The following is a 55,191-nucleotide window of genomic DNA, read 5'->3' on the forward strand; positions in this document are numbered from 1 at the left end:
TTTTGTCTGCCGGTGAAGCCGCGTGATTTCGGGTTCCACGCCTTCGCCGGCCTCCCGGTCGAGCCCGTCGGTCACCAGCAGCACGACCGCGCCCTGGCCCAGCACGCGCCGGGCCCAGTCCACATTGAAGCGGTGCAGCGTCTCGCCGATCCGCGTGCCGCCATCCCAGTCGTCCACCGCCTGCGTCACGCGCTCGATGGCCTCGTCGATGTCCCGGTGGCGCAGTTCCCGCGTCACATTGGTCAGCCTTGTGCCGAAGAGGAAGACATGCACCCGGTCCCGCGCATTGGTCAGTGCGTGGAGGAAATGCAGGAAAACCCGGGCATAAACTGACATGGAGCCGGAAATATCGCAGAGCACGACCAATGGCGGCCGTTTCGTGCGGAAGTCGCGCCGCTTCAGCGGAATGATGCCGCTGCTGCGCAAGCTCGCCCGCATGGTGGCGCGCATATCCACAAGGTGACCGTGTACCGCCGCGCGGGTTCGCCGCGTCCGGCTTTCGTCGAGCGGCAGGCGCAGCCTCGCGATGGCAGCGCGCGCTTCGGCCAGTTCGGCCGCCGACATCTGCTCGAAATCCTTCGTCCGCAGCACGTCCTGCGCGGAAAAGGTCTCGCTCGCGTCGATGTCGATATCGGGCTCCTCGGTCGCCTCCACATCGTTCTGGCCGAAAAGCGCTTCGGCGAGGCGGCGGCTCGTTTCCTCCCGGGTCTCGTCGCGCGCCTCGATTTCCGGCAGCATCATCGACATCATGCGGTCGATGAGCTTTGGATCGCGCCAGAAGACGTGGAAGGCCTGATCGAAAAGCTCGTGATGCTCGTGCCGTTTCACCAGCGTCGCATGGAGCGTCCAGTAGAAATCCTCGCGCCGTGTCAGCCCCGCGGCCTGTACCGCCTCGATTGCCTCGATCACCTGCCTTGGTCCGGCGGGCATGCCTGCGCGCCGCAGCACGCGGGCAAAATGCACGATGTTTTCGGCAAGCCGTCCCTGTTGAGGCTCTGCCATGCCGCGGCCTATTGCGCCGCGCTCGCGGCCATGCGGATTTCCTCGAGAATCCGCGCCGCTTCGCTGCCCTGAACGCGGGCGATGTCGTCCTGATATTTCAGCAGCGTACCGAGCGTGTCATTGACATTATTGGCGTCGAGCGAGAGCGCATTCAGATGGGTGAGGGCGTTCGCCCAGTCCAGCGTTTCCGCCACGCCGGGGCTTTTGTAGAGGTCCATCTGGCGGAGTTGCTGCACGAAGGCGACCACCTGCTGAGAAAGTTCTTCCGGCGCCTGCGGCGCTTTCAGTCTCAGAATTTCGAGTTCCCGTTCGGCGTTCGGATAGTCCACCCAGTGGTAAAGGCAGCGCCGTTTCAGCGCGTCGTGGATTTCGCGCGTGCGGTTCGAGGTCACGATGACGATGGGCGGGTTATCGGCATGGATGGTGCCGATTTCGGGCACCGTCACCTGAAAATCGGAGAGCACCTCCAGCAGATAGGCCTCGAAGGGTTCGTCCGTCCGGTCCAGCTCGTCGATCAATAGCACCGGCGGGCCTTCCACCGCAGGTTCCAGCGCCTGCAGGAGCGGGCGGCGGATCAGGAAGCGTTCGGAGAAGATGTCCTTTCCCAGCTCGTCGCGCGTTTCCACGCCTTCCGCCTCGGCGAGCCGGATTTCGATCATCTGTGCCTGATAGTTCCACTCATAGACAGCGGCGGCGGTGTCCAGCCCCTCATAGCATTGCAGCCGGATCAGCCGGCGGCCGAGCGCCAGCGCAAGCACTTTGGCTATCTCGGTCTTGCCGACGCCCGCTTCGCCTTCCAGCAGCAGCGGGCGGCCCATTTTGAGCGCGAGGAAAACAACCGTCGACAGCGAGCGGTCGGCGACATAGCTGCCGCGCGCGAGCAGATCGACGGTCTCGTCGATGGATGAAGGCAGGGTCATGAACTCAGTCTACCGGTCTGGAACCAAAAGCGTAAACGCCGCTTATCCGGCTGCCTCGACCGCCCGTTTGGCCATCACGGAGATGAGGTGTGCCCGATATTCGGCACTTCCATGCATATCAGTGTTGAGGCCGTCCGGGGATATCTTGACGTTTGCGACGGCATCCGGCGACCAGTTCTTTTCGAGTGCCTGTTCCATCTCGGTTGCGCGGAAAACGCCGTCCTGTCCGGCGCCCGTCACCGCCACGCGAATGCCCCACGGGCCCTTCGATACAAAGACGCCGACCATTGCGTAGCGCGAGGCCGGATTGGCGAACTTCATGTAGGCGGCCTTTTCCGGATGCGGGAAGGTCACTTCCTTGATGATCTCGTCGTCTTCCAGCGCGGTTTCGAACATGCCAGTGAAGAACTCGTCGGCCTCGATCAGCCGCTTCGTGGTGTGGATCTTGGCGTCGAGCGCCAGGCAGGCGCCGGGATAGTCGGCAGCCGGGTCGTTATTGGCGATGGAGCCGCCCAGCGTTCCCATATGGCGGACGGCGGGATCGCCGATATTGTCGGCCAGTTTTGCCAGCGCCGGATTGTGCTTCATGACATCGGCCGAGGCCGCCACGTCGGCATGTTTGGTGCCCGCGCCGATGGTCAGCGCATCGCCTTCGGCCTTGATGTAGCGCAGGTCGGCCAGCGAGCCGATATCGACGAGATCGCTCGGCATGGCAAGGCGTTGTTTCAGCGTGGGGATAAGGGTCTGCCCGCCGGCCAGCAGCTTCGGATCGTCCGCATCGGCAAGCGCTTTCACGGCTTCGTCCAGCGTCTTGGGGCGGTGATAGTTGAACTGGTACATGGGGCTTCTCCTTATTCGGCGGCTGCGCGGGGCTGCTTGGCTTGCAGCGCGGCCCAGACACGCGCCGGCGTCGCCGGCATGGCAATTTCTCGAATGCTGAGGGCGTCCGTCACGGCATTGATGATGGCGGGCGGGGAGGCGATGGCGCCGGCCTCGCCGCAGCCTTTCATGCCGAGCGGGTTCGATGGGCATTCCGTCGGGGTGAAACCGAGCTTGAAGGTCGGCAGGTCGTCCGCGCGCGGCATGCAGTAATCCATATAGGAGCCGGTCATAAGCTGGCCGGATTCCGGATCGTAGATGCCATGCTCCAGCAGCGCCTGGCCGACGCCCTGCGCGATGCCGCCATGGACCTGTCCCTCGACGATCATGGGATTGATGATGGTGCCGAAATCGTCGACAGCGACGAAATTGACGATCTTCGTGACACCCGTATCCGGATCGATTTCGACCTCGCAGATATGGCAGCCCGCGGGGAAGGTGAAGTTCGTCGGGTCGTAGAACGCGCCTTCCTTGAGGCCCGGTTCGAGATCGCTGCCGGCAAAACCATGCGCCGTGTAGGCCGCGAGCGACAGTTCCGCCCAGGCCATGCTCTTGTCGGTGCCCTGTACGGTGAAGGTGCCGTTCTCGAAAACGATGTCGTCCACCGCGGCTTCCATGAGGTGGGCCGCGATCTTCTTTGCCTTGGTTTCGATCTTGTCGAGCGCGCGGGAGATGGCGCTCATGCCGACGGCGCCGGAGCGCGAGCCATAGGTGCCCATGCCGAACTGAACCTTGTCGGTGTCGCCGTGCACGATTTCCACATCGTCGAGCGGCACACCGAGGCGCGAGGAGACGAGCTGCGCGAAAGTTGTTTCATGTCCCTGACCATGGCTGTGCGAGCCGGTCAGTACGTCGATATTGCCGGTCGGGTTGACGCGGACTTCGGCGGATTCCCAAAGTCCCACGCCGGCACCCAGCGAGCCGACGGCGGCGGACGGCGCAAGGCCGCAAGCCTCGATATAGGTGGAAAAGCCGATACCGCGCAGCTTGCCGCGCTTTTCCGCTTCCGCGCGGCGTGACGGGAACCCCTTGTAGTCGATCGCTTCCATTGCAGCGTCGAGCGAGGCTTCGTAATTGCCGACATCGTAATTCATGATGACCGGCGTCTGGTGCGGGAAGGTTCGCACGAAATTTTTCCGGCGGAACTCCGCCGGGTCCATGCCGATTTCCCGGGCGGCCGTTTCCGCAATCCGCTCGATGAGGTAGGTCGCTTCCGGGCGTCCCGCGCCGCGATAGGCGTCCACCGGCGCGGTATGCGTGTAAACGCCGTCCACTTCGACATGGATAGCGGGCAGGTCGTACTGGCCAGACAGAAGCGTGCCGTAGAGATAGGTCGGCACGGCGGCTGAGAAGGTGGAGAGATAGGCGCCGAGATTGGCAACCGTCTTCACGCGCAGGCCCAACATCTTGCCATCGGTATCGAGCGCCAGTTCGGCCTTGCTCAGATGATCGCGCCCATGCGCATCGGACAGGAAGGCTTCGGAGCGGTTGCCGGTCCATTTGATCGGGCGTCCGACCTTCGCCGAGGCCCATGCGCAGGCGGTTTCCTCGGCATAGATAAAGATCTTCGAGCCGAACCCGCCGCCGACATCCGGCGCGATGACGCGCAGCTTGTGTTCCGGCGCCACGCCCACGAAAGCGGAGAGGACGAGACGGGCGACATGCGGGTTCTGGCTCGTGGTCCAGAGCGTGTAATCCCCGGTTCCCTTGTCGAACTCGCCGATGGCCGCGCGCGGTTCCATTGCATTCGGGATCAGGCGGTTGTTTTCGAGGTCCAGCGAGACGATGCGGTCGGCCTTTGCGAAGGCGGCTTCGGTTTCAGCCTTGTTGCCCAATTCCCATTCGAAGCAGGTATTGTGCGGCGCTTCCGGGTGAACCTGCGGTGCGTCTGCATTCTGGCAGGTGGCGAGAGTAACCGTCGCGGGCAGGGCGTCGTAATCCACGTCGATGAGTTCGGCGGCGGCTTCCGCCTGTTCGCGCGTTTCGGCGACGACCATCGCGACGTGATCGCCGACATAGCGCACGGTATCGAGCGCGAGGACGGGGTGCGGGCCGACTTTCATCGGCTCGCCGTCTTTCGAGGTAACGGTCCAGCCGCAGATCAGGCCGCCCAGTTCGTCCTTGGCGATATCCTTGCCGGTGAAAATGGCGAGAACGCCCGCCGCCTTTTCGGCCTCGCTCGTGTCGATGGAGCGGATTTTGGCGTGGGCGTGGGGCGACCTGAGGAAGCTCGCATGCGTTTGACGCGGGCGGTTGATGTCGTCCGTGTAGTGGCCGCTTCCGGTGATGAAACGGAAATCCTCTTTCCGGCGCGCTGGCTTGCCGATACCGGTTTCAGAAATTTCTGCCGTCATGGCGCTCCTCCTCCCCGGATATGTGTCTGCGCCTCAGCGCATTTCGTTCGATGCCGCCAGAATTGCTTTCACGATGTTGTGGTAACCGGTGCAGCGGCAGATATTCCCCTCCAGCTGCTCGCGCACGGTTTCCTCATCGAGGTCCGGTTTACGGCGGATCAAATCGACCGCCGTCATGATCATGCCGGGCGTGCAATAGCCGCATTGCAGACCATGATGTTCCCGGAACGCCTTCTGGACGGGATGAAGTTCGCCATTCTCGGCAAGGCCCTCGATGGTCGTCACCTCGGCGCCTTCGGCCTGGCCTGCCAGCATGGTGCAGCTCTTCACCGCCTTGCCGTCCACATGCACGACGCAGGCGCCGCACTGGCTGGTGTCGCAGCCGATATGCGTACCCGTCAGGCCGAGCGCCTCGCGAATATAGGTGACCAGCAGCGTGCGGGGTTCAACATCGGCACTAACAGACTTGCCATTGACCGTCATTGCGACAACGGACATACGCGACCTCCCGTCGAGTTTGGCCTCTTCTGAAAATTCAGCGGATCGGGCCTTGTAAACCGGCAGCAACGCGCTGCCGACTGAACGAGTCTCTGCTTTCGGTCACTTCTCGTCAAGTTTTGCGGGCCAAACATGCCCGCTTAAGTGGCCTAGAAGCCGATAATCAAAGCGACGACAACCACGGCCAGAATGACGAGCGGTCCCCAAACCCAGGGCGAGATACTGAAACCGGCTTCCTCATCGGGGATAAGAGGCGATCCGGTGGGCGAAATCGCATCATGGTCGGGCGACTTGCCCTCGATGCCATGGGCGGCTTCTTCCACGATTTCCGGCAGCTCGTCGCCTGTGCCTTCGTCGGGCGCCGCTTCAGGTTCCGTCTGGCCGGCGACCTGGGAAAATTTCGAGAAGAATTCTTCCGACATTTTAGCGGCTGTGGAATCGATGAAACGCTGGCCGATCTGGGCGAGCTTGCCGCCGACCTGTGCCTTCACGGTGTAGGAAAGCTTGGTGCCGCCATCCGCGGTGTCCTCGAGCGATACGTCCGCGGACCCCTTGGCGAACCCCGCCGCGCCGCCGGACCCTTCGCCGGAAATCGTGTAGCCGTTCGGCGGATCGATATTGGTGAGCTGCACCTTGCCCTTGAAGCGGGCGCTCACGGGGCCGACCTTGGCTTTCACGGCGGCTGCAAAGGCGTCATCCGCCGTCTGTTCGACGGTTTCGGCGCCCGGAATGCACTGCTGCAGGACGGCGGCGTCGTTGAGCGCAGCCCAGACTTTTTCGCGCGGAGCCGGGATCGTGTATTCGCCTGACATTTCCATGGGTGCGTCTCCTTATTTCGATTGCCTGTTTTTCCGCCAGCCGGAGCAGACGTCAAACATAGGTGAGTAGCACGGTCATACCAAGGATCACCGCAACCCAGAGGACCATCGATCCGCTGGGCCAGGTGCGGGCAAGCGGGCCATGGGGCCCGTGGGTTGCGTATATGCCCCGGATGAGACTGGTGACGTAATACTGGGTGAGCTGGCCGGCGGCCTTCCAGATGGTGCCGATCATGGCGGCGAAAAATCCGACAATAATCGGAAGCATGCGGCGGTAGATCCAGTCCGTATCGAGATTCACCGCGCGGATTTCCGCCGGATAGAGCCGGTAGCGGATGAGCAGCGCGAAGGCGAGCCCGGCGAAGATCAGAAGCTGGAGCTGCGTGACCACATGCGTCGTGGTGTAGGGCACATAGGCTTCCATCTTGTAGGGGAGGTACTGGTAGAGCAGTCCCGGAAACACGCCGATGCCGACGCAGAAGGCGGCGGCGATGCCCATGGCGAGCAGCATATGGATCGGCGCTTCCTTCACCCGCCAGCCATTGTCATGCGCGAAGAAGGTGAAATAGGGGATCTTGATGCCGGAATGTTCGAGCACGCCGACCGAGGCGGTGATGAGCGCCAGCCAGATGAAGAAATACCCGTTATCCGCACTGGCGGAGAGAATGAGGCTCTTCGAGACGAAACCGGAAAAGAGCGGGAAGGCGGAAATCGACATCGCGCCGATGATGCAGAAGACCATGGTGAAGGGCATGGACTTGTAGAGCCCGCCAAGCTCGGAGGCTTTCGAGGTGCCTGTGCGATACATCACGGCGCCCATGCTCATGAACAGGAGCGCCTTGTAGAGGATGTGACAGAAGGCATGCGCCACCGTGCCGTTCAGCGCGAGCGGCGTGCCGATACCGATGCCGACCACCATGAAGCCCAGCTGGTTGTTGAGGCTGTAGGCAAGCACACGGCGGAGATTGTTTTCGATGGCGGCGAAGAAGACCGGAAAGAGCGTCATGACCGCGCCGATATAGATCAACAGTTCGGTGCCGGGGAAACCGCGCGCCAGCGCATAGACCGCTAGTTTGGTCGTAAAGGCGGAAAGCGTCACCGTGCCGGTGATGGTGGCGGCGGGATAGGAGTCCTGCAGCCAGTTATGCAGCAGCGGGAAGGCGCATTTCACGCCGAAGGCGATGAAGATGCACCAGGTGGCGGTGCTGCCGAGCGTCATCGCATTAAAGGCGACCGAGCCCGTGTCGCGATACATCAGGACAGTACCGGCCAGCAGCAGCACGCCGGAAAAGACCTGAATGACCAGATAGCGCATGCCCGTCCGGTAGGAGCCTTCGGTGCGCCGCGCCCAGATCAGGAAGACGGAGGCGATGGCCGTGCCTTCCCAGAAGACGAAAAGCGAAACGAGATCGGCGGCGAAAACCGCGCCGATGGCGGAGCCCGCATAGAGCAGCGTCGTCACTTGTTGAACGCGGTCGTCGACATGCCACGAATAAAGGAGCGAGATGAAGGCCGCGATCGAGAAGATCAGCGCGAAAATCCATGACAGGGCGTCGATGCGCAGCAGGCCGATATGCAGTCCGGCCGCGTTGAAGACGGCATAGTCCCCGTAGGGAAGGTTGCCAATCAGCGCGAAGGCCAGCACCGGTACGGCCAGCATTAATGCCTGCCGAAGCTTGCCTGCGGGAAGAAACGGGATGGATATGGCGCCAAGGCCATAGATCAGCGGCGGCAGGAGGACCTCATTCATGTGCGGAGCCTCCTCCGGAAATGCCGCCCGGGCGGTTGGCTCTGTCGCTCAGCGAACCGGGTATCAAGGTCGAGGGATCGCTGCCTGCCGGCCGTTCGTCTTCCACCTCGGTGGAATCCTGCGCGTAGTACCCCTCGGGACGGCGGATGATCAGACGCAGTCCTTTCGCGAGGAAGATAACCGTGGCGTAGGACACGAAACCATAGACGGCGTAGATGAAGGGGATTTCCTCGATGTGGAAATAGGCGTGCTTGTGATAGGCGAAATCTGCAAGCGCGAGCGCAGCGCAGATGGCCAGCAGCACAATGAGAACCCGCTTTCCGGCGCCCGGTTTTTCCACCCATAGCAGCTTGCGGGAGAGCCAGTGCATGTCGTCGGGCGAAGTGTCGTCATGCGATGTCATGGCGTCGGCACCTCCGGCAGGATGGGTATGTGCAGCAGGAACTCATAAAGCGGGCCGATTTCAAAAACGAGGAGAATGCAGAGGAGGGCCGTCAGGCAGAGCGGCAGAACGCAGAGAAAGGGGGCTTCCCGCCAGCGCTTGCCATCGTCGGCCGCCGCGGCGCCCAGCGAATGAGCGGCAACGGGTGAGGGCGCGAAAAATCCCCGGGCCACGATGGGCATGAGATAGGCGATGTTCAGCAGCGAACTGACGAGGAGAACGCCGATCACCGCCAATTGACCGGAATTGGCCGCGCCCAGCATCAGATACATCTTGCTCCACGCACCGGCGAAGGGCGGCAGGCCGATAATGCTGATCGAGGCGATGGTAAAGGCAATGAAGGTGAAGGGCATTTCGCGGCCCAGCCCGTCGAGTTCGCTGACCTTCTTCTTGTGGGTCGCGACATAGATGGCGCCGGCGCACATGAAGAGCGTGATCTTGCCGATGGCGTGGGTGACGATGTGCATCGTGCCGCCGATAATCCCCATCTGCGTCGCCATCGCCATGCCGAGCGTGATGTAGGAAAGCTGGCTGACGGTGGAATAGGCAAGCCGCGCCTTCAGATCGTCCTTGGTCAGCGCGATGATGGAGGCGATTAGGATCGACGCCGATGCCAGCCAGACGAGCCATTGCGACGCGTCGGTCTGAGACAGGTAATCCACGCCGAAAACATAGACGCCGACCTTCAGCATGGTGAAGACGCCGGCTTTCACGACGGCCACGGCATGGAGGAGCGCACTCACCGGCGTTGGCGCGACCATGGCCGAGGGCAGCCAGCGATGGAACGGCATAAGCGCCGCCTTGCCGATGCCGAAGGCGAAGAGCGCCAGCAGGACCGGTACCAGGGCTGGGTCCACGTGACCGGCAATGAAGCCGCCGGGCTGGAAGTCCAGTGTGCCCGTGGCGCTCCACGTCCAGATGATCGCCGTCAGCAGGAACAGGATCGACGTCGACATCAGGATGGCGAGATAGGTGCGCGCGCCGCGACGCGCCTCATCGGTCTGCTTATGCGCCACCAGGGGATAAGTCGACACCGTCAGCACTTCATAGAAGATGAAGAGCGTGAAGAGGTTTGCCGAGAAGGCAATGCCGATGGCGGCGGCAATAGCCAGCGCATAGCAAATGTTGAATCGCGTCAGATGACGCTCGTTTTCCGCGCGCATATAGCCGATGGAGTAGATCGCAGCGGGGATCCACAAACCTGAAGCGACCAGCGCGAAGATCATGCCCAGTGGTTCGATGGAAAAGGAAATCACCAGACCGGGCATCACCTCGAAGAGGGAGACGGACGGCGTTTGTCCCGCATTGAAAAGACCGAGCAGATGCAGAACAGTCAGGAAGGTCAGGACGGCTGCGATGACGCTCGAGGCGTCGCGCAGGTTCGGCATGCGGGAAAAGGCGGCGATAAACAGAGTGACGATCAGCGGAATGCCGATCGCCAGAAGGATGCCCGTGCTGCCGTCGATTGCGATCATGCGTCCCTCACTGCCAAATGATGTTGGACGCGGAAATAAGCGTCGAGGCGGCACGGCTTGCCGCTGCACTGGTCAGCGCGGCATGCGTGCCGAAATAGACGGTCGCGGCGGCCAGCACCCACATGGGGATAATCATCGCGAGAGGCGCTTCCTTCGCCTTGCTGTCGGGCGACGGAGAGTGGAGGTAGAGCGTTTCCACGATGCGCCAGACATAGGCGACGGCAATGAGCGACGAGAGCACGATGGCTGCGGCGATGGGCCACCAGCCGAGCTCCAGCGCCGCCTGCACGAGATACCATTTGCTGACGAAGCCGACGGTGAGCGGGATACCGATCAGGCTGAGCCCGCCGACCACGAAGGCGGCACTCGTCCAGGGCATGGCGCGGCCGAGGCCCTTGAGATCGGAAATCTTGCTCGATCCCACGCTGTAGACGAAGGCGCCGGCAACCATGAAGAGCGTTGCCTTTGTGACTGCGTGGTTGAAGAGATGGATGACTGTCGCCATTACGCCGGTCTGCGTCATGAAGGCCGTGCCGAGCAGCATGTAGCCCACCTGCGCGATACTGGAATAGGCCAGCATGCGTTTCAGGTCGGTCTGGAATACCGCGACCAGAGAAGCTGCGAACATGGCGAGAAGCGCCAGCGGCAGCAGCACATATTGCAGCGTCGATTGCTGATAGGCGTAATCGAAGCCGAAAATGCCGAACATGAAGCGCAGCAGCACATAGACCGCGACCTTGGTCGATGTCGCGGAGATGAAGACGGATACGGCCGAGGGCGCGAAGGTATAGGCGTTCGGCAGCCAGAGATGCAGCGGGAACATGGCGAGCTTCAGGCCGATCCCGACCAGCACGAAGGCGAAGCCCATATGCAGCATGCGCGAGTCGCCGCGCAGGGTGATCTGGTGGGCGAGGTCGACCATGTTGAGCGTACCGGTCGCCATGTAGAGAAGACCCAGGCCGATGACGAAGAAGGTCGCGCCCACAGTGCCCATGATCAGGTAGTTATAGGCGGCCGTCAGGGCGCGCCGGTTGCGCTCCGCGCCTGTCGCGACCAGGGCGTAGGTCGAGAGGGAGGATATCTCCAGAAAAACGAACACGTTGAAGGCGTCGCCGGTAATCGTGACGCCAAGCAGGCCCGTCAGGCAGAGCAGCAAGGCCGTGTAGAAGAAGCCCTGTTTCTCCTGAGGTATCTCCTGCGCCACGCTCTTCACGGCGTAGGGGAGCGTGACGACCGCAATGCCGGACACGATCAGCAGGACGAAGGCGTTCAGGACGTCGACCCGGTATTCGATACCGATCGGCGGCGCCCAGCCTCCCAGATGATAGGAGATGACGCCGCCATCCAGCGTCTGCGAGAGCAGGGCTGCCGAGATCGCAAAGCTCACGATGGCGACGATGAACGCAATGGTCCATGCCAGGCGCCCGCGGTTGAAGATCGCGCAAATAGGCGCGGCCATCAGCGGTATCACGACCTGAAGGGCCGGCAGGTTTTTGGTAATGAGATCGATCATTTCCCGCCGGACTCTCTCTTGTTCACGCTAGCCTCTCCGGAGACCGGGATCGCGTCATCGCCTTGTTCCGCGAATTCGAGCTTTTCTTCGATTTCGGTGAGTTCGTCTTCCTCGATGGTCCCGAATTCCTCTCTGATCCGCACGACGAGTGCCAGGGCCAGAGCGGTCGTCGCGATGCCGACCACGATGGCGGTAAGGATCAGGACGTGAGGCACGGGGTTGGAATAGACGGTGTTCGGATCGCCCGTCAGGATCGGCGCCGTCCCGCCCTCGATCTTGCCCATCGATATGTAGAGCATGAAGACCGATGTCTGGAACAGGTTCAGGCCGACGACCTTCTTGATGAGATTTCCCCGGCTCACCGTGATGTAGAGGCCGGTCATCATCAGGATGACGAACAGCCAGTAATTGTAGTGACCGATGATGAATTCGAGATCGAAGACGACTTCCTGCATCACCAATCCTCATCCTTGAGTTTGGGCGTGCGGGAAGCGAAGGCGACGAAAATGCCGATCATGACGGAAGCCACCGTGATGCCGACCCCGAGTTCCACGATAAGGATTCCCCATTCCTGGGCGTGGTGTCCGCCATGTCCGATGGCCTCGTAATCGAGGAAATTGTATCCGGCGAGCAGCGCGTAAAGACCGGTTCCGGCATAAATCAGGACGCCGAGGCTCATGGCCACGCGAATGAAGGATGTCGGCAATACGTCCGTCATCGCTTCGACGCCGAAAACCAGCCCGTAGAGGATAAAGGCGACGGCGAAGATGACGCCGGCCTGAAAGCCGCCGCCCGGTCCGTAGTCTCCGTGCCACTGCACGTAAAGCGCATAGACGATGATCGGGGGGATAAGAAGTTTGGAAACGACGCGAAGGATAGAGTGATGATCCATTTGCTTCACTCCTTGCCCGAGCGTTTTTGCTTTTTCCGGCTGAACGAGCCGAGCAGCAGGACCACGGCGACGGCCGCTGTGAAGATCACGGTGGTTTCGCCGAGGGTGTCGTATCCGCGATAGCTGGCCAGGATGCCCGTGACGATGTTCGGCACACCGATTTCCTCGGGCGTGCGGGCGATATAGTCGGGTGCGACATGCTCGTGGATGGGCGCTTGCGCGGTGCCGAAAGCGGGCATGTCGAGCGTGCTGTATACGAGTGCTGCGCCCGTTACCAGGCAGACGAAGATCGGCAGGATCGGCGACCGCTTGGTGCTTTTCTCGCGGGTGACGGTAAGCGCCATGGTGCCGAGCATCAGGACGGTGGAAATGCCCGCGCCGACGGCCGCTTCGGTGAAGGCGACATCCACGGCGTCCAGCGCCACGAAGAGACCGGCGGACAGAAGGCTGAAGACGCCCGACAGCATCGCGACGGCAAAGAGGTGCCGGACCCTGACGATGGCGATCGCCGTCATGACGAGAAAAGTGAAAAGCAGGACGTTGATAACGGCTGCCAGGGAGATGCCGGTCATCATGCGCTTCCCTCTCCGCTGGAGGATTTGCTGGGGGCCGCGGGCTCGCTTTCGGGCAGCATGCTGCGGTAGGGAATTGCGGCAGTCGGGACGTCGCTCAGGGTCTGTGCCGTCTCATCCTTCTTCAGATCCTGCGGCCTCAGCCCGGCAACGAAAGCCGCATTGCTGACCGCGTGGGTGGCGGTCGGGCTGGTGATGAAAAGCAGAAAGGCTATGAGGATCAGTTTGAGCGTCGCGATGTCCCAGCCGGTCTGGAACATCATGCCGATCAGGATGATTTCCGCCCCGGCAGTGTCGATCACGCCGGCTGCGTGAAGGCGGGACCAGAAGTCGGGCAGGCGAACGATGCCAAAGGCGCCGACGAGCAAAAAGAAGCTTCCCGTCGCGAAGGCGATGCCAGTGGCAATATTGCAGGCGAGATCGAGGAGGCTCATATCCATCACTCAGGCCTCCGGCCCGTCTTGGCTGCCCAGGCCGCGCCCAAGCGCGCGGTAGCGGAAGAATTTCAGCACGGCGATGGTGCCGACGAAATTGATCAACGCGTAGAGGAGGGCGATGTCCAGAAAGTCCGGGCGCTCCGTCAGAAAGCCGATATAGCCGAGCAGGAGAACGGTGAGCGTGCCGAAGGAGTTCAGCGCCAATACACGGTCGTAGAGATCGGGGCCGAGATAGAGCCGGGCGAGGACAAGCAGCATGGCAACGACTAGGGCAGCGGTGCCGGCAATGAAAAGGATCATCGGTGGCGTACCTCTACTTCGGTCACTTTGCCGCCCATCTCTTCGAAGCCGTCGGCGCCGGTGAAATCTTCCGTCAGAGCGTGGACAAGAAAGGCGTCCTTGCCGGTTTCGACGGTGATCGTACCCGGCGTGAGCGTAATGGAATTGGCGAAAATCGTTCGTCCCATCTCGGTCGACTGGTTCCACGGCACCCGTATCAATTGCTGGGAGAGCTTCATCTCCCGGGCCAGGATGACGCGGCAGACGGCGACGCTCGCCTTGAAAATCTCTACAGCGAGCCAGACCCAGTAGAGGACAAGCGCGGGCCTGAGCTGAACGGGCACGGCTTCGTCGTCCAGCAGGCGCATGCGCGCGGCGAGATAGACAGTAAAGAGAACGGAAGCCAGTCCCATTGCGAGGAGAAATGGCGTGAAGTGTCCCGAAAGGGTGAGCCAGAGCGCTATGAGCGCGATCGTCAAGCTGATGGCTTTGACCATTTCGGTACCGGCGTCCTGCTGGATGCAGCGCAGCATAGCGGTTCCTCGAAGGCGCATGCAGGCTGCTAATGGGATGTTGTTGCGATGCGAAAAAGATTCCCGCTGCGACACGCTAATATGCACAGTCGCCCTATGGGGGGCAAGGAACCCCAGATGCCGTCTGCGGTTTTAGGCGCCCTCTAAATATACAAGAAGCGGTTTTCGAGATTGGCTTTGGCTTTACTGCCGTCGTATCGCTGTTATAGTTTTTTCATGTTGAGGGGGATCGTGGGGAGGATCCACGGACCAGAACGAAGTCCCGGCTTTTCTGAGCAGAGGCCATTCTGTCTTGGAGCGCCGGATCGGTAATCGTGGCTGGGATGGAAGAACGGTTGGAGAGTACGGCGGAATCCGTCGATAACGCATTCGAAGTATCTGGCGTCGTGAAGTGGTTCGATGCGGTCAAGGGGTATGGCTTCATCGTCCCCGATGACGGCAGAGAGGATGTACTTGTTCATCTGTCGTGCCTCAAGCAGGCAGGCAGGGAAATCCTCGAGGAAGGCGCGACCGTCTCCTGCGAGGCGGTCAAGCGGCCGAAAGGCAATCAGGCAATCCGGATACTTGAAGTCGATGAGAGTACTGCCGTGCGCAGCGCCTCGTCGCAGGTTCCCGCGCGCAATCGATCGCCGGCGTCGGCCGTGGTTGCCGTGGGCGAGTACGAAATTGCCACGGTGAAATGGTTCAACCGCGCCCGGGGCTACGGCTTCGTAACGCGGGGGGACGGAACGCCGGACATTTTCGTGCATATGGAGACGCTGCGCCGTCACGGCATCCGCGATCTTCTCCCCGGGCAGAATGTAAGCGTTCGGTTCGGCGAAGGTCCGAAAGGGCTGATGGTGGCTGAAATCTCGCTTCCGGAAGGCAATGGAAATGGGAATGGCAACGGGTCGGACCATAGCGTCTGATCTTGTATAAGGCCGTATCCATTTTCCGGGAGATGAGTTGAGTATGAGCCGCGAAAAGCTTTCCGAGGATGATTCCGCCTATGACGACCCGCCTGAAGGGTTTGTCCCTTCCGGTACGCGCGGTCCCTACACCACGCATAATGGACCCTTTTTCCACAAGGTGACGGAAGACGGTTTCTGGCACGGTGTGCGTGTGAGGGAGCGGCACTGCAATTCCCGCGGCATCACGCATGGCGGCATGCTGATGGCCTTTGCGGACGGGTTGCTTGGCACCGCGGTCTTTCGCGAAACCCACACAGTGGCGCTCACCATCCGGATGACGTCGGATTTCCTGTCCTCCGCCCGGCCCGGCGACTGGCTGGAAGGAACGGCGCGCGTCGTCAAGGCGACGCGATCGGTCTGTTTCTGCGAAGCCGATCTCTATGTGGGAAGCCGTCCGGTCCTGAAGGCCAATGGCATCTTCAAGCTTATGCAGAGGCACAAGGAAGGCTAGGGGAGTGGCCCGCGGCCAGAATATGGTCGGGGCGGCGTGATTCGAACACGCGACCCTCTGCTCCCAAAGCAGATGCGCTACCAGGCTGCGCTACGCCCCGACGGCTCCACTTGGTGGAGACCGTTCCAATACACCCGATTGCCGCGTCGCGGCAACCGGCCAGAAAGGCCATGGATAGCGATTGCGCGGCGAGATCAGGCGGCTGCCGCCAGGATGGCCGAGTGAACCTCGTTCTCGCCCAGCCAGTAGGCTCTGCTGGCGAGGCGTTCTACCCTGTCTGCTGGCCATACGTCCCGCCCGCTCCGGGCAACCGGACCGGCGAGATCGAGGATGCATTCGATATCATGCCCGTTGAAGCCCTTGTTTTTCAGAAAGGCCTCGGTCTCGATACGGTCAAGATAGACGGGTGTTGAGATGGCGTGTGCCATGGGGGACCTCCTTCCGTCTCTGTCTTTCGTTTCCTAGGCGTCGGGGATGTCAGGGGTATGACGCCCTTGAGACTTATTGCTGTCAGGGCTCCGCAGGCTCGCTTTGCGGGGTTCCCCGGGACGGTGAACGGCGTCCAGATGGTTCTTGTGGCTTGCAAATCTGACCTTATTGAGGCCATAAGATGCAAATTCGGTAGGTTTCGGAATTCAGTCTGATCGGATCTCGGGAGTTTGGATTTGGCGCACGTTCGCATCTATAAGCCGGCCAAGACGGCCATGCAGTCGGGCCGGGCCAAGACGAAGAAGTGGGTTCTCGATTTCGAGCCATCCGCGAGGCGGCAGGTTGAGCCGCTTATGGGATGGACCAGCTCTCCGGATACGCGCCAGCAGCTTCGGTTGAGTTTCGAAACGAAAGAAGAGGCCGTTGCCTACGCCGAAAAGCATGGGCTGGCCTATCGCGTTTTCGAACCGCATAGCGCCAAGGCTCCGGCCAAATCCTATGCAGAGAATTTCAAGTTCGGCCGCAAGACCCTCTGGACGCATTGATCGCCGTTCCTTGCCGGGCCGCCTCCGGGTGCATCTTCGGTCCCGTAGCTCAACTGGATAGAGCACTCGCCTTCTAAGCGAGTGGTTGCAGGTTCAAGTCCTGCCGGGATCGCCACTCGCTCTTCTTTTCCGTTTCACCCTCAATCTGCCAGTAGTTTGCTGTGCCGCAGAAGATGCGGTGAGCGGTCATCAGTATTATTGCGGATACAAACGCCCCGGCCGCGGATGCATCATCGCGTCAACCTTCCGGTACCCCCCAAAAAAACACCGGAATCTTCAGGCAATGGAGGCGCGGCGTGCTTAAGCATTTCATTCAGACACAGGATTTCTCCAAGGAAGAACTGCTCAGACTTATCGAGCTCGTTCGCTTGCTCAAAAGAGCCGACAAGGAGGGGGCCTGCCCGAAGCTGCTGTCGGGCGCTTCTCTGGGCATGATCTTCGAGGAACCGTCCACGCGGACACGCGTATCCTTCGAAGTGGCGATGACGAAGCTCGGCGGCCATGCGCTTTACCTGCGGCCCGGCGAGATCCATATGGGCCAGCGGGAATCGATCAGCGACACCGCCAAGGTCGTATCCCGCATGGTGGATGTGATCGAGGCGCGCACGCTCAAGCATCAAACCGTTCTCGATCTCGCCAAATATGCAACCGTGCCGGTTCTCAACGGTCTCACCGATTACAATCATCCCACCCAGGTCGTTTGCGACGTCTTCACCATGATGGAGCATGCGCCCAAGGGTAAGAAGCTGGAAGACTTCAACGTCACATTCGTCGGCGATGCCACGAATGTCTGCTCGTCGCTGATGATGATTTGCACGCATCTTGGGATGTCTTTCACCCATGCGGCGCCGAAGAAGTATCAGCTCTCGGACGAGATGCGGAAGATCGGCGAGGAGAACTGTGCGCAATCCGGCGGCAGGCTCACTATCACCGACGATCCCGTCGCCGCCGTTTCGAATGCCGACTTCATTTACACCGATCTGTGGTGGTGGGTCGGGCAGGAAGACGAAATCCCCGAGCGGCGCGATGCCTTCATGCCGACATACCAGGTGAACGCCGACCTTGTTTCCAAGGCGCCGGACACCGTGAAGATCATGCATTGCTTGCCGGCTTCCCGGGGTGTCGAGGCAACAGACGAGGTGCTCGATTCCGATAAATCGGTGATTTTCGATCAGGCGGAAAACCGTCTTCATACTGAAAAAGCGTTGCTTGTCTATTTCGTGTATCCGCGCCTCAAACGTGCGTCGGAAGCCCTCGTTGCACATCACCAAGGCGAGATCGAAGCCTTTTTGGGAGCTGATGGGGCTGTTGGAGAGTGAGTTCGGCTGAAAAACAAACGGGGTACTAGATAATGTCGGAAAATACCGCGGGACCGGGCGCGAATGGCGCCGGTGGGTTCAAGAAGGTGCTGAAGGGGCTGGATATGACCCTTTTCACCGTTTGCGCAATTCTGGTGATCGACCAGTTGGCTGCTTCCGCCGCTATCGGCGCGCAGTCGGTCTTCTGGTGGATTTTCACCATGATCCTTTTCTTTATCCCCTATGGCCTGATCACGGCGGAACTGGGCAGCACCTATCCCGACCAGGGCGGTATCTACGCTTGGGTGAGGCGCGCTTTCGGTCCCAAATGGGGCGGGCGTACCGCATGGCTCTGGTGGATCAATGTCGCTCTCTGGCAGCCCTCCGTGTTCATTCTGTTCGCCGGTATCTTTGCCACTCTCTTCTTTCCGGGACTGCCGCTCTGGTGGCAAATCGGGATTGCGGTGGTGCTCACCTGGCTCGTGGCGTGGATCAACATCATCGCGCTCGATGTCGGTAAATGGGTGCCGAATGTCGGGGCCATCTTCAAGGTCGCAATCATGCTGACCATCGGCATTGGCGGCTTTGTCTATGCAGGCCAGCATGGCGTGGCGAATGAGCTGACGCTGCAGAGCATGGCGCCGAGCTGGGGCGTGACGCTCGCCTTCCTGCCGGTCATTGTCTACAACTTCATGGGCTTCGAGCTTATGTCCGGCGCAGGCGCCGAGATGAAGAATCCCGCGCGGGATGTGCCGCTCGCCATCATTGTGTCCGGCGTTCTGATCGCGGCTTTCTATCTGCTCGGCACCATCGGCATCCTGATCGCGCTGCCGCTCGACCAGATCAATCTGGTGGAAGGTATCATCGACACGCTTCGTCAATTGCTCGGCGACAGCGGGGCAGGGCAAGCCGCCGTTTATGTGCTGGGTGTCATGGCGCTCTACACCTTTGTCGCAAACATGGTGACATGGACGCTCGGTGCGAACCGGTCCGCCGCTGAGGCCGCCGGTGACGGTGCGCTGCCGCCCATGTTCGAAAAGCTGCATCCCGTTCACAAGACGCCCGCCTCGGCGGCGATTGTGACGGCGGTGGTCACGACCGTCGTGATCGCGATCTACGGTTTCATGGCGGCCGATGCAGAGGATCTGTTCTGGACGCTTTTCGCCTTCTCGTCGGTTGTGTTCCTGTTGCCTTACCTTCTGATGTTCGCCGCCTTCCTGAGGTTGCGGGCTGTCGATGCCGACCGGCCGCGCGCCTATCGCGTGCCGGGTGGCAATGGCACGGCCTGGGCCCTCTCGCTTGTCTGCATGGCGTTCATCGTTCAGGCGATCGTGTTCTTCATCTATATTCCGGGCGATTTCGACTGGAACTATGCGATGTCGATCGTTGCCGGTGTCGTTGTGACGCTGATCGTCGGTGAAGTGCTGATCCGGATGGGTAAAAAGGTCTGAACTGCTTCAAGGTGCCGGGCCCCGGTGGGCCCGGCATCCGTTCTTTTTGGAGAGTGCTATGAGCAAACGCCTGCAAACCACCCCCCGCGCCGACGGCTTTCGCATGCCGGGCGAATTCGAACCTCATTCGGGATGCTGGATGCTGTGGCCCGAGCGCCCGGACAATTGGCGCCTCGGTGCAAAGCCGGCCCAGACCGCGTTCGTGGCGGTCGCCGAGGCAATTTCCACCAGCGAGGCCGTCACGGTGGGTGTTTCTCCGCGTCAGTACCAGAATGCACGGGCCATGCTTCCGGCGAAGGTGCGGGTCGTCGAAATATCCAATGACGATTCCTGGATGCGGGATTGCGGACCCACTTTCGTCACCAATGGGGATGGCGAAATCCGCGCCATCGACTGGATCTTCAATGCATGGGGCGGGCTGGAAGGTGGCCTCTATTTTCCATGGGATCAGGACGATCTGGTGGCGCTGAAAGCGGCCGAGATCGAAAAGATGCACAGCTATCGCGCGCCCATCGTGCTGGAAGGCGGCTCCATTCACGTCGACGGCGAGGGCACCTTGCTGACGACCGAGGAATGTCTGCTCAACAAAAACAGGAATCCCGGGCTCTCCCGCAAGGAGCTCGAAGACGTGCTGGGCGAGTATCTGAATATCAGCAAGGTGATCTGGCTGGAGCGCGGGGTCTTCAACGATGAGACGAACGGGCATGTGGACAATATCGCCTGCTTCGTGGAGCCCGGCGTCGTGGCGCTGACATGGACGGACGATAAATCCGATCCGCAATACGAGATTTCGCTCGATGCCTATGAGCGATTGAGCGCGGCGACGGATGCGCGCGGCCGCAAGCTCGAGGTCCACAAGATTCACCAGCCGTCGCCCGTCCTGATCACCGCCGAAGAATCGGCAGGCGTCGATGTCGTCGAGGGAACTCAACCCCGGCGCGAGGGCGACCGGATGGCCGCATCCTATGTGAATTTCTACATCGGGAATTCGGTCGTGGCCGTCCCGGCCTTTGACGATCCGATGGACGAGCGGGCCGCCGAGACGCTTCGCAAGCTCTTTCCTGGTCGCCAGGTGGTTCAGGTGCCCGCGCGCGAGATTTTGCTTGGCGGCGGCAATATCCATTGCATCACGCAACAGCAACCGGTGGGTATCGCCGGATAGGTATCGAGCCATGCGGATTGTCGTTGCCTTGGGCGGGAATGCTCTTCTGAAGAGGGGTGAACCGCTGACGGCGGAAAACCAGCGCCGGAACATGCGCGAGGCGGCGGGGCAGATCGCCGCCATCGCGAAAGGCCATGAACTGGTCCTCGTCCATGGCAACGGGCCGCAGGTCGGCCTGCTCGCGCTGGAAGCGGATGCCTATAAGGACGTGCCTGCCTATCCGCTCGATATCCTCGGCGCGGAATCCCAAGGGATGATCGGATATGTCATCGCGCAGGAGCTTCAGGCCGAGCTGACGGATCATTCGATTGCGACGCTCATCACACGGACCGAAGTGGATGGCGACGACCCCGCGTTCCAGTCACCGACCAAGCCCATCGGACCGGTTTACACCGCGGCGCAGGCAGAGGAACTGGGCGCGGCGCGCGGCTGGGCCATGGTGGAGGAAGGCAAATCCGGTTGGCGGCGTGTCGTCGCGTCGCCGTTGCCTCGCGAGATTGTGGAGCTGCCCGCCATTTCTGCGCTGCTTGCCTCCGGTGCGATGGTGATTTGTGCGGGCGGCGGGGGCGTTCCGGTCGTTCCACAGGATGGCGGGGGGCTTTCCGGGGTCGAGGCGGTGATCGACAAGGATCGGGCGGCGGCTTTGCTGGCGCACCGGCTCAAGGCGGACCGGCTGGTGATTCTGACGGATGTCGAAGGCGTGTTTGCGCATTGGGGGACGCCCGATCAGGAATTGATTACGGAAATAAATGCCACTGAGGCGGATGGCTCCGGCTATGCCGCAGGCTCCATGGGCCCCAAAGTGGAGGCCGCCGCCTATTTCGCTCTGGAAGCAGGAAAAACCGCCTCTATTGGCAGCCTTTCTCAGGCATTGGCGGTTTTCGACGGCAGTGCCGGGACCCATATCGTTCCCTAGAAATGTGACTTCGGCTGCGTGACCTGTCTTTCAGTCGGGTAACCAAGGTTTAAGTTGCACCGTCCGGCCATGACTTTCATCCTTCATGGAAGGGATGATGTGCTGCGCCTTATGCACACTGGAGAACGAGCGGAGGAGACGAAAACATGCGCAAGGAATCGAGCGGGTCGGCCAGGCAACGCCAGGATGTACTGACCGCGCTGACGGTCGCGGCCGCGGCTTTGCTGCTCGCCCTGTCGCTGAACTTCGTGCAGCCGGCTTTTGCGTCCGCCGACAAGCCGATCACCACGGCTGCCCAGGTGAAGGATGCCAGTGAGGCGTCCGGCCAGGACCTGTATCACCGGGGCTACTACAAAGCGGCGATGAAGGTCTGGAAGCGCGCGGTGGAAGAAAAGAAGGATCCGGGTGCTGCCTTCCGTCTGGGCGAGGAGTATTTCGACGCCAAGGTCGTGGACCGGAGCATCACCGATGCCGTGAAATACATGATGATCGGCGCGGATGGAGGCGATCCTCGCGCGCAGATGGATCTCGGTACCTATTACGACAAGGGATGGGGCGTGAAGCGCGATCCGAAGCTTGCGGCCAAGTGGTACAAGGCGGCGGCGGATAACGGCAAGCCGGATGCGCAATACAATATCGGGACCATGTATGAGGACGGCGAGGGCGTCGAAAAGGACCAGAAGCTCGCCTATGCCTATTACCTCATGGCCGCCAAGAACGGTTTTCCCAACTATCCGGCCGAGGCGATCAAGCGGCTTTCGAAGACCATGGAGCCCGCCGACATCAAGGCGGCCTCGAAAATGGCGGCGAAAATGCTGAAATCGCAGCCGCAGGAACCGCTCGCACCCGCTGTCGAGGCGGAGTCCATGAAATAGATCCGCGGCATTTTCTGTTCGCAGCATCATCCCCGGCCATGCCGGGGATTTTGTTTTGTGGGGACAGCTCTGTTGCGGCGCCCGGCGAGCGGATAGCATGTTCGCAAAGAACAGGAGGAAGCATGAGCACCGTCTGGTCGAACTGGTCCGGTTGGGTCAAAGCCTGGCCCAAGGAAATTCTGACGCCCGAGAGCGAGGACGCACTGGCGCGCATCGTTGGCGAGGCGGCAGGACCTGTCCGTGTCGCGGGCCGGGGGCATTCCTTCACCGCAATCGTGCCATCCGACGATGTTCTGCTGTCTCTGGAAAAAATGAGCGGCGTGACGGCGCATGACGCAAATGCGCAAACGGCGCGCATCGCGGCGGGAACGACGATCCGCGATCTCGGCCCCATGCTGCACGATAAGGGGCTGGCGCTCGCCAATCAGGGCGACATCGACCGGCAGGCGCTTGCGGGCGCCGTGGGAACGGGCACGCATGGCACAGGCGGAAAGCTCGGTTCTCTTTCCGCCGCCGTACAAGGTTTCAGGCTGGTGACCGCGTCGGGCGAGGTGCTCGATTGCAACCGCAACGAGAACGCCGATGTCTATGATGCGGGGCGCGTCAGCTTCGGTAGCCTGGGTGTGATGAGCGAAATCGAGATGCAGCTCCGTCCTTCCTATGCGCTGGAGGAAGGCGGCGGTCGCATGGCGCTCTCCGAAGCGCTGGCCAAAGCGCCGGAGATGCGTGACGCCAATCGGCATTTCGAGTTTTTCTGGTTTCCGTTTGCAGACGATGTGTTGGTGAAGACGCTCAACGAAACGGATCAGCCTGCGAAGCCGCGTCGCCGCGCGCCTGATGGTGAGATCTCGCGCGGTGACAGGATCATGCAGCGGGCTTGCGATGTTGCGCGCTTTGCTCCGCCTTTGCGCGGTCCCATTCAGCGCTTCATGACACGCAATGCGGGCGAACGTTATGCGCCGGGTCAGGCCGGCAAGGCCAGATGGTCTTTCGATGCGTTTCCGAGCGACCGGAATGTCCGGTTCAACGAAATGGAGTACGCGGTGCCCGCCGAGAGCGGCCCCGACTGCATTGCGGAGGTTGGCGAGTATATGAAGAAGTGCGGGGTGAATTTCCTTTTCCCGCTCGAATTCCGCTATGTCGCCGCGGACGATGCGTGGCTGAGCCCGTTCCATGAGCGCGACAGCGTGACGATTTCAGTTCATCAGTATCACCGTCAGCCCTATGCCGAGCTTTTCAAGGGAGCGGAGGCGATTTTCGCGCGCTATCAGGGGCGTCCGCATTGGGGGAAACTTCACACGCTTGGCGAGGCCGAGCTGCGGAACCTTTATCCGCGTTGGGAGGACTTCCAGCAGGTGCGCCGCAGGCTCGACCCCAACGGAAAATTCCTCAACCCGCATTTGAGGCGGCTCTTCGGCGAGAACGCCTGAGATTTAGTTCTCCTCGACAATGGCGACCGTCTGTCCTTCCGCAACCGGGTCTTCCTCGACGACGAGGATTTCCACCAGGGTGCAGTCGAAGGGCGCGTCGACCGGGATTTCCATCTTCATCGATTCAAGGATGAGAATGGGATCTTCCTCTTCGAGGCTGTCTCCGACACCGGCTTCGATTTTCCAGACCTTGCCGGCGATTTCGCTTTTGACTTCTTTGCGGGCCAATTGACGTTTCCTGTTGTCGGTAGATGGCTGGGGTTAGCGGGCGGCGTTCAGCCGGTCGAAACCGGCCTCCAGATCGGCCATGAGATCCTCAGGTGATTCAAGGCCTGCATGGATGCGGAGCAGGGGGCCTTCCGCCTCGTATTTCGTTGCTGTACGGATCTTTGCGGGATATTGCGGCACGATCAGGCTTTCATATCCGCCCCAGCTATATCCCATGCCGTAAAGTTCCAGATCGTCCAGCATCGCGGCCAGCGCATCGTCCGAGCACGGCGCAAGCTCGATGGAGAACAATCCGCTCGCGCCGGTAAAGTCACGCTGCCACAGCGCGTGATCGGGGTGGCTGGGGAGTGCGGGATGGATGACACGTGCGACTTCCGGTCGGGTTTCGAGCCAGCGGGCCAGTACCAGGCCGGTTTCCATATGCTGTTTCAGCCGCACGCTGAGGGTCCGAAGCCCGCGCTGGATGAGATAGGCATCGTCCGGCGCCAGGCACATGCCGATCTGGCCGTGCCCGTCGATTGTCTGCTGCCAGGCCTCTTCGGTCGTGGTGATCGTGCCGGCCATCACATCGGAATGGCCGCACAGATATTTGGTCGCCGCCTGGACGGAGATGTCGACGCCATGCTCGAAGGGTTTGAAGAAAAGCGGCGAGGCCCAGGTGTTGTCCATGATGACGAGCGCGCCGCCTTCATGCGCCGCCTCGGCGATGGCGGGAATATCCTGCACCTCGAAGGTGACGGAGCCGGGCGATTCCACGAAGACGACGGTTGTGGTCGGGCGGATGAGCTTCGAAATGTCTCCGCCGATGCGGGGATCGTAATATTCGACCTCGACGCCGAAACGGGTGAGCGTCGTGTCGCAGAAATGTCGGGTCGGGCCGTAGACGCTGTCCGTCATCAGCAAATGGTCGCCGGCCTTCAGGTTTGCGAGCAGCGAGATGGTGACCGCGGCAAGGCCGGACGGGGCGAGAGCGCAATGCGCGCCGCCCTCAAGTTCCGCTACGGCCTCGGCCAGCATGGCGGTCGTGGGGGTGCCGCGGCGACCATAGGTGTATTTGACCTCGCGCTTTTTCAGCGACTGGAAGGTCGGATAGAGAATCGTCGAGGCGTGATAGACGGGCGGGTTGACAACCCCGAAATTGGCTTCCGGATCGCGCCCCGCCGTGACGATCGTCGTTTCCGGACGGGAGAATTTCTTTTCGCTCATAATATCCCGGCGTGGTGCTGGCTGCCTCAGGCCTTGCGCTGAGGCGCATCGTGGTTAGTCTCTTGGCGGACACCATAACATCTTGTCACAGGGCGCTGGCAAAGGAAGCGGGATGGAGAATCGATTTCAGGCTCTTTTGATGGGCCTCGTGCTCGGAGCGGCAATCGTCTACCTCTTCATGCCCATAGCCCAAGCGCCCGGTCCGGCTGGCAATCGCCCGGCTGCGGTGGACAGCGCGACCGGCAAGGCGCGGCCTGAAGTCAGGGCGGGCAACACGCTTGCCGAGGTGCGTAACCGGGGCGAACTCGTCTGTGGCGTGAATCAGGGGCTGCCCGGATTTTCGAATCCCGACGACAAGGGACACTGGTCCGGCATCGATGTGGATTATTGCCGGGCGCTCGCCTCGGCGATTTTCGATGACCCGACCAAGGTGAAATTCCGTCCGCTCAACGCGAAGGACCGTTTTACGGCGCTTCAATCCGGAGAGATCGATATCCTGTCCCGCAATACGACCTGGACCATGTCGCGCGATACGCAGCTCGGGCTCGATTTCGCAGGGGTCAGCTATTATGACGGCCAAGGCTTTATCGTGCACAAGGACTCCGGCATCGAGAATGCCGCCGACCTCGATGGCGCGACGATCTGCACACAGACCGGCACTACGACCGAGCTCAATGTGGCGGATTATTTCCGGTCGCACGGGTACAAATACAAGGTGCTTTCCTACGAGAAGAACGACGAAGCGCTCGCCGCCTATGACAATCATCGGTGCGACGCCTATACGACGGATGCGTCAGGCCTCGCCGCGGTCAGGCTGAAGATGAAGGATCCTTCCCAGCACAGAATTCTGCCGGAGATCATTTCAAAGGAACCATTGGGGCCGGCTGTGCGGCAGGGCGATCCGCAATGGGCCGACATCGCGCGCTGGACGCTCTTTGCCTTGATCAATGCCGAGGAGCTGGGCGTTACCTCCAAGAATGTGGAGGAGATGAAGGGCTCGGATTCGCCGAGAGTGCGCCGCTTGCTTGGCGGTGAGGGGGCCTACGGCCATATGATCGGCCTCACGGACGACTGGGTCGTTCGTATCATCCGTCATGTCGGAAATTACGGTGAAGTGTTCGAGAGAAATGTCGGCACGAATACAAAACTTGGTATTGAGCGCGGGCTGAACGCGCTCTGGAACAAGGGCGGCATCATGTATGCGCCGCCGATCCGATAGGTGAAGGGCGTGGCGGGGGCACCGACAAAGGGCAAGCAGAAGATCGGGCTGAAATGGTCCAATCCGGCAGTTCAATCGGTCGTCTATCAGGCGGCGCTGATTGCTGTTGTGCTTTATGGCGGATGGTTCATCGTCACGACGACACAGGCCAATCTGGCGCGGCTGAACATCGCGACCGGTTTCGGCTTCATGGACAATACGGCCGGTTTCGGTATCGTTCAGTCGCTCATTCCCTATACGGAAGAGTCTTCCTATGGCCGGGCCTTTCTGGTCGGTCTGATCAATACGCTGATGGTTGCCGGTATCGGTATCGTTCTGGCCACCATTCTCGGTTTCTTCGTCGGCGTGGCGCGGCTTTCCAGCAACTGGCTGGTGTCGAGGCTCGCCTGGACCTATGTCGAGGTGATGCGGAACATCCCGCTCCTGCTTCAACTGTTCTTCTGGTACTTCACCGTTTTGCGGCCGCTTCCGCCGCCGGCCGACAGTCTGTCGCCGCTCGAAGGCGTCTATCTGAACAACAGGGGCGTGGTGGTTCCCTCACCGGTGTTCGGCGAGAGTTCCACTCTGTTCGTCATTGCCGTGCTGCTGTCGCTCGTTGCGGGTTATGCGATCATTCGCTGGGCGCGCAAACGGCAAGCCGCGACGGGTGAGATATTCCCGGCCTGGCGCACGGCCATCGCGATCGTGCTTGGTGTTCCAGCGCTGATATGGCTTGTCGGCGGGGCGCCGTTCACGCTCGACCTTCCGGTTTATCGGGGGTTCGGTTTCGATGGCGGGATGCGCCTCATACCGGAATTCATCGCCCTGCTTCTTGGCCTCACGCTTTACACGGCGGCGTTCATCGCAGAGATCGTCCGCGCCGGTATCCTGTCGGTCAGCCATGGGCAGACGGAAGCGGCCTATGCGCTCGGCCTGCCGCAGGGCCGCACCTTGCGCCTCGTCGTCATTCCGCAGGCGCTCCGGGTGATCGTGCCGCCGCTGACGAGCCAGCTCCTCAATCTTACCAAGAACTCTTCGCTGGCCGTTGCGATTGCCTATCCTGACCTGGTGGCGGTGTTTGCCGGGACCGTGCTCAACCAGACCGGTCAGGCCATCGAGGTGATCGCGCTCACCATGGCCGTCTATCTCACGATCAGCCTCGTCACGTCGTTCCTCATGAACCTCTACAATGCCCGTGTGGCCATTCAGGAGCGGTAGATGACGGATACGACATCGCAAGTCCAAAAACCGCATGTGCCGCTTTCCATGGCGCGGGGCCTCACATGGCTGCGGAAAAACCTGTTTTCGAGCTGGTTCAATACCGCGCTGACCCTGTTGTCGCTCTACGTCATCTGGCTGGTTGTGCCGCCATTCATCGATTTCACCTTTGTGAATGCCGTATGGACCGGTTCTTCGCGCGAGGCCTGCCTCGGGCCGGATGCCGGGGCCTGCTGGCCTTTCGTCTGGGCCAATATCGACCAGTTCCTCTATGGGCGCTATCCGCCGTCGGAAGTCTGGCGGGTCTATGTCGTGTTTGCGCTCGGGGCGATCGGGCTCATCCCTGCGCTTATTCCGGCGGCGCCCGCAAAGCGCTTCAACCTGATCTTTCTGCTCATCGCCTATCCGGTTATCGCCGTCACGCTTCTCGCAGGCGGACGTCCGGGTCTGCCCGCGGTCGATACGAGCTATTGGGGCGGGTTGCTGGTGACGCTTGTCGTGGCGGTGACGGGTATCGTGATTTCGCTGCCGCTCGGTATCGTTCTCGCTCTGGGGCGGCGTTCCTCCATGCCCGCGATCCGGCTGGTCTCGATTGTCTTTATCGAATTCTGGCGCGGCGTGCCGCTCGTCACTGTGCTTTTCATGGCGAGCGTCATGTTGCCGCTTTTCCTGCCGGAAGGGGTTTCGCTCGACAATCTGCTGCGGTGCCTCGTCGGCGTGGCGCTTTTCGCGTCGGCCTATATGGCGGAAGTGGTGCGTGGCGGGCTGCAGGCCATTCCGCGCGGTCAATATGAGGCGGCGCGGGCAGGGGGGCTCAGCTATTGGCAGGCCATGGGGCTGGTCGTGTTGCCTCAGGCGCTGCGTCATGTCATTCCCGGCATCGTCAATACGTTTATCGGCCTGTTCAAGGATACGACGCTGGTGCTGATCGTCGGCATCTTCGACCTGTTGGGGCAGGTGCGGTCGCAATTGAGCGATCCGAACTGGTCGGTGCCGCAAGGGGCAGTCACCGGATATCTGTTCGCCGCCCTTGTGTTCTGGGTCTTCTGCTTCGGCATGGCCCGTTATTCAGCCTATATGGAGCGCCGGTTGAACACCGGATCGCGCCGCTAGGAGACGTTCATGTCCGAAACAGTTTCTCCGCCGAAAATGAAAGTCTCCGACAAGGCGATTATCGAGATTTCGCATCTCGATAAATGGTTCGGCGATTTTCATGTCCTGAAAGACATCAACCTCACGGTGAATGAGGGCGAGCGGATCGTGATTGCCGGTCCATCAGGGTCCGGCAAATCGACGCTGATCCGCTGCATCAATCACCTCGAGACGCATGATGCCGGATCCATCGTGGTGGACGGGATCGAACTGTCGGACGATCTCAAGAAGATCGACAGTGTGCGGCGCGAAGTCGGGATGGTGTTCCAGCAATTCAACCTTTTCCCGCATATGACGGTGCTCGAAAATTGCACGCTCGCGCCTGTCTGGGTGCGGAAGATGCCGGAGCATGAAGCGCGCGACCTGGCGATGAAATATCTGGAGCGCGTGCAGATCCCCGAGCAGGCCCACAAATATCCGGGGCAGCTTTCAGGCGGCCAGCAGCAGCGCGTCGCCATTGCGCGCGCCCTGTGCATGAACCCGCGCGTCATGCTGTTCGACGAGCCGACCTCCGCGCTCGATCCTGAAATGATCAAGGAAGTGCTGGATGTGATGGTGGAACTCGCAAAGGAAGGCATGACCATGCTTTGCGTGACCCATGAGATGGGTTTTGCGCGCGAGGTGGCCAATCGCGTCGTCTTCATGGATGAGGGCGAGATCGTGGAAACGGCCGATCCGGAAACCTTTTTCAATCATCCGAAGAACGAGAGGACGAAGACGTTCCTTTCGCAGATCCTGGCCCATTAGGGTCAGTCCACTTCTTCCAGCTCAACTTCCTCGCGGCCGCAGACGTTGAACCCGGCGCGCTGATACATGGTCAATGCGCGCGGGTGGTCGAGTGTGCAGGTCTGCAGGATCAGGCGTTTCGGGTGGTGGCTCCACGCGATCCGGAGCGCTTCCTGCAGCAAGAACCTGCCAAGCCCGGTCCCGATGAAGTCGGGCATCACGCCGAGAAAGGTAAGCTCGGCGCGAGGCATGAAACGGAAGTCGAGTTCGACAAAGCCGGCCGGAGCGCCGTTCATGTAGAGGATGTAGATCTCGACATTCTCGTCATGGATGATCGCCCCGAGTTCTTCGTCGGTCAGTCGTTTGCGATTGACCCAGACATAATCCCTGCCGATGGCGTCATAGAGATATCGGTAGAAATGGATCGGCGGCTGCTCGGCGCGCATCAGAGCGCATTTACCGCGCGGGCATGGCAAGGGATGCTTTGCGTGCATGGGATCCGCCAGCATCTCCAGATGCGTAACGGTTGTCTTGTGCTTCTTGCCCATATGCTCGTCTCAGCATTCGCGGGGAAGGTCTGATTGTGCGCCCCATTCGGCCCATGAACCGTCATAGACGGCGACGCGGGGCAGGCCGAGTTCATGCAGCGCCAGCGCCAGGATGCAGGCGGTTACGCCCGAGCCGCAGGACGTGACGATGGGACGATGCAGGTCGATACCGGCCTTCTCGAAAAGCGCGCGCAACTCGTCGCGGGATTTCATCGTGCCGTCTTCGCCGAGGAGCCATGCGGCGGGAACATTGACGCTTCCCGGGATGTGACCCGCGGCAACGCCCGGACGCGGTTCTGCCTCGGTGCCGTTGAAGCGGCCCGGTCCGCGCGCATCGACGATCTGCTCGGCCCGTGTTTCCAGATTGCGCTGAACGGCTTCGCAGTCGCGGATCAGCATGGTGTTGCGCCGCGCCGTGTAGTGGCGCGCACCGCTGCGCGACGTTTCATCGGTTACGGGGCGTCCTTCGGCCTTCCACTTCCTGAGGCCGCCATCCAGCACGACGACATCTTCATGGCCCATGACACGAAACATCCACCAGACGCGGGCGGCGCTGAACAGGCCCGCCCCGTCATAAACGACCACGCGGGTGCCGTCGCCGAGGCCCATCTTGCGCATGCGGGAGGAAAATTTCTCGGGGCTCGGCAGCATGTGCGGATAGGGGCTGTCGAGATCGCAGATTTCATCGATGTCGAAAAAAAGCGCGCCGGGAATGTGTTCGCGCTCATATTCGGCGCGGGGGTCGCGCTGGTGCTCGGGCAGGTACCAGGATGCATCGACGATCGTTACATCGGGCGCCTCCAAGTGGCGGGCAAGCCAGTCGGTACTGACCAGAGCGGAAGAGGCGGCTGTTGCTTCTCTGGCAAGGGGGGATGGATCAGCAGCCATTTCTTGTTTCCTCTCTGGGGTCTCAGGAGAGCCAGGCCGGGACTGGCAGGCCTTTCTCTTTCAGGAAAACCGGGTTGAACAGTTTGCTCTGATACCTTGTGCCGTAGTCGCAAAGGATCGTGACGATGGTATGACCCGGGCCCAGCTCCTTTGCGAGGCGAATGGCGCCCGCGACGTTGATGCCGCTGGAGCCGCCAAGGCACAGGCCTTCGTTCTGCAACAGGTCGAAGATGATCGGAAGGGCTTCCGCGTCGGGGATCTGGAAAGGAAGATCAATCGGCGCGCCTTCGAGATTCGCCGTGATTCGTCCCTGTCCGATGCCCTCCGTTATGGAGCCGCCTTCGGATTTCAGTTCGCCGTTCTTGTAATAATTGTAGAGCGCGGCGCCCATCGGATCGGCGAGACCGATCTGGATGTCCTTGTTGCGCTCCTTCAGCGCCATGCCGATGCCGGCCAGCGTGCCGCCCGTGCCGACGGCGCAGATGAAGCCGTCTACCTTGCCATCGGTCTGAGCGTAGATTTCCGGCCCCGTGGTTTCGATATGGGCCTGCCGGTTGGCGACATTGTCGAACTGGTTGGCCCAGATCGCGCCGCCGGGTTCCTTGGCGTTCAGTTCCTCGGCGAGGCGGCCCGAATATTTCACGTAGTTGTTCGGGTCCTTGTAGGGCACGGCCGGTACTTCGATGAGTTCGGCGCCGCACAGCCGCAGCATGTCCTTCTTTTCCTGAGACTGGGTCTCGGGGATGACGATCACGCTTCTGAAACCCAGTGCGTTGCCGACAAGCGCAAGGCCGATACCGGTATTGCCGGCGGTGCCTTCGACGATGACGCCGCCCGGCTTCAGCGTGCCCTTGTCCAGCGCGTCGCGGATGATGAAGAGCGCCGCGCGGTCCTTGACCGACTGGCCCGGGTTCAGGAACTCGGCCTTGCCGAGAATTTCACACCCGGTTTCCTCGGAGGCCTTTTTCAGCCGGAGGAGCGGTGTGTTGCCGATCGCGTCGGCGAGGCCGTTTTTGATGTCCATCGGGCGTTTCTTGATGTTCGTTGCAAAATATTCGTTGATGGGAACATACGGAGCGGGGGCGGCCACTTCAAGTAAGGCGCGCGCGAAAAGCCCTTACTTCAGCCGGTCGAGATTCAACGCAACCCATTGAATCATAAGGGCTGTCTTTGCGTCGCGGATGCGGCCGTCATTGATGGCGGCCAAAGCATCGGCAAGGGGCACCACAACGGCCCTGATATCCTCATGCTCATGGTCGAGACCGTGGATACCGCCGACCGAGGAGAGATCCGCCCTGGCCGCGAATATATAGGAGCGCTCGCCATAGCCGCCGGGCGACGACCAGAAGGGGCCGATCAGGACCGGATCGTAGATCAGGCAGTTCGCTTCTTCCTTCGCTTCGCGGATGGCGACGTCGGCAGGCGTTTCGCCGGGGTCGATGATCCCGGCAATCGCCTCGAAGAGCCAGGTCGCCTCGCCATGGACCAGCCCGCAAGGCCGGAACTGTTCGACAAGCAGAACGGCGTCGAGCGCGGGGTCATAGGGCAGCACACAGGTGACTTCGCCGATGGTGTAGACGTCGCGCGTGACGACATCGGACCAGCCGCCTTCATGCCGACGGTGGCGGAAGGTGAAGCGCTCCAGCTTGCCCCATCCCTGTCCGATGGTTTCGCGCGATTGCAGATCGACATCGTCGAGGGTGCGGGGACTGGGCGTCAGGCGTTTTTCCATCGGGGACGACTCGCTTCGGCGGGGATGATGCCGTCACGGTAGCAGCCGATGGCGAGAGGCTAAAGCGGGTTCAGGCCTTGCCGGGCCGCGCGAGCGTTACCTGCGTCACGTCGATATTGCCGGTGCGGAATCCCGCTTCGCAGTAGCTGAGATAGAACTCCCACATGCGGCGGAACCTGTCGTCGAACCCCATGGGCTGAATTTCCGGCCACGCGCCCAGAAAGCGCTCCCGCCATTGTTTCAGCGTCTCCGCATAGTCGAGACCGAAGTTGAAATTGCCGACCCATGTCAGGCCGGCCCGGGTCACTTGGTCGCGCAAGGCAGAGGGCGAGGGGAGCATGCCGCCGGGAAAGATGTAGCGCTGAATGAAGTCGGCGCGCCTGCGGTAGGTGGTGAAGGAGACGTCGTTGATGGTGATGATCTGCAGGCCGGCCACGCCGCCGGGCTTCAGACAGCGATGCAGTGTGTCGAAATAGGAGGGCCAGTATTGTTCGCCGACCGCTTCGAACATTTCGATGGAGGCGACGCGGTCGTATTTTTCCTCGACGTCCCGGTAGTCCTGATACCGGATCTCGACGCGGTCGCTCAGGCCCGCCTTTTCCATCCGCTCGCGGGCGAAGGCGAGTTGTTCCTTGCTGATCGTGATGCCGGTGACACGGCAGCCGATTTCCCGGGCGGCGAATTCGGCAAAGCCGCCCCAGCCGCAGCCGATCTCCAGAAGCTCATGTTCGGGCTTCAGGTCGATCCGCTCGGCGAGCATGCGGTATTTGTTCTCCTGCGCTTCCGGCAGGGGCTGGTCGGGGTGTGCGAAATGCGCCGAGGAATAGGTCATGCTCGGATCCAGCCAGCGGCGATAGAAATGGTTTCCGAGATCGTAGTGGTATTCGATGTTGCGCTTGGAGCCGCTGCGCGAATTGCGCCGCGCGAGATGACGCAGCCGGGCCACGAGCTTCAGCAATCCAAAACCGTGGCGGTGACGCTGGAGGGCGTGCTTGTTTTTTTCAAAGAGCTGAAGAAAAGCCGTGACGTCGGGCGTCGTCCACATGCCTTCGAGAAAGGCTTCCGCCGCGCCGAGGTCGCCGCCGGTGAAGAAGCGCCGCGCGACGGCGGTGTCCCTGAGTTCCATCACGGCATGGGGACCGTCTTCCACGCCCTCGAAGCGGAACCTGCGGCCATCGGGCAAGGTAAGATCGAGTGCGCCGTAGTGCAGTCTCATCAGGAGGCGAAAGGCGAGCCGCAGGAAGAACGGCAGCGATTCAATGGTTCGCAGTCTGGCAGGCGTCACCAATGTAGCGGCCAGCAAATTCTGCCTGGGGGAACCGGTGGTCTTTGTCATGGCGTCGGAACCTCCTCCTTGCTCCGGTCATCGAAATGAATGACCGGGCTGATCGGGCCACGCCTTTGATACGAACCGGGGGCAGGCGCGGTTCAACAGCTCTTCTGGATATGGTGACGGAGGTGAAAAGAAAAAGCCACGGCGCAGAAACTGCGCCGTGGCTTTTAAAATGGCTCCCCGGGCCGGATTCGAACCAGCGACCAACCGGTTAACAGCCGGTTGCTCTACCACTGAGCTACCGAGGATCAGATCGGCACCTGTCGGGCTGTTCGCCGCCATGTGTCGATGAAGCCTGCATATAGCAAAAGCGTTACCGGACTGCCAACCGAAATTCCTTACAATCGACATCTTGGATATCTATTTAGGTAGGCAGTGCCGGGGATTTCCGGCTTTCAGCAGCGACCGGGGCGGAAAAATGGCGCGTGTGCGTCTTGGCAACAGGGAATTCAGAGCTCCGGGTACGCCGGTGACCCGGGCAATTGCCGGTGTCGCGCTGGTCGTCGGCGGCGTGTTCGGGTTTCTACCGATTCTCGGATTCTGGATGATTCCGCTCGGCATCATCATCCTGTCGGTGGATTTCCATCCCGTGCGGCGGTTTCGCCGGAAGGTGGAGGTCCGATGGGGACGGTGGCGGCAACGCGCACGGTCGGCTGATTCGTCCGCCTCGACGGAGAGCGGCCGGGCGTCCGACTAGTCGATCCCCATGGAAGCGATCGGCTTGCCGAGCGCAAAGGGCAGGCCGCTCAGCAGCGTCTCCACCATTCGTACATCCTGAAACTCTCCATTGAGCGAGAGCCGGGGCAACGCGCACATCCTGTCGCGGTGGCGAGGCTGGATGAGGCCCTTGCGCGTGGTGGTGGCCGTGCGAAAGCCCATATCGGCGATGAGCCGGAAATCGCGTCCGCCCGCCGAGGCGTGATCCCCGTATGGATAGGAGAAATGGCGCGGACGGGCGCCGAGTTCGGCTTCGTGACGGGCAAGGCCGCGGTCGACCTCCGCGCGGGCCGCCGCGTCGCTCAGGCCCGACAGGGCGAAATGCCCGGCCGTATGAGCCTCGATGCGGGCCATTGGATGGTGTGCGAGCGTGCGCAGCTCGTCCCAGCTCATCGCGGCCTCCCGTGTGAGGGAGGCGGACGGGATATCGTATTTCTCGGCAAGGCCGGCGATGACAGCCCGCATCTCGCTTTCCGGTCTCTTTCGCAGAGTCCAGTAAATGCGCTGCCAGGCCGCTTTCTTCTCGTCCGTGGTGCCGGTGGGCAAGGATTCTTCCCGGCCCTCGAGGTCGAGCGTTACCTGTCTTGCCTTGCGGATGACCTCTTCGAGCACCACCCACCAGAGGTTCGCCGTTCCGTCGGGCAGGTCGGTCGCCAGATAGACGGTGAACGGGGTTTCGTGGCGCGCGAAGACGGGCAAGGCCTCGGTGAAATTGTCGCGATAGCCGTCATCCAGGGTGAAGACGGCGAATTTCCGGTCATGGCCGGTTTCGATGCGCCGCGCGGCCTCGTCGAGATCGACGCAGTCATAGCCGAGCCGTTTCACGAGGCGGATGGTGTCGTCCAGAAAATCCGGCGTGACCTCCAGCAGGCGATTGGGCTGAAAGGGCTCCGCGCGCGCGGGCCGCACCCGGTGAAGCATGAAAATGACCCCGAGGCCCGAAAGGAAGCGCGGCGCCATGCGGTGACCCCGGATGGCGTGAATCGCCAGCAAACCCGTTCTCATCAGAGAGGGTTCGGGGGCCGGTCCCCGCGTTTCGGGCGCCGCCATGCCTGCTTCGATATCGGCCATTTCCCCTGATCCGGTAAATCCCGACTTTTCGACGGGATATTGCACGCCGTTTGCAATCCTTATGCATCAAACAGAGTGCATGTGCGGAATTGAGAAATCCTTTCCGGAACTGCGCCGAAAAAAAACGAACGTTTCAAAACGAAGCATCTCAACGAGGCCCCGATGACCCAAATGAAGTCGCAGTTCGAGGAGTTTCAGTCAGCCCAGCCTATCGGCCGGGAGGAATTGCAGGAAAAAACAGGCTTTTCCGGCGAAGGCCAGGTCATTCAGGGGCCGTGGGCGGCGGCGAAGCCGCGTGTTCTCCTCTCGGTGCATGAAGATATGTCCGAGGTTCGGGAGATCTGGCGTCAGCTGGAAGACGAGGGCGATTGCAGCGTTTTCCAGACCTATGCGTGGCTTTCCAACTGGATGCGCCATATCGGGACGCTCCGCCGGGTTCGCCCGCAGATCGTGGTCGGCTGGGATGCCTCGGGTGAGGCGCTCTTTCTCTTTCCGCTGGCGATTGAGGGCAATCTGTTCGCCAAGAAGCTCGTCTGGCTGGGCGGCGAACTGGCTGAATATCCCGGGCCCATCCTTGCAAAGGATTTCGCCCGCCGGGTGCGGCCGGGCCAGTTTCCGGCGCTTTGGGACGAAGTGCGGGCTCTTCTGCCGAAGCATCATCTTGTCGCGCTCAATCGCATGACGAAGCGCGCCGGCGAGCAGGCCAATCCCTTCATGGAGCTTGGCGGCCTGAGCGAGCACAATTGCGCCTCTCATTCCACGACCCTTACCGCCGACTGGGAAAGCTACTACGGGGGCAAGCGCTCTTCGGGCAGCAAGAAGCGCGACCGTCAGAAGCGCCGCAAAATGGGCGAAATCGGTGAGATCGCTTTTGCGATGCACGCCGATGATGAAGAGAAAGTCGAGACCATCGAGACGCTGATGGCGCAGAAGGCCCGCAGCTTTGCGCGGATGGGTGTGGCCAATATCTTCGACCGCCCCGGCTATCGCGAGTTCTACAAGGCGCTGGTCACCGATGCGGACAGCGATATTGCGCGCGTTTCCAGCCTGACGGTGGGCGACGACGTCGTGGCGGCCAATCTCTGTGTGAGCTTTAACGGTCGCTTCTACGACCTGCTCGCCAGCTATGACGAGGTCTCAGAGGCCGCCCGCTTCGGCCCCGGTGTCATACAGCAGATGGAACTCATGAACCATGCGATTGAAACCGGTCATACGGTTTTCGATTTCACCATGGGGGACGAGGCCTACAAGGCCATTTGGTGCGAAAATACCCAGTACCTCTACAACCATTTCGATGCCAAGGGAGTGCGGGGTTCGATTGCTGCATTTCCTGCCCGGGGGATCATTCGGCTGAAACGGTTCGTCAAGAACACGCCGCTATTCTGCAACGCCTATCTCAAGTTGCGCTCCTGCCGGTCGATGCTGACTTTCGGGCGGGCCGCGACCGTATCGGCCTGAGGAATGGCAATGACACAAGCGGCGGATCCCGCAACGCCGGTCGCGCAGACTGGCGACAAACCGGAAAAGGGCGGCATTTCCGCCCTGGTGGCCGGGCTTGTCGCCAAAATGCGCGATGGCGACATTGCGGGTGTCCTTCGTGGCGCGGCCTTCGTCATGGGTATTCGCGTTCTGGGCGCAATCATCGGATTGACCAGCCAAATCCTGCTTGCCCGCTGGATGGGCGCCTTTGAGTACGGCATTTTTTCATATGTCTGGGTCTGGGTGATCGTTCTGGGCATCATCGTGCCCATGGGCTTCGGCACGTCGGTGCTGCGTTTCGTGCCGGATTACAGGGCGCGGGAAAAATGGCGTCGCCTTGCGGGCATGCTGCGTGCCTCCTGGTATGTCGTGATGGCGCTTTCATTCGGCGCCGTGGTCATCGGCAGCGGTCTTCTCTATGCCTTGCAGGGCGTTATCAGCGGCTATTTCCTTTTGCCGCTGTTCCTCGGTCTTCTCTGCGTTCCCGGCTTCGCGCTGATGGACTGGCAGGAAGGGGCGGCCCGTGCCTTTGGCTGGGTCAATCTCGCTTATTTGCCGACCTATGTGTTCCGGCCGCTTGGCATTGTGATCGCCGCCGGCGGTATTCTTCTGGCCGGGTTCGAGCCGACGGGTCTCAACGTCATTTGCGGCGCACTCGGTGCGACCATGCTGGCGCTCATCCTGCAGCGCTTTCTGCTGATGCGTCGTGTGCGGAAAAATATACCGACGGCACGACCGGTCTATCACCTCAAACATTGGTGGCTTGCATCGGTGCCACTGGTGCTGGTCGAGGGGTTCTATCTCGTCCTCTCCAATACCGACATCGTTCTGCTGGGCCAGTATGTCGATCCGGACAAGGTGGGCATCTACTTTGCCGCGACGCGCATTGCCAATCTGATGAGCTTCATCTACTTCGCCTTTGCCGCGCCCGCCGCGCCGAAATTTGCCGAGCTTCATGCCTCCGGCAAGCATGTGGAGTTGCAGAAGCTCATGCGGGGCGTGGTTCATTCGGTATTCTGGCCGACGCTTGCCGCGGCATTGGGGCTTCTCGTTTTCGGAGGCTTCGCGCTCAGCTTTTTCGGGCCGGAGTTCCGCGAAGGCGCGCCGGTTCTCTGGATATTGATGATCGGGTTCCTTGCACATGCCGCTTTCGGTCCGACCGAGCATGTCCTGAACATGACGGGCCATCAGAAGGCGACAGCCTGGGCCTATGGCGCCGCGGCGCTGTGCAATATCGCCCTCAACATTCTTCTCATTCCCCGGTTCGGCCTTGAGGGCGCTGCCATTGCGACCTCGGCGTCGGTGACGCTCACCTCCATCGGGCTTTGCATCATCGTGAAGCGCCGGCTGGGTATTTCATCATTCGTCGGTGCGGGAAGCGTTGCCCGTTTCATCGGTTTCCAGCGGGGTGTCTGACATGACCGGAGTTCGCACAAATATCGGCAGGGTCAAGACGCGGGACGGAGCTGCGGCCAAGCCCATGCTGACGGTCGAACGGTTGCAGCGCGCAGCGAACTCTCTGCGCGACGCGGATGTCGTGGTGCTGGAAAGCGCGGATGCCCTGTTGCCCTATGCCTCGCAAGTCGACGCGCTTGGCGACCAGGCCGCGGATCCGAATACCCAGTTCGAAAGCGCAACCCTTGTCTCGGCGATGGTTCATCTCGCCGGCGGGAACGGCGTCAAAGTTGCGCTGGTCTGGAGCGATGCGGACGGGGCGGGCAAACGCGTGTTGCTCGGTGCGTTTCCCTACCGCGCTCTGCTGGGACGTTTCGGCGTTCCGCTGCCTGTCTGGCAGGTCTGGACGCATATCCATAGCTATAATGCGACGCCCTTGCTGCGGACCGGCCGGGAAAAGCAGGCGCTGTCGCGTTTCTTTGCCTTTGCCACGCAGTGCGGCGCTGTCGCGGTCGAGTTCCCGCTCTTTCAGGGCGACGGGGCATTCTCGGCGGCTCTCGATGAAGTGGTGTCGGAGCGAGGTTTCCCCCTGCGCGAAACCGACCGTCATGAGCGGGCGTTTCTGCAATCCGAGTTGAAGGGCGAGGAATATTTCGCCCAGACCATGCGCAAGAAGAAGCGCAAGGAATATGGGCGGCTTTGGAATCGGCTGTCGGAAGAAGGCGACGTTCAGCTCACGGCGCATGACGCGTCGTCCGATTTTGCCGGCTGGCTGGATCGCTTCCTCGCGCTCGAGGCGAAGGGCTGGAAGGGGCAGCGCGGCACGGCGCTCAAGGTGGTTCCGTCCGAGCGCGCCTTCTTCATGGAGATCTGCAAGGGCGCCCAGGCGCAGGACAAGCTCCATTGCCTCGAGCTGACGGTGGACGGCGCGCCGATCGCCATGCTGGCGAGCTTTCGAGCAGGGCGCGGGCTCTATACGTTCAAGATTGCCTTTGACGAGAACTATGCCCGGTTTTCGCCCGGTGCCCAGCTCATGATGCGGGGCGGCGCCATGCTGCTCGACGATCCTCGCTTCGACTGGATCGATTCCTGCGCTCTTCCCGATCATCCGATGATCGATCACATCTGGTCGGAGCGTCGCATCATGCGTTCCGTCATTGTCGGGACCGACCAAAGGCTCAGCCGGGTCGCGGTCCCGTATCTTTCAACCATGACAACATGCGCAAGCTGGCTTCGTGAACGGGCCAAGCGCATCTATCACATGATCCGCAAGGAGGTGGAACATGGCACGGCTGCTTGAAATCGTTGAAAAGGATGCCGTCGGCGACAAGATGCCGACAAAGAGCTTTCGCCTGAAACACGATCTGGCGTCTCATCCGCTTTTCAATCTCGACCGTCTGGCGAAGCTTGCGGGCGACCTTCCGGAAGGTCAGGTGGAATGGAACGGTCCGGTATCGCCGAACCAGGACCCGAACCTGACGCCGGCCAACGGCATGAGCGCGGAAGAGACGGTGCGTCGTATCGAGGAAGCGAAGTCCTGGATGGTGTTGAAATCCGTCGAGGCCGATCCCGAATACAAGGCGCTGCTCGATGCCTGCCTCGACGAGATTGCCGAGCAGACAGGCGGCGTGATGGGCGGGGCCATGCGGCGCAGTGCCTTCATCTTCGTCACTTCGCCCGGCAATGTGACTCCGATGCACACGGATCCCGAACTTAATTTCCTGATTCAGATCCGGGGCAACAAGCGCATGTCGCTCTGGGATCAGAAAGACCGGGAAGTCGTGCCTGCGGAGAACATGGAAATGTATCCCGGAAAACACCGCAATATTCCCTATAAGGACGAAAACGAGGCCCGCGCGCTGCACCAGCACCTGGAGCCGGGGGACAGCATCTTCGTGCCGCTCATGGCGCCGCATTGGGTAAAGAACGGCGATGAGGTTTCCGTCTCCTTCTCCGTTACCTGGATGACGCCGGAAGCGGAGAATTTCGTCAGCCTGCAATATGTGAATGCCGTGCTGCGCAAGCTGGGCCTGCCGCAGGCCGAGCCGGGCGAGCATAAGCTCTGGGACAGTGTGAAGGTTGCCGCCTATCGCGTCCTGAGGCCCGCCTATGATGCGATCAAGAAGCTGGTCGGAGACCGCGACAAGGCTGTGGCGCTTGTTTTCGGACGCAAGAATGTAGAGCCGGTCTGATCCGATCTGAATTCGGTCCGCCGGGGCGTTTCGGGATTGTTATTCCGCGGCCTGGCGGATGATCGGGCGCTCGCCGGTGTGCGCGGCGGATTGACGGGCGCTGGCAGGACGAGAGGTAACGGGCCGGGCCGGATAGGGTTCCAGGCCCGTTTCGCTGTAACGGCGGTAGCGGCGCATGTCGACGCGTGTCAGCAGGACGCCGACCCGGCGGCTGCTCGCAGCCGAGAGCATCTTCAGCACCCGAGACACGACCCGGCGACCGGTGGACGCCCAGCGGACCGCGAGCACCGTCACATCCGTCATCTTGGAAAGCACCTGTGCGTCGGCGGCAGCCAGCGCGGCGGGAGAGTCTATGATGACGATATCGTAGGTTTGCCGCAGCGCGTTCAGCACCCAGAGCATTTGCGACGAGGCGATGGCGGCCGTCGGATTTGCGACCGGGCTGCCGGCCTGAATGACATGCGCCGGGCTCATGACATCCTGACGGATGACATGCTCGAAACGGACGCGGCCCATCAGCAGATCGGACAGGCCGTGCTGGGCCATGAGGCCCATGGCCTCATGAATGCCGGGCGCGCGCAGATCGGCATCCACCACGATGGTGCGATAGCCGCCCATGGAGAAGACGCGGGCGAGGCTTGCCGCGGTGCTGGTCTTGCCTTCGCCTGCATGGGCGGAGGTCACGAGCACCGTGCGGGCGCGGCTCTCGCCCACGCGGGCGAGCAGCACATTGCCCTGCAGCGAGCGAATGGCCTCGCTGTAAAGGTCGAAGGGTTCCTGTATGGCGTGAGCGGCCGGGGGAGATTTCTTCTTTGAGCCGGGCAGTTCCGGCACAAGGCCGAGGAAAGGCATCCCTGTGAGGCGTTCGGCCTCTTCGCCGGACCGGAAGCCCGCTGAGAACACCTCCATGAGGAAGGCCACCATGATGGAAAGGATCAGCGAGGCGATGACCGAAAAAGTGATCGCGGATTGCGTATTGGGGTAGGAGGGCGCCGCGGGCGTCTGGGCCATCGAGACGATACGGGCATTGGCCGCGCGGGCATCCGCTTCGGCGCGGGCGTTCGCTTCCTGATAGCGCTGCAGGAAGTCTTCGAGCAATTTGCGGTTGCTGGCGGCATCGCGTTCGAGGGCCCGCAGCGTGACCTCATCCTGATTGAGCTGGCCCATACGCTGCTTGAGGCGTGTAAGGCTGGAACGCAGGGAGGCGACACGCGCATCGGCCACCCGGGCCTCGTTGCGCAGCGCTTCGACGACCTTGCGAACTTCGATACGAATCTGGGTTTCCAGATCGGCCAGATTGGCCTGCATCTGGCGCATCTTGGGATGCGTCGGCAGCAGGGTTTCCGAAAGCTGGGCGATCTCGGCCTTGAGCTGAACTTCCTGCTGGCGCAATTGCTGGATCAGCGGCGATTGCAGGACGTCGATGGCCGATTCAACCTGTGCACCCGACGACAGGAGCGACTGGGCGTTCTGAAGCTTGGCGCGGGCGGCCGCCTGATCGGACTCCGCGACGGTGAGCTGGGAATTGAGGTCGGTGAGCTGCTGGCGCGGCAGTGTGGAGCCATTGGTGATGAAGAGCCCGGATTTCGTCCGGAACGCCTCGACCTTGGCTTCGCTTCTCTGAACCTTGCCGCGCAGTTCCTCGATCTGTCCCGCCAGCCATTTCGTGGCCTCGCGGTTCAGGTTTTCGCGGTCGGCGATCTGCTGGCCGACATAGATCTCGGCAAGCTTGTTCGGCACCTGCGCGGCCAGCTTCGCGCTGCCGGAGGAAAAATCGATGGCCAGCACACGAGATGTGTCTTTGCGGTAGACGCTGAGTTTCGCCAGCACGTTGTCCACCACCTGGTCGAGGTCCGTGGCATCGTTTTTCTTTTCGCCGGGGAAGGACAGTATGCCGGGGCTACGAAGCGCCGGGTTGTAGGCGGACATCTGATCGAGGTTGAGATCCTTGATCAGTTTCTCGATCAGCGGGCGCGACGTAATGAGCTGTATTTCGCTCTGTACCGTCTCGTCATCCGGGAGGCGCGGCTGGCTCTTGGAATCGAAATTCGAGATTTCGCCTGTGCGCGGCGCAAGGAGAAGGCGCGCCGAGGCGGTATAGACGGGAGAGGTCGTGGCCAGCCAGACCAGGCAAAGCGCCATGGTTGCGGCGAAGACAAGCGCAATCACTTCCTTGCGGGCCCAGAGGCCGCGCAATACGTCCCAGGGCGAAAGGTCCGCCTGGGTCTCGTTCGGCGCGGAACGACGGCGGTCGCCGAAGGTTACGACCTGGCTGGGTTGGGAATTGCTCACTCTCGGCCTCGGTGGCGTTATTCGTATCCACGGCTAGTAAACGCGTTTTGGGTAACGGAAGCCTTAACGCGCGCCCGGCAAGGGCCACGCGATTTTCGGAAAATCGACGTATTTGTTGAGGCTTGAAGGCTTTAGGGGGATCCGGCTAGCGAAGAATTAACCCTTCGAGCGATAGCATCGGGTGGTTAACGCCGAGCTTGGGTCAGCACATGATTTTTCGTTTTCTTGCCGCCATCCTTGCCATTGGGCTTCTCGCCGGATGTACCTCTCAGGGGATCGTCGCCGAGAGGTCGGTTATGGCCGACAATGACGCGCCTTACACGCTGGGGTCCGGCGACAAGCTTCGGGTGACCGTTTTCGGCCAGCCCGATCTTAGCGGAGAGTTCGCCGTGGACGGTTCCGGCATGGTGTCGATGCCTCTGCTCAAGCCGGTCAAGGCGGCGGGGCTTTCCACCGAACAGCTTGAAAGCGAACTCGAGGCGGAGCTGGGCAAGACGCTGCTCCGCAATCCCAGTGTGAGTGTCCAAGTTTCGGAATTCCGGCCCTTTTTCATTCTGGGCGAGATCGCGAAAGCCGGGCAGTACCCGTATGTGAACGGGATGACGGTTGAGACTGCTGTTGCGATCGCAGGTGGATATACCTACCGCGCCGACCGGGACGTTGTGCGCATTACCCGGCAGAAGGGCAACAAGGTGGTGGAGATGAATGTCGCGCCCACCGTTGTCGTAAAGCCCGGCGATACCATCCTCGTCATGGAGCGCTATTTCTGATGTCCGGCCTGCCGCATGGCCCGGACCGTTCGCCGCTCAGGGTCCTGCATATCCTTCGGCATCCCATGGGCGGGCTTTTTCGTCATGTCTGCGATCTGGTCGAAGGCCAGCAGGAGGCCGGCGTCATGACCGGCGTTCTGTGCGCCGAACCGCCCCCGGGCAATACCGTGTCGCGCGCCATGCTGGAAAAGCTGGAACGTCATTGCGGGCTCGGGCTTCATATCGTTCCGATGGGACGGCTGCCGGGGATCGGTGATTTCCGCGCGCTTGAGCAGATCGGCGATATCGTCCGGCGTCTGCGCCCGGATATTCTGCATGGGCATGGCGCGAAGGGCGGGGCTTACGCCCGGCTGCTGTCGCGCCGCCACAGCGCCCTTCGTCTTTATACGCCGCATGGCGGTGCGCTCCATTATTCGGGCCTGTCGCCGACAGGTGCCGTTTTTCTCGCGATGGAAAGGCTCCTCAAGAGCCGCACCGACGGCTTCATCTTCGAGTCGAGTTTCAGCCAACGCGCCTATGACGAAAAGATCGGGCGTCCGTCAGCCGCATCGATCGTCATTCCGAACGGCGTTCGCCCGGATGAATTCGTGTCGGTTGAAGCCGATAAAGGCGCGGCGGATTTTGTCTTCATCGGCGAGTTGCGACGGCTGAAGGGTGTGTCCGTTCTTATCGACGCGCTGTCGGGCATGAAGGCGAGGGCATCGCTCGCGATTGTGGGGAGCGGGCCGGACGAAGCTGAATTCAGAACGCAGACGAACCGGTTGTCGCCGCCGGCAGATGTGACGTTTCTCGGACCGATGCCGGCGCGCGAAGCGTTCCGGCAGGGGCGGGTGGTCGTCATGCCGTCACTTGCTGAATCGCTGCCCTATGTGGCGCTGGAGGCCATCGCAGCCGGCAAGCCTTTCATCGCGACGGATGTCGGTGCGATGTCGGAAGTTTTCGGTCCAGACGCAGGAGCGCTTCTGCCGCCGGGCGACGTAGCCGCATTGCGGCAGGCGCTGGAGGAAGTGTGTGAAGACGTCGAGGCGCTGAGCGAGCAGGCCGTCCGATTGCAGGCGCGTGTTCGGTCGGATTTTTCCACGCAACGCATGGTCGGGGACGTGTTGAGTTTCTACGAAAGGCTCGTCGCCTCGCACGCGCAGTCCCGAAAGAAGGTGGCGGGGGGGCGCGCCGTCCCCGAAGCCTCGCTGCGAAACTGAACCGGAAGTGTAATGCAGGGCTGGCAGGTCGAAATCGATGACAGGATGGCGCGGGGCAATGCCCATCGCTGGAGCGTCGGCGTGCTGCTCGCCGATGTCATTGTCGGGCTTGCGCTGCTGAGCAGCTTTTATGTCGTCGGGGCCCGGGGCGATGAGCAGCCCGCCCCATACGATCTGCTGATGGTTGCCGTGACCATGCTGGTCATTATCCTCGGCCTTCGCCTGCCGCGCGGTCTTGCCTGGCCGGCGCTGGTTTGGGGTCTGGTCATGGTGGGCATGGGCATTGGCGGCCTCAGCGCCGTCTATGTTGACAAGGCCAACACCGCGACGATGGTGCTGGCCTATCTCATCATCACGTTCATTTTTTTCACGTCCTATGTCTATGAAGATCCGCGGCGGCGCCTGCTGTTGATCTTCTGGTGCTACACGGTCGCGGCCTGTGCCGCCGCGCTGGCGGGGATTGCCGGCTATTTCGGGCTGACGCCCGGCATGTTCGTGGAATATGGCCGTGCCCGGGGCACCTTCAACGACCCGAATGTGTATGGTCCGTTCCTTGTCGGCCCCACGCTGTTTCTGGCCTATCGCCTTTCGGTGGCCACGCGATTGCGCGATCTATGGATGGCCGTGCCGACGGCGGTTCTGGTGCTGGGGCTTTTTCTGAGCTTTTCACGCGGCGCCTGGGGCGCCTTCGTGCTTTCCTGCGCGATCTTCTTCATTCTGACTGCGAAGACCGCCCGGTCGCGCACGCAGATCGCCCGGCTCATCGGGTTTGCAGCGTTCCTGACCGTGATGGCGACCGTCGTCATCGGCGCTGCCTTGTCGATACCCGAGGTTTCGGCCCTCTTCGCCGAGCGCTTCTCGCTGGTTCAGGACTATGATGTGACTTCCCAGGGCGGCCGTTTCGAAGGGCAGGCCCGCGCGATCGAAATGGCGCTGCGCAATCCGTTGGGAATCGGTCCGTCCCAATGGGCGATGATCAACAAGCTCGATACGCATAACGTCTATGTCCACCTGCTGATCGCAGGCGGTTTTCTGTCCGGTCTCTGTTTTGTCGGGTTTGTCCTGCTAACGCTGTGGCGCGGCTGGGCGGCGGCGAAACAGGCCGGTCCGGCACAGGGCCTGTTGATCGTCGCCTATTCGGCGCTGGCGGCTCATTTTGCCGAAGGGGTCATCATCGACATCCAGAACTGGCGCCACTTCTATCTGCTGATGGGGATGGTCTGGGGAGGGATTCTGGCCGTGGATGCAGCCAAGGCGGTTCAACGCCGGCAGCCAAGGCGGTTCACGCGGGAGATCGAGGTCATCCCGCCGACCCAGCCTGGCTTCAGATAGAAGAGCCGGGCTTCAGATAGATCGGATAGAAGAAAATGTGGAGGCCACGCCCGGAATCGAACCGGGGTATACGGATTTGCAGTCCGCTGCGTCACCACTCCGCCACGTGGCCTCAATCGGAGTGCGCGGATATAGCAAGTCCGCGCCGCCGGCACAATCTCCAATAATGCTGCGACATTAAGGAAGCGTTCCCGAGACAAAATCACCGGCTATGCTGCCCGGGACCGAATTGAGTTTGTCTCCCTCAGCGACTATAAACGCGGCAGTGCCCTATGATTTGCCTGCGTGCCCTTTTCGGGGACATTCATCAGGATATATCCATGACAGATTTCCAAGCCGCCCGCCTGAACATGGTCGAGAGCCAGGTGCGCTGCAATTCCGTGACCGACAGCCGCGTCATACAGGCCGTTTCCGACATTCCGCGTGAACGCTTCGTTCCGCAGTCCTGCCAGGGCTATGCCTATATGGACGAGGACCTGAAGATCGCAGACGGCGGGCGTGAAGGCGTGTCGCGCTATCTGATGGAGCCGCGGGTTTTCGGCAAACTTGTGCAGCTCGCAGAGGTGGACAGCGGCGATCTCGTCCTCGATATCGGCAGCGGCACCGGCTATTCCGCGGCCGTCCTGGCCAGGCTGGGCAGTGCGGTGGTTTCTCTCGAATGCGACGAGGATCTGGCGAAACGGGCATCGTCGACGCTCAACGATCTCGGCATCGACAATGCCGCGGTGGTGACCGGTCCGCTCCAGCAGGGCTATGCCGATCAGGCGCCCTATGACGTGATTTTCTTCAATGGTTCCGTCGAGGACGTACCGAAAGCGATTCTGGAGCAGTTGAAGGATAATGGCCGGCTCGTGACGGTGGTGGGAGACGAAACCGCCGGCAGCGCCATGGTCTTTGTCCGCGCGGGGGACGATACGAGTGGCCGCAAGGCCTTCGACGCGCTCGTCCAGCCGCTGCCGGGCTTTCAGCGGGAAAAGAGCTTCGTTTTCTGATCGAGGCGGAATACCCGACAGATTTCATGTTTTTTGGCGGAATTCAAAGGAATTTGCCGATAAATGTGCAATGACGACACATGAATCCAGCGACCGTACCTATATAGTGGCGGCGAGCTGGTAGATGAATCGCGGATGCGTTGAGGGGCGAGCCGCGGTCTTTCGGAGAAGAAACTGATGAAAAGATATAAAGACAATGCCCCCGGCAATTCGGGATCGCTGCGCGCTTTTGCGCGGGCATTCCTGCTTACGACTGCCGTCGCGGCTACCATGGGCACGGCAGCGCATGCCGATACGCTGACGGATGCGCTTGTGCAGGCATATGAAACCAATCCGACGCTCGGCGCCCAGCGCGCCAATCTGCGCGCCACGGATGAAGGCGTCCCGCAGGCGCTCTCCGGCTGGCGGCCGTCGCTGACCGCGCAGGGGTCCTACGGCCTCACGAACAACAGGACCGAAACCAATGGCGGGATAACGGCGGATAATACGCTTCACCCGCTGACGGGTACGGTCACGCTCAACCAGAACATTTATGCCGGCGGGCAGACCGTGAACAGCACGGAGCAGGCCAAGGCCGCCGTGCAGGCCGGGCGCGCGAACTTGTCCAGCGTCGAGCAATCGGTGCTGCTGGGCGCCGTGCAGGCCTATATGAATGTCATCCGCGACGAGGGCGTGCTGGAACTCAATCGCAACAACGTGCAGGTTCTGAAGCGCGAACTGGATGCGACGCAGGATCGTTTCGATGTGGGCGAACTGACCCGTACCGACGTTTCGCAGGCGGAAGCGCGCCTCAGCCTATCCAAGACGAACCTCATCAACGCCGAAGCTCAATTGACGGCCAGCCGGGCCGCCTATGAGCGCGTGGTCGGTCAGGCGCCGGGCACTCTGGAAGAGCCCGCCCGGCCGGCGGATCTGCCGCAAAGCGAAATGGCCGCTCAGGAAGTTGCCCGGACCCAGCACCCCGACGTCGTGGCCGCTCGCAAGGCCGAGGAAGCGTCGCGGGCGTCGATCCGTGTGGCGAAGGGCGCGCTGCTGCCGAGTTTCGACGTGCAGGCCAAATACCAGTATGCCCGCGATCCGGGCAATTCGATCCACGACACCGAAGAGAGTGCCGTGCTCGGCGTGCTCACCATCCCGCTTTACCAGTCGGGTAGCGAATATTCCGCCGTCCGCCAGGCCAAGCAGGTGAACAGTCAGCGCCGGATGGAGATTGCAGCGGCGATCCGCGCGGTCGACGAGGCGGTCCGCAATGCCTGGGAGCAGCTTCGCGCATCCCAGTCGGCTGTGCTGTCCACGACGGAGCAGGTGAAGGCGAACAAGATTGCGCTGGACGGTGTCCGCCAGGAAGCGCAGGTCGGCTCGCGGACCACGCTGGATGTGCTGAACGCCGAACAGGAATTGCTGAATTCGCGCGTGACCCTAGTCAGCGCCGAGCGTGACCGTTCGGTTGCCGAATACGGACTGCTGGCGGCGATGGGGCAATTGACGGCCAAGAAGCTCGCTCTGCCTGTCAAATACTACGATCCGCAGAAGAATTATGACGAAGTCAGCGGCAAATGGATCGGTTTCGGAACGGGCGACGAGGAATAAGCCACGAAATCTCGGGTAAAGTTTGCTCTTTCATGGCAATTCCGTTCAACTTCTCATAAGGTTTGAGAGGTAAGAATGGCATTCAGGCATATGGATGTCGGGAGTAACGGGACGCGATTATGAGCAATTCTGGGCAGGCCCAAGAACCGACCATGGAGGAAATTCTCGCCTCCATTCGGCGGATTATCTCCGAAGATAGTGGTGAGGAAGGCGATGCGGGCCCCGAGGCCGCGCCCGAAGCGCCGCCTCCGGCAAGCGAACCTGAGGAAAGCTTCGAGCTTGAGGAAGAAGGCGAGGTCCTTGAGCTGACCGATGCCCTTCCCGAAGAGCCCGCGGCGAGTGCGCAGGAACCTTCTTTCGTCGAGGAGCCGGCCCCGGCTCCCGAGCCTGAGCCCGCTGCCTATTCGGCGGGCGCGGCGGAGATCGAGGAAGAAGCCCCGGCTGAAGCGCCGGCCGAGACGCCAACCGAGACGAATGTCGTCGAGCCGGCCTTTTCTCCGCCGGTCGAGGCGGCCGATGTGGCCGACGACGCTGAAATCGAGCCCGAAATCGAGGAGAAGGCCGGCATTGCCGATCTTGAGCCCTCCGATTTCATCGAAGACGACGCCTCCGAAGAGGAGACGTTCGACGCCGATGACGACATCGTTTTCGAAGAGCTTTCAGATGAGCAGGAGCCTGTCATGAGCGCCGAGAATGCCGAGCCGCTTCTTTCCGAGGCAGCCAACAGCAATCTGATGTCCCGCGTGACCGAGGATGCCGCCTCGGCGGCTTTCGGCGCGCTGTCGAGCTCGCTCGTGACCAGCACGGGCGACGTCCGGACGCTGGAAGAGCTGGTCGGCGAGCTTCTGAAGCCCATGCTGAAGGATTGGCTTGATGCCAACCTGCCTTCCATGGTCGAGGAAATGGTACGCGAAGAGATCGAGCGGGTAGCGCGCAAGCGCCGCTGATTCTTCGTTTCCATACCAAAGGCTTTCGAGGCCGGTCCGGAAACGGACCGGCCTTTTTCATTGGCCTTTCCAAGCTGTCGTGGCCGTCTCGCGCGGCCCGCTTGATAGGGGGCGGCGGCTGTGGTGTAAAACAGCCGGATTCTCCGTATTTGGCCCGATTTGCTGGCGCCCCCCGTGTTCCGGGCCGTCCAAGGATAGATTTCAGATGCTCGACAAGACTTTCGCCCCGCAGGAAGTGGAAAAACGGCTCTATGCGCTCTGGGAAGAGGGCGGAGCCTTCAAGGCGGGGCCGTCGGACCGGGTAAAGGGCGGGGCCAAGCCCTACAGCATCGTCATCCCCCCGCCGAACGTCACCGGCACGCTGCATATGGGCCATGCGCTCAACAATACGCTGCAGGACATTCTGATCCGGTTCGAGCGGATGCGCGGCAAGGACGTTCTCTGGCAGCCGGGCCTCGACCATGCGGGCATCGCCACCCAGATGATCGTGGAGCGCCAGCTCGATGCGGAAGGCAACATGCACCGCCGCGATATGGGCCGGGACGCCTTTATCGAACGCGTCTGGAAGTGGAAGGGCGAAAGCGGCGGCGCGATCATCAATCAGCTTCGCCGGCTTGGCGCCTCCTGCGACTGGAGCCGCGAGCGTTTCACCCTGGATGAGGGGCTGTCGAAGGCCGTCCTCAAGGTCTTTGTGGAGCTTTACCGCGAGGGCCTCATCTATCGCGACAAGCGGCTGGTGAACTGGCATCCGGAGCTTCAGACCGCGATCTCCGACCTTGAGGTCGAGAATATCGAGGTGAAGGGCCATTTCTGGCATTTCCGCTATCCGCTGGCCGACGGCGTCACCTATGAATGGCCGGTCTATGACGAAGACGGCAACCAGACCGGCACGGAAACGCGCGATTACATCGTCGTCGCCACCACGCGCCCGGAAACGATGCTGGGCGACACCGCCGTTGCGGTGAACCCGGAAGACGAGCGCTATGCGCCGCTCAGGGGCGCCAAGGTGAAGCTGCCGCTGACGGACCGTCTCATCCCCATCGTCTTCGACGAGCATGCCGATCCCGAGCAGGGGTCGGGCGCGGTGAAGATCACGCCAGCACACGACTTCAACGACTTCGAAGTCGGCAAGCGGCATGACCTACCGCAGATCAATATCTTCGACAAAGAAGCCCGGCTTTTGCTGAGGGAGAATATTGATTTTACACGCGGAACTGATCCGAACATCACGGCTCAGACGATCGGGCGGCTGCATGGACTTGATCGGTTCAAGGCACGTGAAGAGGTCGTCAAAGCGATCGATGAATTGGGTCTACTGGACCATATTGAAGACAAGCCCGTCATGGTGCCGCATGACGAGAAGTCCAAAATGGTCGTCATCGAGCCCTTCCTGACAGACCAGTGGTATGTCGATGCGGCGACGCTTGCCAAACCTGCCATTGAGGCGGTGGAGCGGGGCGAGACAAGCTTCGTGCCGAAAAACTGGGAAAAGACCTATTTTGAATGGATGCGCAACATCCAGCCCTGGTGCATTTCGCGCCAGCTCTGGTGGGGGCATCGGATTCCTGCTTGGCACGGATTCCAAATGCAGGAGGACGGAGGCCTTGTTGTTGATAAGAGCATTCATTTCGTTGAATTCACCGAAGCCGAAGCGATAGAGGCCGCCAAAAAGAAGTACGGTCGAGCCGTCCAGCTTGTGGGTAGTGAGTTTGAAGCTGCGGAGATGTTGTTGAATTCCGCCGTCGGTGAGGGAGGCAATGGGGCTGTTCCGATCTGGCGCGACGAAGATGTGCTCGACACCTGGTTCTCTTCCGCACTTTGGCCGTTCTCCACGCTCGGCTGGCCGGACAAGACGCCGGAGCTCGAACGCTACTACATGACCGACGTTCTGGTGACGGGCTTCGACATCATCTTCTTCTGGGTCGCCCGGATGATGATGATGGGCATGCACTTCATGAAGGAAGTGCCCTTCCACACGGTCTATATCCATGCGCTGGTCCGCGACGAGAAGGGCCAGAAGATGTCGAAGACCAAGGGGAACGTCATCGATCCCCTTCAGCTCATCGACGAATATGGCGCCGACGCGCTGCGCTTCACGCTTTCCGCCATGGCCGCGCCGGGGCGTGACATCAAGCTCGCCACGAACCGCGTGGAAGGCTACCGCAATTTCGGGACCAAGCTCTGGAATGCCTCGCGTTTCTGCGAGATGAACGAATGCGTCCGCGTGGAGGGGTTCGATCCGGCGAATGTTCAGCATACGGTCAATAAGTGGATCGTGGGAGAAGTCGCGCGCACTGCGTCGAAGATCACCGAGGAGATCGAGGCCTATCGTTTCAACGATGCGTCGGGCGCGGCCTATCGTTTCGTCTGGAACGTGTTCTGCGACTGGTATCTGGAATTCATCAAGCCGTTGCTGATGGGCGAGGACGAGGCGGCGAAGGCCGAGGCGCGCGCCACTGCCGCCTGGACGCTCGACCAGATCCTGAAACTGCTCCATCCCTTCATGCCGTTCATCACCGAAGAGCTCTGGCAGCGCACGGGCGAGCAGGGCCCGAAGCGTGACGGCATGCTGGCCCTTGCCGACTGGCCGTTGCTGACCGGTGTCGGCGACCGCCAAGCCGATGATGAAATGGAATGGGTGATCCGCCTCATTTCCGATGTCCGTTCGGTGCGCGCGGAAATGAACGTGCCGGCGGGCGCGAAGATCGAACTGGCGATCAAGGATGCCTCCGGCGAAACGCTGGAGCGGCTGGAGCGCCACAAGAACCTCATCATGCGCCTAGCGCGGCTGGAAAGGGCCGAGCCGACCGACAGCGTGCCGCAGGGCGCGGTGCAGATGGTGCTCAACGAGGCGACGATCTTCCTGCCGCTGGCCGATGTGATCGACCTCGGTGCCGAGATGGAGCGTCTTAGAAAGGCGATCGCCAAGCTGGAAGGCGAGGTGAAGAAGATCGACGCCAAGCTCGGTAACGAGAAGTTCCTGGCCGGCGCGCCGGAACATGTCGTCGAGGAGCAGCGCGAGCGGAAGGTCGATGCGGAAAGCACGATCAGCCGCTTGAGCGATGCGGTGAAGCGGCTGGAAAGCGCCGCATGACCTTGCCGCGACAACGGACGATTTTTCCGGAATTAGGGAAAATTGACTGTTTTACTTTTTGAGATTTTGGCCAATCATTATCCCCGGGTGTCATGCCTTATAAATTGGGGGAGTAATGAAAAAGCTGATTATTGCCGCGGGCGCCGTTCTGGCGCTTGGCGGGTGCTCGACTATTGTCGATGGACAGTCTCAGACCATTGGAGTGAATACCAGTCCGACCGGGGCGCGCTGCGAGCTGGAGCGCGAAGGGGCTCAGATCGGTGTTGTGGATCCGACGCCGGGGACCGTGACCATCGAGAAGACGAAATACGATATCATCTTCAATTGCTCGAAGGACGGGTATCAGGATGCCTCTTTCGTCAACAAATCCGACGTGAACGCCGCAACTTTCGGGAACATCCTTATCGGGGGCGGTATCGGTTGGGCGATCGATTCCGCCACAGGATCGGACAACAAATATCAGGGTACGGTCAGTGTCACGCTCGCCAAGGCTGATGAGGAACCGGCCAAGGTTACGGAGCCAGAGCCGAATATTTCCCAGTCCGCAGGCGAAAAGACCAGCGCGCTCATGAACTGATTGCGGTCCGCAAGATCGAAAAGGCGACCTTTATGGTCGCCTTTTTTGTTATCTGAACAAGCCAATCCAGATGAAAATCGTCGTCGCCACGCCCGCGATGAGCGCGAGGAGCTGCATGCCCGTCAGGAACAGGATGAACCAGTAGACGAAGGACCCGACAAAGAGGCCAACCGCCATCCATATCGCGACGATGCCGAGGAAAAGCCAGACCGGCAGCAGCGCGACCAGAATAATCCCGATGATGACCAGCAGAATGGGGTTGCTGATGATGACCGTCGTTTCCTGCATCGCTTTTCTCCTCTACTGGTGAGCCTCCATAATCTTGCTAAGCGGGAAATGTGGCGGAAAGGCGCTGATCCGCCATCCAACGGATTTTTAAGGGAAATTTCCTTTATCGGCCGGAACGGGCAGCCTAGTATCCGGGGCTGTTCTATCCGGATGCCGAGACCCGAGGAGAGTCCCCAATGTCCCGTTTCCAACGACTTGCCGTTCTTGCCGCCGCGCTCGGCCTGACCCTGACCGTGGGGGGAGAAGTGCGCGCCGCCGCGCCGGCGGAAGCGAGCGTGGCCTTCCAGCAGGGGATGACGGCCTACAAGTCCGGCGACATGACGAGCGCCGTGAAGGACTGGACGAAGGCCGCCGATCAGGGCCATGTCGGCGCGGCCTGGCTGCTGGGCAATCTCTATGAGAAAGGCAAGGTCGTTCCGCAGTCCGACGCGCAGGCGTTCAAATATTACAAGATCGCGGCGGAAGGCGGGCAGCCGGAAGCGGCGACGCGGCTGGGGCTCATCTACCGCGAAGGCAATCCGGACATCGAACTCGACAAGAACTACAAAGAAGCGGTTCGCTGGTTCGAGGTTGGGGCGCTGGCCCCGCGCGCGGATGCGCAATTCTATCTCGGCCAGATGCATCGCAATGGCTGGGGCGTGCCGGTAGACAAGTCGGAGGGCCTGCGCTGGTATTTCCTCTCCGCCAAAAAGCGTTTCCCGCCGGCCTTTCTGGAGCTTGCGCGCATTCATTTCGACGGCGACGGCGTGGATGTGAACCGGGAGGACGCCTGGGGCTTCCTGATGCTCGCGCAGCGCTATGGCGACGACGCCATCAAGCAGCAGGCCGAGGAGATGTACGACAAGTACGAACCTCGTATGAAGGCCGGCGAAAAGTCAAAGGGCTCCCGTTTTGCGGAAGCCTGGGTGGAATCCTCGAGCGACGGGCCGGGGAACTGATCCTCAGCCGAAGATCACCTTCTCCTCGCCAAACCAGAGCGGTGAATTCGCCAGATCGATGAACTTCTGCTCGTCTTCCAGCAATGCGCGTCCCGCCTCGATGGCGTCGGGCTCGGTCCCGATGGCGGCCAGATCTTCCGCATTGGCCCACCAGAGCTGGGCGACGCCGTCATAAATCTCCGGTGCGTTTTCGATACCGCCTGCGCGCACGGCGCGGA

At 61.2% G+C, this 55,191-nt stretch carries 55 protein-coding genes and 4 tRNA genes (2 of these 59 running past the window's edge); 28 read left to right on the top strand and 31 right to left on the bottom strand.

What is annotated here, in order from left to right:
- The 16 genes from ACSSVQ_RS01195 to ACSSVQ_RS01270 all read right to left on the bottom strand — a co-directional run.
- Positions 1 to 1,002, bottom strand: the 5' portion of a protein-coding gene (locus ACSSVQ_RS01195) for a vWA domain-containing protein (protein WP_454180491.1). It extends 186 nt beyond the left edge of the window; only the first 1,002 of its 1,188 coding nucleotides appear in the window; it begins with the start codon at positions 1,000 to 1,002; its stop codon lies off the left edge, out of view.
- 8 nt (positions 1,003 to 1,010) lie between these two features.
- The gene (locus ACSSVQ_RS01200; RefSeq protein WP_454180492.1) at positions 1,011 to 1,922 is read right to left on the bottom strand and encodes an AAA family ATPase; all 912 of its coding nucleotides are present in this window, start codon (positions 1,920 to 1,922) and stop codon (positions 1,011 to 1,013) included.
- A 42-nt stretch (positions 1,923 to 1,964) separates the two neighbouring features.
- Positions 1,965 to 2,762 (bottom strand): FAD binding domain-containing protein, encoded by a 798-nt coding sequence (locus ACSSVQ_RS01205; RefSeq protein WP_454180493.1) that lies wholly within the window; start codon positions 2,760 to 2,762, stop codon positions 1,965 to 1,967.
- A gap of 11 nt (positions 2,763 to 2,773) precedes the next feature.
- Entirely contained in the window at positions 2,774 to 5,155 is a 2,382-nt protein-coding gene (locus ACSSVQ_RS01210; protein ID WP_454180494.1) for a xanthine dehydrogenase family protein molybdopterin-binding subunit, read from the bottom strand.
- Positions 5,156 to 5,188: 33 nt separating this feature from the next.
- A complete protein-coding gene (locus ACSSVQ_RS01215; protein ID WP_293329271.1) occupies positions 5,189 to 5,653 on the bottom strand; it encodes a (2Fe-2S)-binding protein in 465 nt (154 codons plus the stop codon).
- Positions 5,654 to 5,802: 149 nt separating this feature from the next.
- Positions 5,803 to 6,471: an SRPBCC family protein gene (locus ACSSVQ_RS01220; protein WP_454180495.1), complete on the bottom strand. Its 669-nt coding sequence runs from the start codon at positions 6,469 to 6,471 to the stop codon at positions 5,803 to 5,805.
- Between the two features lie 52 nt (positions 6,472 to 6,523).
- A complete protein-coding gene (locus tag ACSSVQ_RS01225; RefSeq protein ID WP_454180496.1) occupies positions 6,524 to 8,221 on the bottom strand; it encodes a Na(+)/H(+) antiporter subunit D in 1,698 nt (565 codons plus the stop codon).
- Positions 8,214 to 8,624: a hypothetical protein gene (locus ACSSVQ_RS01230; RefSeq protein WP_454180497.1), complete on the bottom strand. Its 411-nt coding sequence runs from the start codon at positions 8,622 to 8,624 to the stop codon at positions 8,214 to 8,216. Before ACSSVQ_RS01230 ends, ACSSVQ_RS01225 begins: the two co-directional genes overlap by 8 nt.
- Positions 8,621 to 10,138 (bottom strand): monovalent cation/H+ antiporter subunit D family protein, encoded by a 1,518-nt coding sequence (locus tag ACSSVQ_RS01235; protein WP_454180498.1) that lies wholly within the window; start codon positions 10,136 to 10,138, stop codon positions 8,621 to 8,623. The genes ACSSVQ_RS01230 and ACSSVQ_RS01235 overlap by 4 nt, the downstream gene beginning before the upstream one ends.
- Before the next feature lie 7 nt (positions 10,139 to 10,145).
- The gene (locus ACSSVQ_RS01240; protein ID WP_293329266.1) at positions 10,146 to 11,651 is read right to left on the bottom strand and encodes a monovalent cation/H+ antiporter subunit D family protein; all 1,506 of its coding nucleotides are present in this window, start codon (positions 11,649 to 11,651) and stop codon (positions 10,146 to 10,148) included.
- The gene (locus ACSSVQ_RS01245; RefSeq protein WP_293329265.1) at positions 11,648 to 12,106 is read right to left on the bottom strand and encodes a cation:proton antiporter subunit C; all 459 of its coding nucleotides are present in this window, start codon (positions 12,104 to 12,106) and stop codon (positions 11,648 to 11,650) included. The genes ACSSVQ_RS01240 and ACSSVQ_RS01245 overlap by 4 nt, the downstream gene beginning before the upstream one ends.
- Positions 12,106 to 12,543, bottom strand: a complete 438-nt coding sequence (locus tag ACSSVQ_RS01250; protein WP_293329264.1) for a Na(+)/H(+) antiporter subunit B — start codon at positions 12,541 to 12,543, stop codon at positions 12,106 to 12,108. The genes ACSSVQ_RS01245 and ACSSVQ_RS01250 overlap by 1 nt, the downstream gene beginning before the upstream one ends.
- A gap of 5 nt (positions 12,544 to 12,548) precedes the next feature.
- Positions 12,549 to 13,115 (bottom strand): DUF4040 domain-containing protein, encoded by a 567-nt coding sequence (locus ACSSVQ_RS01255; RefSeq protein ID WP_454180499.1) that lies wholly within the window; start codon positions 13,113 to 13,115, stop codon positions 12,549 to 12,551.
- Positions 13,115 to 13,555, bottom strand: a complete 441-nt coding sequence (gene mnhG / locus ACSSVQ_RS01260) for a monovalent cation/H(+) antiporter subunit G (protein ID WP_454180500.1) — start codon at positions 13,553 to 13,555, stop codon at positions 13,115 to 13,117. Before mnhG ends, ACSSVQ_RS01255 begins: the two co-directional genes overlap by 1 nt.
- A gap of 3 nt (positions 13,556 to 13,558) precedes the next feature.
- Positions 13,559 to 13,852, bottom strand: a complete 294-nt coding sequence (locus ACSSVQ_RS01265; RefSeq protein WP_293329261.1) for a monovalent cation/H+ antiporter complex subunit F — start codon at positions 13,850 to 13,852, stop codon at positions 13,559 to 13,561.
- Positions 13,849 to 14,364, bottom strand: a complete 516-nt coding sequence (locus ACSSVQ_RS01270) for a Na+/H+ antiporter subunit E (protein ID WP_293329260.1) — start codon at positions 14,362 to 14,364, stop codon at positions 13,849 to 13,851. Before ACSSVQ_RS01270 ends, ACSSVQ_RS01265 begins: the two co-directional genes overlap by 4 nt.
- 323 nt (positions 14,365 to 14,687) lie before the next feature.
- On the opposite strand from ACSSVQ_RS01270, the gene ACSSVQ_RS01275 reads away from it, so the two are divergent.
- Together ACSSVQ_RS01275 and ACSSVQ_RS01280 are read left to right on the top strand one after the other, a co-directional pair.
- Positions 14,688 to 15,272 (top strand): cold-shock protein, encoded by a 585-nt coding sequence (locus ACSSVQ_RS01275; RefSeq protein WP_454184626.1) that lies wholly within the window; start codon positions 14,688 to 14,690, stop codon positions 15,270 to 15,272.
- Positions 15,273 to 15,315: 43 nt separating this feature from the next.
- Complete coding sequence (locus ACSSVQ_RS01280) at positions 15,316 to 15,765, top strand: PaaI family thioesterase (RefSeq protein ID WP_454180501.1); 450 nt, start codon at positions 15,316 to 15,318, stop codon at positions 15,763 to 15,765.
- A 23-nt stretch (positions 15,766 to 15,788) separates the two neighbouring features.
- On the opposite strand, the gene ACSSVQ_RS01285 is transcribed toward ACSSVQ_RS01280, so the two are convergent.
- Together ACSSVQ_RS01285 and ACSSVQ_RS01290 are read right to left on the bottom strand one after the other, a co-directional pair.
- Positions 15,789 to 15,865, bottom strand: a tRNA-Pro gene (locus tag ACSSVQ_RS01285).
- A 94-nt stretch (positions 15,866 to 15,959) separates the two neighbouring features.
- A complete protein-coding gene (locus ACSSVQ_RS01290; protein ID WP_293329258.1) occupies positions 15,960 to 16,193 on the bottom strand; it encodes a hypothetical protein in 234 nt (77 codons plus the stop codon).
- A 237-nt stretch (positions 16,194 to 16,430) separates the two neighbouring features.
- Between ACSSVQ_RS01290 and ACSSVQ_RS01295 the strand changes: the two genes are divergently transcribed.
- The 8 genes from ACSSVQ_RS01295 (at position 16,431) to ACSSVQ_RS01330 (ending at position 23,871) form a co-directional block, all read left to right on the top strand.
- A complete protein-coding gene (locus ACSSVQ_RS01295) occupies positions 16,431 to 16,739 on the top strand; it encodes an ETC complex I subunit (protein WP_293329257.1) in 309 nt (102 codons plus the stop codon).
- A 38-nt stretch (positions 16,740 to 16,777) separates the two neighbouring features.
- Positions 16,778 to 16,854 (top strand) — tRNA-Arg (locus ACSSVQ_RS01300).
- A gap of 181 nt (positions 16,855 to 17,035) precedes the next feature.
- Positions 17,036 to 18,058: a putrescine carbamoyltransferase gene (gene ptcA, locus ACSSVQ_RS01305; RefSeq protein WP_454180502.1), complete on the top strand. Its 1,023-nt coding sequence runs from the start codon at positions 17,036 to 17,038 to the stop codon at positions 18,056 to 18,058.
- A 32-nt stretch (positions 18,059 to 18,090) separates the two neighbouring features.
- Positions 18,091 to 19,488: an APC family permease gene (locus tag ACSSVQ_RS01310; RefSeq protein ID WP_454180503.1), complete on the top strand. Its 1,398-nt coding sequence runs from the start codon at positions 18,091 to 18,093 to the stop codon at positions 19,486 to 19,488.
- Positions 19,489 to 19,546: 58 nt separating this feature from the next.
- The gene (aguA, locus tag ACSSVQ_RS01315) at positions 19,547 to 20,650 is read left to right on the top strand and encodes an agmatine deiminase (protein ID WP_454180504.1); all 1,104 of its coding nucleotides are present in this window, start codon (positions 19,547 to 19,549) and stop codon (positions 20,648 to 20,650) included.
- Between the two features lie 10 nt (positions 20,651 to 20,660).
- Complete coding sequence (gene arcC, locus ACSSVQ_RS01320) at positions 20,661 to 21,566, top strand: carbamate kinase (protein WP_454180505.1); 906 nt, start codon at positions 20,661 to 20,663, stop codon at positions 21,564 to 21,566.
- A gap of 146 nt (positions 21,567 to 21,712) precedes the next feature.
- Entirely contained in the window at positions 21,713 to 22,441 is a 729-nt protein-coding gene (locus ACSSVQ_RS01325; RefSeq protein WP_454180506.1) for a tetratricopeptide repeat protein, read from the top strand.
- A 122-nt stretch (positions 22,442 to 22,563) separates the two neighbouring features.
- Positions 22,564 to 23,871: a D-arabinono-1,4-lactone oxidase gene (locus ACSSVQ_RS01330; RefSeq protein ID WP_454180507.1), complete on the top strand. Its 1,308-nt coding sequence runs from the start codon at positions 22,564 to 22,566 to the stop codon at positions 23,869 to 23,871.
- A gap of 3 nt (positions 23,872 to 23,874) precedes the next feature.
- On the opposite strand, the gene ACSSVQ_RS01335 is transcribed toward ACSSVQ_RS01330, so the two are convergent.
- Entirely contained in the window at positions 23,875 to 24,099 is a 225-nt protein-coding gene (locus ACSSVQ_RS01335) for an acetyl-CoA carboxylase biotin carboxyl carrier protein subunit (protein WP_454180508.1), read from the bottom strand.
- A 33-nt stretch (positions 24,100 to 24,132) separates the two neighbouring features.
- Positions 24,133 to 25,305, bottom strand: coding sequence for a cystathionine beta-lyase (gene metC, locus ACSSVQ_RS01340; RefSeq protein WP_454180509.1), 1,173 nt, complete (start codon positions 25,303 to 25,305; stop codon positions 24,133 to 24,135).
- Between the two features lie 178 nt (positions 25,306 to 25,483).
- On the opposite strand from metC, the gene ACSSVQ_RS01345 reads away from it, so the two are divergent.
- Genes ACSSVQ_RS01345 through ACSSVQ_RS01360 form a run of 4 tightly spaced genes read left to right on the top strand, consistent with a single transcriptional unit; the run spans position 25,484 to position 29,620 of the window.
- Positions 25,484 to 26,524: an amino acid ABC transporter substrate-binding protein gene (locus ACSSVQ_RS01345; RefSeq protein WP_454184627.1), complete on the top strand. Its 1,041-nt coding sequence runs from the start codon at positions 25,484 to 25,486 to the stop codon at positions 26,522 to 26,524.
- The gene (locus tag ACSSVQ_RS01350; RefSeq protein ID WP_454180510.1) at positions 26,525 to 27,721 is read left to right on the top strand and encodes an amino acid ABC transporter permease; all 1,197 of its coding nucleotides are present in this window, start codon (positions 26,525 to 26,527) and stop codon (positions 27,719 to 27,721) included.
- On the top strand, positions 27,722 to 28,834 hold the full coding sequence (locus ACSSVQ_RS01355; RefSeq protein WP_454180511.1) for an amino acid ABC transporter permease: 1,113 nt from the start codon (positions 27,722 to 27,724) through the stop codon (positions 28,832 to 28,834).
- A gap of 9 nt (positions 28,835 to 28,843) precedes the next feature.
- Positions 28,844 to 29,620: an amino acid ABC transporter ATP-binding protein gene (locus tag ACSSVQ_RS01360; RefSeq protein ID WP_454180512.1), complete on the top strand. Its 777-nt coding sequence runs from the start codon at positions 28,844 to 28,846 to the stop codon at positions 29,618 to 29,620.
- Between the two features lie 2 nt (positions 29,621 to 29,622).
- Here ACSSVQ_RS01360 and ACSSVQ_RS01365 read toward each other — a convergent pair whose 3' ends face one another.
- The 6 genes from ACSSVQ_RS01365 to ACSSVQ_RS01390 all read right to left on the bottom strand — a co-directional run bounded on the left by ACSSVQ_RS01365 (position 29,623) and on the right by ACSSVQ_RS01390 (position 34,348).
- Positions 29,623 to 30,147, bottom strand: coding sequence for a GNAT family N-acetyltransferase (locus ACSSVQ_RS01365; RefSeq protein WP_454180513.1), 525 nt, complete (start codon positions 30,145 to 30,147; stop codon positions 29,623 to 29,625).
- A 9-nt stretch (positions 30,148 to 30,156) separates the two neighbouring features.
- Positions 30,157 to 31,035, bottom strand: coding sequence for a 3-mercaptopyruvate sulfurtransferase (sseA, locus tag ACSSVQ_RS01370; protein WP_293323677.1), 879 nt, complete (start codon positions 31,033 to 31,035; stop codon positions 30,157 to 30,159).
- A gap of 22 nt (positions 31,036 to 31,057) precedes the next feature.
- A complete protein-coding gene (locus ACSSVQ_RS01375; protein WP_454180514.1) occupies positions 31,058 to 32,059 on the bottom strand; it encodes a cysteine synthase A in 1,002 nt (333 codons plus the stop codon).
- Between the two features lie 93 nt (positions 32,060 to 32,152).
- Complete coding sequence (locus ACSSVQ_RS01380; RefSeq protein ID WP_454180515.1) at positions 32,153 to 32,767, bottom strand: NUDIX domain-containing protein; 615 nt, start codon at positions 32,765 to 32,767, stop codon at positions 32,153 to 32,155.
- Positions 32,768 to 32,837: 70 nt separating this feature from the next.
- Entirely contained in the window at positions 32,838 to 34,103 is a 1,266-nt protein-coding gene (locus ACSSVQ_RS01385; protein WP_454180516.1) for a class I SAM-dependent methyltransferase, read from the bottom strand.
- A gap of 170 nt (positions 34,104 to 34,273) precedes the next feature.
- Positions 34,274 to 34,348 (bottom strand) — tRNA-Asn (locus ACSSVQ_RS01390).
- Positions 34,349 to 34,452: 104 nt separating this feature from the next.
- Here ACSSVQ_RS01390 and ACSSVQ_RS01395 point away from each other — a divergent pair.
- Positions 34,453 to 34,797: a PGPGW domain-containing protein gene (locus tag ACSSVQ_RS01395; protein WP_454180517.1), complete on the top strand. Its 345-nt coding sequence runs from the start codon at positions 34,453 to 34,455 to the stop codon at positions 34,795 to 34,797.
- Here the strand turns inward: ACSSVQ_RS01395 and ACSSVQ_RS01400 are convergent.
- On the bottom strand, positions 34,794 to 35,888 hold the full coding sequence (locus ACSSVQ_RS01400) for a polysaccharide deacetylase family protein (RefSeq protein ID WP_454180518.1): 1,095 nt from the start codon (positions 35,886 to 35,888) through the stop codon (positions 34,794 to 34,796). The two genes, ACSSVQ_RS01395 and ACSSVQ_RS01400, sit on opposite strands and share 4 nt — an antisense overlap.
- 162 nt (positions 35,889 to 36,050) lie before the next feature.
- Between ACSSVQ_RS01400 and ACSSVQ_RS01405 the strand changes: the two genes are divergently transcribed.
- The 4 genes from ACSSVQ_RS01405 (at position 36,051) to ACSSVQ_RS01420 (ending at position 40,954) form a co-directional block, all read left to right on the top strand.
- On the top strand, positions 36,051 to 37,346 hold the full coding sequence (locus ACSSVQ_RS01405) for a GNAT family N-acetyltransferase (protein WP_454180519.1): 1,296 nt from the start codon (positions 36,051 to 36,053) through the stop codon (positions 37,344 to 37,346).
- Between the two features lie 9 nt (positions 37,347 to 37,355).
- Entirely contained in the window at positions 37,356 to 38,783 is a 1,428-nt protein-coding gene (locus ACSSVQ_RS01410) for an oligosaccharide flippase family protein (protein WP_454180520.1), read from the top strand.
- Between the two features lie 643 nt (positions 38,784 to 39,426).
- Positions 39,427 to 40,062: a GNAT family N-acetyltransferase gene (locus ACSSVQ_RS01415; protein WP_454184628.1), complete on the top strand. Its 636-nt coding sequence runs from the start codon at positions 39,427 to 39,429 to the stop codon at positions 40,060 to 40,062.
- Complete coding sequence (locus ACSSVQ_RS01420; protein ID WP_454180521.1) at positions 40,046 to 40,954, top strand: cupin-like domain-containing protein; 909 nt, start codon at positions 40,046 to 40,048, stop codon at positions 40,952 to 40,954. The genes ACSSVQ_RS01415 and ACSSVQ_RS01420 overlap by 17 nt, the downstream gene beginning before the upstream one ends.
- Positions 40,955 to 40,993: 39 nt before the next feature.
- Here ACSSVQ_RS01420 and ACSSVQ_RS01425 read toward each other — a convergent pair whose 3' ends face one another.
- Positions 40,994 to 43,246: a GumC family protein gene (locus ACSSVQ_RS01425; RefSeq protein ID WP_454180522.1), complete on the bottom strand. Its 2,253-nt coding sequence runs from the start codon at positions 43,244 to 43,246 to the stop codon at positions 40,994 to 40,996.
- A gap of 209 nt (positions 43,247 to 43,455) precedes the next feature.
- On the opposite strand from ACSSVQ_RS01425, the gene ACSSVQ_RS01430 reads away from it, so the two are divergent.
- From ACSSVQ_RS01430 to ACSSVQ_RS01440, 3 genes are read left to right on the top strand one after another with little or no spacing between them, the layout of a single operon-like run.
- Positions 43,456 to 44,016: a polysaccharide biosynthesis/export family protein gene (locus ACSSVQ_RS01430; RefSeq protein WP_454180523.1), complete on the top strand. Its 561-nt coding sequence runs from the start codon at positions 43,456 to 43,458 to the stop codon at positions 44,014 to 44,016.
- The gene (locus ACSSVQ_RS01435; RefSeq protein WP_454180524.1) at positions 44,016 to 45,215 is read left to right on the top strand and encodes a glycosyltransferase family 4 protein; all 1,200 of its coding nucleotides are present in this window, start codon (positions 44,016 to 44,018) and stop codon (positions 45,213 to 45,215) included. Before ACSSVQ_RS01430 ends, ACSSVQ_RS01435 begins: the two co-directional genes overlap by 1 nt.
- A 12-nt stretch (positions 45,216 to 45,227) precedes the next feature.
- Positions 45,228 to 46,547: an O-antigen ligase family protein gene (locus ACSSVQ_RS01440; protein WP_454180525.1), complete on the top strand. Its 1,320-nt coding sequence runs from the start codon at positions 45,228 to 45,230 to the stop codon at positions 46,545 to 46,547.
- Between the two features lie 38 nt (positions 46,548 to 46,585).
- Here the strand turns inward: ACSSVQ_RS01440 and ACSSVQ_RS01445 are convergent.
- Positions 46,586 to 46,659 (bottom strand) — tRNA-Cys (locus tag ACSSVQ_RS01445).
- Between the two features lie 208 nt (positions 46,660 to 46,867).
- On the opposite strand from ACSSVQ_RS01445, the gene ACSSVQ_RS01450 reads away from it, so the two are divergent.
- The 5 genes from ACSSVQ_RS01450 (at position 46,868) to ACSSVQ_RS01470 (ending at position 53,747) form a co-directional block, all read left to right on the top strand.
- Entirely contained in the window at positions 46,868 to 47,539 is a 672-nt protein-coding gene (locus ACSSVQ_RS01450) for a protein-L-isoaspartate O-methyltransferase family protein (protein WP_454180526.1), read from the top strand.
- Between the two features lie 177 nt (positions 47,540 to 47,716).
- The gene (locus ACSSVQ_RS01455) at positions 47,717 to 49,129 is read left to right on the top strand and encodes a TolC family outer membrane protein (protein WP_454180527.1); all 1,413 of its coding nucleotides are present in this window, start codon (positions 47,717 to 47,719) and stop codon (positions 49,127 to 49,129) included.
- A 119-nt stretch (positions 49,130 to 49,248) separates the two neighbouring features.
- Positions 49,249 to 50,076 carry a DUF2497 domain-containing protein gene (locus ACSSVQ_RS01460; RefSeq protein WP_454180528.1) on the top strand — a complete coding sequence of 276 codons (828 nt, stop codon included), beginning with the start codon at positions 49,249 to 49,251 and terminating at the stop codon, positions 50,074 to 50,076.
- Between the two features lie 205 nt (positions 50,077 to 50,281).
- Positions 50,282 to 53,170 (top strand): valine--tRNA ligase, encoded by a 2,889-nt coding sequence (locus tag ACSSVQ_RS01465; RefSeq protein WP_454180529.1) that lies wholly within the window; start codon positions 50,282 to 50,284, stop codon positions 53,168 to 53,170.
- Between the two features lie 115 nt (positions 53,171 to 53,285).
- The gene (locus tag ACSSVQ_RS01470; protein WP_293325265.1) at positions 53,286 to 53,747 is read left to right on the top strand and encodes a membrane lipoprotein lipid attachment site-containing protein; all 462 of its coding nucleotides are present in this window, start codon (positions 53,286 to 53,288) and stop codon (positions 53,745 to 53,747) included.
- Positions 53,748 to 53,795: 48 nt separating this feature from the next.
- Here ACSSVQ_RS01470 and ACSSVQ_RS01475 read toward each other — a convergent pair whose 3' ends face one another.
- On the bottom strand, positions 53,796 to 54,035 hold the full coding sequence (locus ACSSVQ_RS01475; protein ID WP_293325263.1) for a hypothetical protein: 240 nt from the start codon (positions 54,033 to 54,035) through the stop codon (positions 53,796 to 53,798).
- A gap of 176 nt (positions 54,036 to 54,211) precedes the next feature.
- Between ACSSVQ_RS01475 and ACSSVQ_RS01480 the strand changes: the two genes are divergently transcribed.
- A complete protein-coding gene (locus ACSSVQ_RS01480; protein ID WP_454180530.1) occupies positions 54,212 to 54,973 on the top strand; it encodes a tetratricopeptide repeat protein in 762 nt (253 codons plus the stop codon).
- Positions 54,974 to 54,976: 3 nt separating this feature from the next.
- On the opposite strand, the gene ACSSVQ_RS01485 is transcribed toward ACSSVQ_RS01480, so the two are convergent.
- On the bottom strand, positions 54,977 to 55,191 hold the 3' portion of the coding sequence (locus ACSSVQ_RS01485; RefSeq protein WP_454180531.1) for an EthD domain-containing protein. Its footprint extends 169 nt past the window's final position; 215 of the gene's 384 nt are visible here — the last part of the coding sequence; its start codon lies beyond the right edge, outside the window; it ends in the stop codon at positions 54,977 to 54,979.

The organism is Parvibaculum sp. MBR-TMA-1.3b-4.2 (genome assembly GCF_053628815.1).

Coding starts and splice junctions, on each gene's coding strand:
- ACSSVQ_RS01475 (WP_293325263.1), bottom strand. CDS start 54,035: ATGCAGGAAACGACGGTCATCATCAGCAACCCCATTCTGCTGGTCATC.
- ACSSVQ_RS01365 (WP_454180513.1), bottom strand. CDS start 30,147: ATGGGCAAGAAGCACAAGACAACCGTTACGCATCTGGAGATGCTGGCG.
- ACSSVQ_RS01430 (WP_454180523.1), top strand. CDS start 43,456: ATGATTTTTCGTTTTCTTGCCGCCATCCTTGCCATTGGGCTTCTCGCC.
- ACSSVQ_RS01225 (WP_454180496.1), bottom strand. CDS start 8,221: ATGAATGAGGTCCTCCTGCCGCCGCTGATCTATGGCCTTGGCGCCATA.
- ACSSVQ_RS01325 (WP_454180506.1), top strand. CDS start 21,713: ATGCGCAAGGAATCGAGCGGGTCGGCCAGGCAACGCCAGGATGTACTG.
- ACSSVQ_RS01290 (WP_293329258.1), bottom strand. CDS start 16,193: ATGGCACACGCCATCTCAACACCCGTCTATCTTGACCGTATCGAGACC.
- ACSSVQ_RS01265 (WP_293329261.1), bottom strand. CDS start 13,852: ATGATCCTTTTCATTGCCGGCACCGCTGCCCTAGTCGTTGCCATGCTG.
- arcC (WP_454180505.1), top strand. CDS start 20,661: ATGCGGATTGTCGTTGCCTTGGGCGGGAATGCTCTTCTGAAGAGGGGT.
- ACSSVQ_RS01360 (WP_454180512.1), top strand. CDS start 28,844: ATGTCCGAAACAGTTTCTCCGCCGAAAATGAAAGTCTCCGACAAGGCG.
- ACSSVQ_RS01270 (WP_293329260.1), bottom strand. CDS start 14,364: ATGCTGCGCTGCATCCAGCAGGACGCCGGTACCGAAATGGTCAAAGCC.
- ACSSVQ_RS01345 (WP_454184627.1), top strand. CDS start 25,484: ATGCCCATAGCCCAAGCGCCCGGTCCGGCTGGCAATCGCCCGGCTGCG.
- ACSSVQ_RS01210 (WP_454180494.1), bottom strand. CDS start 5,155: ATGACGGCAGAAATTTCTGAAACCGGTATCGGCAAGCCAGCGCGCCGG.
- ACSSVQ_RS01235 (WP_454180498.1), bottom strand. CDS start 10,138: ATGATCGCAATCGACGGCAGCACGGGCATCCTTCTGGCGATCGGCATT.
- ACSSVQ_RS01465 (WP_454180529.1), top strand. CDS start 50,282: ATGCTCGACAAGACTTTCGCCCCGCAGGAAGTGGAAAAACGGCTCTAT.
- ACSSVQ_RS01470 (WP_293325265.1), top strand. CDS start 53,286: ATGAAAAAGCTGATTATTGCCGCGGGCGCCGTTCTGGCGCTTGGCGGG.
- ACSSVQ_RS01230 (WP_454180497.1), bottom strand. CDS start 8,624: ATGACATCGCATGACGACACTTCGCCCGACGACATGCACTGGCTCTCC.
- ACSSVQ_RS01415 (WP_454184628.1), top strand. CDS start 39,427: ATGCGCAAGAAGAAGCGCAAGGAATATGGGCGGCTTTGGAATCGGCTG.
- ACSSVQ_RS01250 (WP_293329264.1), bottom strand. CDS start 12,543: ATGGATCATCACTCTATCCTTCGCGTCGTTTCCAAACTTCTTATCCCC.
- ACSSVQ_RS01420 (WP_454180521.1), top strand. CDS start 40,046: ATGGCACGGCTGCTTGAAATCGTTGAAAAGGATGCCGTCGGCGACAAG.
- ACSSVQ_RS01400 (WP_454180518.1), bottom strand. CDS start 35,888: ATGGCCGATATCGAAGCAGGCATGGCGGCGCCCGAAACGCGGGGACCG.
- ACSSVQ_RS01200 (WP_454180492.1), bottom strand. CDS start 1,922: ATGACCCTGCCTTCATCCATCGACGAGACCGTCGATCTGCTCGCGCGC.
- ACSSVQ_RS01275 (WP_454184626.1), top strand. CDS start 14,688: ATGGAAGAACGGTTGGAGAGTACGGCGGAATCCGTCGATAACGCATTC.
- ACSSVQ_RS01280 (WP_454180501.1), top strand. CDS start 15,316: ATGAGCCGCGAAAAGCTTTCCGAGGATGATTCCGCCTATGACGACCCG.
- ACSSVQ_RS01220 (WP_454180495.1), bottom strand. CDS start 6,471: ATGGAAATGTCAGGCGAATACACGATCCCGGCTCCGCGCGAAAAAGTC.
- ACSSVQ_RS01435 (WP_454180524.1), top strand. CDS start 44,016: ATGTCCGGCCTGCCGCATGGCCCGGACCGTTCGCCGCTCAGGGTCCTG.
- ACSSVQ_RS01450 (WP_454180526.1), top strand. CDS start 46,868: ATGACAGATTTCCAAGCCGCCCGCCTGAACATGGTCGAGAGCCAGGTG.
- ACSSVQ_RS01380 (WP_454180515.1), bottom strand. CDS start 32,767: ATGGAAAAACGCCTGACGCCCAGTCCCCGCACCCTCGACGATGTCGAT.
- metC (WP_454180509.1), bottom strand. CDS start 25,305: ATGAGCGAAAAGAAATTCTCCCGTCCGGAAACGACGATCGTCACGGCG.
- ACSSVQ_RS01460 (WP_454180528.1), top strand. CDS start 49,249: ATGAGCAATTCTGGGCAGGCCCAAGAACCGACCATGGAGGAAATTCTC.
- ACSSVQ_RS01480 (WP_454180530.1), top strand. CDS start 54,212: ATGTCCCGTTTCCAACGACTTGCCGTTCTTGCCGCCGCGCTCGGCCTG.
- ACSSVQ_RS01455 (WP_454180527.1), top strand. CDS start 47,717: ATGAAAAGATATAAAGACAATGCCCCCGGCAATTCGGGATCGCTGCGC.
- ACSSVQ_RS01355 (WP_454180511.1), top strand. CDS start 27,722: ATGACGGATACGACATCGCAAGTCCAAAAACCGCATGTGCCGCTTTCC.
- sseA (WP_293323677.1), bottom strand. CDS start 31,035: ATGGCTGCTGATCCATCCCCCCTTGCCAGAGAAGCAACAGCCGCCTCT.
- aguA (WP_454180504.1), top strand. CDS start 19,547: ATGAGCAAACGCCTGCAAACCACCCCCCGCGCCGACGGCTTTCGCATG.
- ACSSVQ_RS01215 (WP_293329271.1), bottom strand. CDS start 5,653: ATGTCCGTTGTCGCAATGACGGTCAATGGCAAGTCTGTTAGTGCCGAT.
- ACSSVQ_RS01410 (WP_454180520.1), top strand. CDS start 37,356: ATGACACAAGCGGCGGATCCCGCAACGCCGGTCGCGCAGACTGGCGAC.
- ACSSVQ_RS01385 (WP_454180516.1), bottom strand. CDS start 34,103: ATGACAAAGACCACCGGTTCCCCCAGGCAGAATTTGCTGGCCGCTACA.
- mnhG (WP_454180500.1), bottom strand. CDS start 13,555: ATGGATATGAGCCTCCTCGATCTCGCCTGCAATATTGCCACTGGCATC.
- ACSSVQ_RS01440 (WP_454180525.1), top strand. CDS start 45,228: ATGCAGGGCTGGCAGGTCGAAATCGATGACAGGATGGCGCGGGGCAAT.
- ACSSVQ_RS01330 (WP_454180507.1), top strand. CDS start 22,564: ATGAGCACCGTCTGGTCGAACTGGTCCGGTTGGGTCAAAGCCTGGCCC.
- ACSSVQ_RS01405 (WP_454180519.1), top strand. CDS start 36,051: ATGACCCAAATGAAGTCGCAGTTCGAGGAGTTTCAGTCAGCCCAGCCT.
- ACSSVQ_RS01240 (WP_293329266.1), bottom strand. CDS start 11,651: ATGATCGATCTCATTACCAAAAACCTGCCGGCCCTTCAGGTCGTGATA.
- ACSSVQ_RS01375 (WP_454180514.1), bottom strand. CDS start 32,059: ATGGACATCAAAAACGGCCTCGCCGACGCGATCGGCAACACACCGCTC.
- ACSSVQ_RS01205 (WP_454180493.1), bottom strand. CDS start 2,762: ATGTACCAGTTCAACTATCACCGCCCCAAGACGCTGGACGAAGCCGTG.
- ACSSVQ_RS01245 (WP_293329265.1), bottom strand. CDS start 12,106: ATGCAGGAAGTCGTCTTCGATCTCGAATTCATCATCGGTCACTACAAT.
- ACSSVQ_RS01255 (WP_454180499.1), bottom strand. CDS start 13,115: ATGACCGGCATCTCCCTGGCAGCCGTTATCAACGTCCTGCTTTTCACT.
- ACSSVQ_RS01310 (WP_454180503.1), top strand. CDS start 18,091: ATGTCGGAAAATACCGCGGGACCGGGCGCGAATGGCGCCGGTGGGTTC.